Annotated in this window: 53 protein-coding genes (2 of these 53 running past the window's edge); 25 read left to right on the plus strand and 28 right to left on the minus strand. The window is 62.4% G+C overall.

The features are described 5' to 3' along the window. Together ABZ728_RS02615 and ABZ728_RS02620 are read left to right on the plus strand one after the other, a co-directional pair. Positions 1-723 carry the 3' portion of an ankyrin repeat domain-containing protein gene (locus tag ABZ728_RS02615; RefSeq protein ID WP_366654120.1) on the plus strand. The gene continues 153 nt to the left of window position 1, outside the view, so the window shows 723 of its 876 coding nt (coding positions 154-876); its start codon lies beyond the left edge, outside the window; it ends in the stop codon at positions 721-723. Continuing rightward, positions 720-1,313, plus strand: coding sequence for a class I SAM-dependent methyltransferase (locus ABZ728_RS02620; RefSeq protein WP_366654121.1), 594 nt, complete (start codon positions 720-722; stop codon positions 1,311-1,313). The genes ABZ728_RS02615 and ABZ728_RS02620 overlap by 4 nt, the downstream gene beginning before the upstream one ends. A gap of 20 nt (positions 1,314-1,333) precedes the next feature. Here the strand turns inward: ABZ728_RS02620 and ABZ728_RS02625 are convergent, their stop codons facing one another. The 5 genes from ABZ728_RS02625 to ABZ728_RS02645 all read right to left on the minus strand — a co-directional run bounded on the left by ABZ728_RS02625 (position 1,334) and on the right by ABZ728_RS02645 (position 5,260). Beyond that, positions 1,334-2,167 (minus strand): SDR family oxidoreductase, encoded by an 834-nt coding sequence (locus tag ABZ728_RS02625; RefSeq protein ID WP_366654122.1) that lies wholly within the window; start codon positions 2,165-2,167, stop codon positions 1,334-1,336. A 50-nt stretch (positions 2,168-2,217) separates the two neighbouring features. Next, positions 2,218-3,438 (minus strand): beta-ketoacyl-ACP synthase I, encoded by a 1,221-nt coding sequence (gene fabB, locus ABZ728_RS02630; RefSeq protein ID WP_366654123.1) that lies wholly within the window; start codon positions 3,436-3,438, stop codon positions 2,218-2,220. Positions 3,439-3,507: 69 nt separating this feature from the next. Next, positions 3,508-4,023: a 3-hydroxyacyl-[acyl-carrier-protein] dehydratase FabA gene (fabA, locus tag ABZ728_RS02635; protein WP_366654124.1), complete on the minus strand. Its 516-nt coding sequence runs from the start codon at positions 4,021-4,023 to the stop codon at positions 3,508-3,510. A 286-nt stretch (positions 4,024-4,309) separates the two neighbouring features. Then, positions 4,310-4,531 (minus strand): hypothetical protein, encoded by a 222-nt coding sequence (locus ABZ728_RS02640; RefSeq protein WP_366654125.1) that lies wholly within the window; start codon positions 4,529-4,531, stop codon positions 4,310-4,312. A 189-nt stretch (positions 4,532-4,720) separates the two neighbouring features. Further along, entirely contained in the window at positions 4,721-5,260 is a 540-nt protein-coding gene (locus ABZ728_RS02645; RefSeq protein ID WP_366654126.1) for an SH3 domain-containing protein, read from the minus strand. A 183-nt stretch (positions 5,261-5,443) separates the two neighbouring features. Here ABZ728_RS02645 and ABZ728_RS02650 point away from each other — a divergent pair, with 183 nt between their 5' ends. After that, entirely contained in the window at positions 5,444-6,427 is a 984-nt protein-coding gene (locus tag ABZ728_RS02650; protein ID WP_366654127.1) for a D-glycerate dehydrogenase, read from the plus strand. Between the two features lie 27 nt (positions 6,428-6,454). Here the strand turns inward: ABZ728_RS02650 and ABZ728_RS02655 are convergent, their stop codons facing one another. The 6 genes from ABZ728_RS02655 to ABZ728_RS02680 form a co-directional block, all read right to left on the minus strand. Beyond that, positions 6,455-7,213: a HesA/MoeB/ThiF family protein gene (locus ABZ728_RS02655; protein WP_366654129.1), complete on the minus strand. Its 759-nt coding sequence runs from the start codon at positions 7,211-7,213 to the stop codon at positions 6,455-6,457. Positions 7,214-7,252: 39 nt separating this feature from the next. Then, entirely contained in the window at positions 7,253-8,257 is a 1,005-nt protein-coding gene (cysK, locus tag ABZ728_RS02660) for a cysteine synthase A (protein WP_366654130.1), read from the minus strand. Positions 8,258-8,310: 53 nt separating this feature from the next. Beyond that, entirely contained in the window at positions 8,311-8,766 is a 456-nt protein-coding gene (locus ABZ728_RS02665) for an Rrf2 family transcriptional regulator (protein WP_366654131.1), read from the minus strand. Continuing rightward, entirely contained in the window at positions 8,766-9,341 is a 576-nt protein-coding gene (dut, locus tag ABZ728_RS02670) for a dUTP diphosphatase (RefSeq protein ID WP_366654132.1), read from the minus strand. Before dut ends, ABZ728_RS02665 begins: the two co-directional genes overlap by 1 nt. Further along, positions 9,338-10,633 carry a bifunctional phosphopantothenoylcysteine decarboxylase/phosphopantothenate--cysteine ligase CoaBC gene (coaBC, locus tag ABZ728_RS02675; protein WP_366654134.1) on the minus strand — a complete coding sequence of 432 codons (1,296 nt, stop codon included), beginning with the start codon at positions 10,631-10,633 and terminating at the stop codon, positions 9,338-9,340. Before coaBC ends, dut begins: the two co-directional genes overlap by 4 nt. A 170-nt stretch (positions 10,634-10,803) precedes the next feature. Next, positions 10,804-11,601, minus strand: a complete 798-nt coding sequence (locus ABZ728_RS02680; RefSeq protein WP_366654136.1) for a class I SAM-dependent methyltransferase — start codon at positions 11,599-11,601, stop codon at positions 10,804-10,806. A 146-nt stretch (positions 11,602-11,747) separates the two neighbouring features. Between ABZ728_RS02680 and mutM the strand changes: the two genes are divergently transcribed. From mutM to ABZ728_RS02725, 9 genes are all read left to right on the plus strand, one after another. Next, a complete protein-coding gene (mutM, locus tag ABZ728_RS02685) occupies positions 11,748-12,596 on the plus strand; it encodes a bifunctional DNA-formamidopyrimidine glycosylase/DNA-(apurinic or apyrimidinic site) lyase (protein WP_366654138.1) in 849 nt (282 codons plus the stop codon). Between the two features lie 187 nt (positions 12,597-12,783). Beyond that, on the plus strand, positions 12,784-13,557 hold the full coding sequence (locus ABZ728_RS02690) for an enoyl-CoA hydratase (protein ID WP_366654140.1): 774 nt from the start codon (positions 12,784-12,786) through the stop codon (positions 13,555-13,557). A gap of 144 nt (positions 13,558-13,701) precedes the next feature. Continuing rightward, positions 13,702-13,962, plus strand: a complete 261-nt coding sequence (gene rpsT / locus ABZ728_RS02695) for a 30S ribosomal protein S20 (protein ID WP_366654141.1) — start codon at positions 13,702-13,704, stop codon at positions 13,960-13,962. 640 nt (positions 13,963-14,602) lie between these two features. Continuing rightward, positions 14,603-16,237: a chromosomal replication initiator protein DnaA gene (gene dnaA / locus ABZ728_RS02700; protein ID WP_366654142.1), complete on the plus strand. Its 1,635-nt coding sequence runs from the start codon at positions 14,603-14,605 to the stop codon at positions 16,235-16,237. Between the two features lie 387 nt (positions 16,238-16,624). Continuing rightward, entirely contained in the window at positions 16,625-17,749 is a 1,125-nt protein-coding gene (gene dnaN, locus ABZ728_RS02705; RefSeq protein ID WP_366654143.1) for a DNA polymerase III subunit beta, read from the plus strand. A 21-nt stretch (positions 17,750-17,770) separates the two neighbouring features. Further along, on the plus strand, positions 17,771-19,057 hold the full coding sequence (gene recF, locus ABZ728_RS02710; RefSeq protein ID WP_366654144.1) for a DNA replication/repair protein RecF: 1,287 nt from the start codon (positions 17,771-17,773) through the stop codon (positions 19,055-19,057). 65 nt (positions 19,058-19,122) lie between these two features. Next, positions 19,123-21,564 carry a DNA topoisomerase (ATP-hydrolyzing) subunit B gene (gyrB, locus tag ABZ728_RS02715; protein ID WP_366654145.1) on the plus strand — a complete coding sequence of 814 codons (2,442 nt, stop codon included), beginning with the start codon at positions 19,123-19,125 and terminating at the stop codon, positions 21,562-21,564. Between the two features lie 160 nt (positions 21,565-21,724). After that, complete coding sequence (locus ABZ728_RS02720) at positions 21,725-22,729, plus strand: 2-enoyl thioester reductase domain-containing protein (RefSeq protein ID WP_366654146.1); 1,005 nt, start codon at positions 21,725-21,727, stop codon at positions 22,727-22,729. 504 nt (positions 22,730-23,233) lie between these two features. Further along, the gene (locus ABZ728_RS02725) at positions 23,234-25,108 is read left to right on the plus strand and encodes a PBP1A family penicillin-binding protein (protein ID WP_366654148.1); all 1,875 of its coding nucleotides are present in this window, start codon (positions 23,234-23,236) and stop codon (positions 25,106-25,108) included. A gap of 13 nt (positions 25,109-25,121) precedes the next feature. Here the strand turns inward: ABZ728_RS02725 and ABZ728_RS02730 are convergent, their stop codons facing one another. Both ABZ728_RS02730 and ABZ728_RS02735 read right to left on the minus strand, forming a co-directional pair. Continuing rightward, positions 25,122-25,994 carry a fructosamine kinase family protein gene (locus tag ABZ728_RS02730; protein WP_366654149.1) on the minus strand — a complete coding sequence of 291 codons (873 nt, stop codon included), beginning with the start codon at positions 25,992-25,994 and terminating at the stop codon, positions 25,122-25,124. Beyond that, a complete protein-coding gene (locus ABZ728_RS02735) occupies positions 25,991-26,479 on the minus strand; it encodes a low molecular weight protein-tyrosine-phosphatase (protein WP_366654150.1) in 489 nt (162 codons plus the stop codon). The genes ABZ728_RS02730 and ABZ728_RS02735 overlap by 4 nt, the downstream gene beginning before the upstream one ends. Before the next feature lie 101 nt (positions 26,480-26,580). Between ABZ728_RS02735 and ABZ728_RS02740 the strand changes: the two genes are divergently transcribed. Beyond that, complete coding sequence (locus ABZ728_RS02740) at positions 26,581-27,330, plus strand: NAD-dependent deacylase (RefSeq protein ID WP_366654152.1); 750 nt, start codon at positions 26,581-26,583, stop codon at positions 27,328-27,330. Continuing rightward, positions 27,311-27,973 (plus strand): uracil-DNA glycosylase family protein, encoded by a 663-nt coding sequence (locus ABZ728_RS02745; protein WP_366654153.1) that lies wholly within the window; start codon positions 27,311-27,313, stop codon positions 27,971-27,973. The genes ABZ728_RS02740 and ABZ728_RS02745 overlap by 20 nt, the downstream gene beginning before the upstream one ends. Here the strand turns inward: ABZ728_RS02745 and ABZ728_RS02750 are convergent. From ABZ728_RS02750 to phnA, 6 genes are read right to left on the minus strand one after another with little or no spacing between them, the layout of a single operon-like run. Next, positions 27,964-29,697, minus strand: coding sequence for an ABC transporter ATP-binding protein (locus tag ABZ728_RS02750; RefSeq protein WP_366654155.1), 1,734 nt, complete (start codon positions 29,695-29,697; stop codon positions 27,964-27,966). The genes ABZ728_RS02745 and ABZ728_RS02750 overlap by 10 nt on opposite strands. Continuing rightward, a complete protein-coding gene (locus tag ABZ728_RS02755; RefSeq protein WP_366654157.1) occupies positions 29,694-30,623 on the minus strand; it encodes an ABC transporter permease in 930 nt (309 codons plus the stop codon). The genes ABZ728_RS02750 and ABZ728_RS02755 overlap by 4 nt, the downstream gene beginning before the upstream one ends. Then, positions 30,620-31,477, minus strand: coding sequence for an ABC transporter permease (locus ABZ728_RS02760; protein WP_366654158.1), 858 nt, complete (start codon positions 31,475-31,477; stop codon positions 30,620-30,622). Before ABZ728_RS02760 ends, ABZ728_RS02755 begins: the two co-directional genes overlap by 4 nt. A 32-nt stretch (positions 31,478-31,509) precedes the next feature. Next, positions 31,510-33,036, minus strand: a complete 1,527-nt coding sequence (locus ABZ728_RS02765) for an ABC transporter substrate-binding protein (RefSeq protein ID WP_366654159.1) — start codon at positions 33,034-33,036, stop codon at positions 31,510-31,512. 51 nt (positions 33,037-33,087) lie between these two features. After that, complete coding sequence (locus ABZ728_RS02770; protein ID WP_366654160.1) at positions 33,088-34,386, minus strand: alkaline phosphatase family protein; 1,299 nt, start codon at positions 34,384-34,386, stop codon at positions 33,088-33,090. Then, positions 34,383-35,666 (minus strand): phosphonoacetate hydrolase, encoded by a 1,284-nt coding sequence (phnA, locus tag ABZ728_RS02775; RefSeq protein ID WP_366654161.1) that lies wholly within the window; start codon positions 35,664-35,666, stop codon positions 34,383-34,385. Before phnA ends, ABZ728_RS02770 begins: the two co-directional genes overlap by 4 nt. 102 nt (positions 35,667-35,768) lie before the next feature. Between phnA and ABZ728_RS02780 the strand changes: the two genes are divergently transcribed. Continuing rightward, positions 35,769-36,773, plus strand: coding sequence for a LysR substrate-binding domain-containing protein (locus ABZ728_RS02780; protein ID WP_366654162.1), 1,005 nt, complete (start codon positions 35,769-35,771; stop codon positions 36,771-36,773). Here ABZ728_RS02780 and ABZ728_RS02785 read toward each other — a convergent pair. Then, complete coding sequence (locus ABZ728_RS02785) at positions 36,748-38,694, minus strand: hypothetical protein (protein WP_366654163.1); 1,947 nt, start codon at positions 38,692-38,694, stop codon at positions 36,748-36,750. The two genes, ABZ728_RS02780 and ABZ728_RS02785, sit on opposite strands and share 26 nt — an antisense overlap. Before the next feature lie 162 nt (positions 38,695-38,856). Here ABZ728_RS02785 and ABZ728_RS02790 point away from each other — a divergent pair, with 162 nt between their 5' ends. Continuing rightward, positions 38,857-39,513, plus strand: coding sequence for a DedA family protein (locus ABZ728_RS02790; protein ID WP_366654165.1), 657 nt, complete (start codon positions 38,857-38,859; stop codon positions 39,511-39,513). Between the two features lie 45 nt (positions 39,514-39,558). On the opposite strand, the gene ABZ728_RS02795 is transcribed toward ABZ728_RS02790, so the two are convergent. Next, on the minus strand, positions 39,559-39,966 hold the full coding sequence (locus tag ABZ728_RS02795; RefSeq protein WP_366654166.1) for a metallopeptidase family protein: 408 nt from the start codon (positions 39,964-39,966) through the stop codon (positions 39,559-39,561). Positions 39,967-40,140: 174 nt separating this feature from the next. On the opposite strand from ABZ728_RS02795, the gene ABZ728_RS02800 reads away from it, so the two are divergent. Both ABZ728_RS02800 and ABZ728_RS02805 read left to right on the plus strand, forming a co-directional pair. Continuing rightward, positions 40,141-40,431, plus strand: coding sequence for a 4a-hydroxytetrahydrobiopterin dehydratase (locus ABZ728_RS02800; protein WP_366654168.1), 291 nt, complete (start codon positions 40,141-40,143; stop codon positions 40,429-40,431). Positions 40,432-40,496: 65 nt separating this feature from the next. Beyond that, a complete protein-coding gene (locus tag ABZ728_RS02805) occupies positions 40,497-41,042 on the plus strand; it encodes a DUF3429 domain-containing protein (RefSeq protein ID WP_366654170.1) in 546 nt (181 codons plus the stop codon). Here the strand turns inward: ABZ728_RS02805 and ABZ728_RS02810 are convergent. Further along, complete coding sequence (locus ABZ728_RS02810) at positions 41,035-42,039, minus strand: DMT family transporter (protein WP_366654172.1); 1,005 nt, start codon at positions 42,037-42,039, stop codon at positions 41,035-41,037. The genes ABZ728_RS02805 and ABZ728_RS02810 overlap by 8 nt on opposite strands. A gap of 145 nt (positions 42,040-42,184) precedes the next feature. Here ABZ728_RS02810 and ABZ728_RS02815 point away from each other — a divergent pair, with 145 nt between their 5' ends. Further along, positions 42,185-42,481, plus strand: coding sequence for a YciI family protein (locus ABZ728_RS02815; RefSeq protein WP_366654174.1), 297 nt, complete (start codon positions 42,185-42,187; stop codon positions 42,479-42,481). On the opposite strand, the gene ABZ728_RS02820 is transcribed toward ABZ728_RS02815, so the two are convergent. Together ABZ728_RS02820 and ABZ728_RS02825 are read right to left on the minus strand one after the other, a co-directional pair. Further along, positions 42,445-43,734, minus strand: a complete 1,290-nt coding sequence (locus tag ABZ728_RS02820) for a multidrug effflux MFS transporter (protein ID WP_366654175.1) — start codon at positions 43,732-43,734, stop codon at positions 42,445-42,447. The genes ABZ728_RS02815 and ABZ728_RS02820 overlap by 37 nt on opposite strands. Before the next feature lie 138 nt (positions 43,735-43,872). Beyond that, the gene (locus ABZ728_RS02825) at positions 43,873-45,507 is read right to left on the minus strand and encodes an alpha-glucosidase family protein (protein ID WP_366654177.1); all 1,635 of its coding nucleotides are present in this window, start codon (positions 45,505-45,507) and stop codon (positions 43,873-43,875) included. 204 nt (positions 45,508-45,711) lie between these two features. Here ABZ728_RS02825 and ABZ728_RS02830 point away from each other — a divergent pair, with 204 nt between their 5' ends. Then, on the plus strand, positions 45,712-46,293 hold the full coding sequence (locus ABZ728_RS02830; RefSeq protein ID WP_366654178.1) for an NAD(P)H-dependent oxidoreductase: 582 nt from the start codon (positions 45,712-45,714) through the stop codon (positions 46,291-46,293). Positions 46,294-46,336: 43 nt separating this feature from the next. Here ABZ728_RS02830 and ABZ728_RS02835 read toward each other — a convergent pair whose 3' ends face one another. From ABZ728_RS02835 to ABZ728_RS02850, 4 genes are all read right to left on the minus strand, one after another. Next, positions 46,337-47,869 carry a hypothetical protein gene (locus ABZ728_RS02835; protein ID WP_366654179.1) on the minus strand — a complete coding sequence of 511 codons (1,533 nt, stop codon included), beginning with the start codon at positions 47,867-47,869 and terminating at the stop codon, positions 46,337-46,339. Positions 47,870-48,285: 416 nt separating this feature from the next. Beyond that, positions 48,286-50,223 (minus strand): hypothetical protein, encoded by a 1,938-nt coding sequence (locus tag ABZ728_RS02840; RefSeq protein ID WP_366654180.1) that lies wholly within the window; start codon positions 50,221-50,223, stop codon positions 48,286-48,288. Between the two features lie 90 nt (positions 50,224-50,313). Beyond that, a complete protein-coding gene (locus ABZ728_RS02845; RefSeq protein WP_366654181.1) occupies positions 50,314-51,321 on the minus strand; it encodes a hypothetical protein in 1,008 nt (335 codons plus the stop codon). Further along, positions 51,306-52,283 carry a hypothetical protein gene (locus ABZ728_RS02850; protein WP_366654182.1) on the minus strand — a complete coding sequence of 326 codons (978 nt, stop codon included), beginning with the start codon at positions 52,281-52,283 and terminating at the stop codon, positions 51,306-51,308. Before ABZ728_RS02850 ends, ABZ728_RS02845 begins: the two co-directional genes overlap by 16 nt. 440 nt (positions 52,284-52,723) lie before the next feature. Here ABZ728_RS02850 and ABZ728_RS02855 point away from each other — a divergent pair, with 440 nt between their 5' ends. The 5 genes in view from ABZ728_RS02855 to ABZ728_RS02875 are tightly spaced (at most 16 nt apart) and all read left to right on the plus strand, a layout consistent with a single transcriptional unit that may run on beyond the window. Continuing rightward, the gene (locus ABZ728_RS02855; RefSeq protein ID WP_366654184.1) at positions 52,724-53,734 is read left to right on the plus strand and encodes an NAD-dependent 4,6-dehydratase LegB; all 1,011 of its coding nucleotides are present in this window, start codon (positions 52,724-52,726) and stop codon (positions 53,732-53,734) included. A gap of 16 nt (positions 53,735-53,750) precedes the next feature. Further along, positions 53,751-54,971, plus strand: a complete 1,221-nt coding sequence (locus ABZ728_RS02860) for a LegC family aminotransferase (RefSeq protein WP_366654185.1) — start codon at positions 53,751-53,753, stop codon at positions 54,969-54,971. Next, positions 54,968-56,110 (plus strand): UDP-N-acetylglucosamine 2-epimerase, encoded by a 1,143-nt coding sequence (neuC, locus tag ABZ728_RS02865; RefSeq protein ID WP_366654187.1) that lies wholly within the window; start codon positions 54,968-54,970, stop codon positions 56,108-56,110. Before ABZ728_RS02860 ends, neuC begins: the two co-directional genes overlap by 4 nt. Next, positions 56,107-57,189, plus strand: a complete 1,083-nt coding sequence (gene neuB, locus ABZ728_RS02870; RefSeq protein WP_366654188.1) for an N-acetylneuraminate synthase — start codon at positions 56,107-56,109, stop codon at positions 57,187-57,189. The genes neuC and neuB overlap by 4 nt, the downstream gene beginning before the upstream one ends. Continuing rightward, positions 57,186-57,215 carry the start of an acetyltransferase gene (locus ABZ728_RS02875; RefSeq protein ID WP_366654189.1) on the plus strand. The gene runs 606 nt beyond the window's last position, so the window shows 30 of its 636 coding nt (coding positions 1-30); it begins with the start codon at positions 57,186-57,188; its stop codon lies off the right edge, out of view. Before neuB ends, ABZ728_RS02875 begins: the two co-directional genes overlap by 4 nt.

Raw genomic sequence — 57,215 nt, forward strand, 5'->3', positions numbered from 1 at the left:
AGCCAGATTGCCGAAGATCCAGCCAGCACGCTGCTGTTGGAGGCAGTGGCCCGCGGACGCCTCGACGTCGCCTTGCTGGCGATCGACCAGGGTGCCGAGATCGAAGCCCGCGAACCCCAGCGGCTGCGGACGGCGACCATGCTCGCGGCTGAACGCGGTGATATCAACTCCCTGACCCTGCTGATCGCACTCGGCGCTGATCTGGAAGCGCGGTCCGACGAAGGCTGGATGGCATTACACCACGCCGCAGCGAGCGACCGGGCGCGGGCAATCCGCTTGCTGATCGCTGGCGCGGCCGATCCGGACGGAAGGGAAACGCTGCAAGGGATGACGCCACTGATGATCGCGTCATTGCTGGCGCATACCGACGCAATCGCGGCATTGCTCGACGGTGGTGCCTCCATCGACGCCACGGCCGAGGACGGGGCTGTCGCGCTTCATTTTGCGGCCGCCAGCCGCGATCGTGATGCGCCGCTGGCCCTGGCGGAACTGCTGATCAGAGGCGCCGTCCCCGATTGGCGCCGGGACGACGGCTGGACACCTCTGATGGTGGCGGTGGAAGCCGCCAGCACCGATGGGGCGGGCGTTCTGCTGGATCTGGGTGCTGATCCCTCGGTGACGACCCGCGACGGCACAGACGCGCTCGGACTGGCAATGGACCGCGGTGACGACGACCTGATCCGGCGCATTCGCACGGCGTTCCAGCAACGGGACAGGCCGTGACGACCGACGATCAGCGATGGCTGCGCTATCTGGCCTCGATCGGCGATGAGGCGCCGCCCCGCGACACGCTGGTCAGAGCCTTGTCCAGCCGGTCCGGTCCCCCCGGACGGGCGCTCGATCTCGGCGCTGGTCAGGGGCGCGACACCGTTTATCTACTGCGCCAAGGCTGGTCCGTCACGGCGGTGGACCGATCGGCGGCGGCGATACACCGTATTGTCCAGCTGTGTCCCGCCCCGCTTTGCAAACACCTGACCGTCATCGAATCGGCGTTTGAAGAGGTTCGGCTGCCGCCCGATCAGGACCTTGTGAACGCCAGTTTTTCACTGCCGTTCTGCGCGGCCGACTGTTTCGAAAACTTCTGGTCGGAAATAGAGCGTGTGCTGAAGCCGGGAGGCGTCTTCTGCGGCCATCTTCTGGGTCCTGGTGACGATTGGGCCAGGGACGGCGTCGTCACCGAGACACCGGACCAGATCCAGGAGCGATTCAGAACCTGGGCCGCCTTGGATATCGAGACGACCTTCGGACCGGCCGCGACGGCCAAGGGCCGGGTGAAAAACTGGGATCTTTACAAGATCGTCGCCCTTCGCTGACGTTGGCGCAGCCTCAACGACTACGCCCCTTCGTCCGATTCTTCATGGGAAGGCCGGGGAATGCCGACAGCATGGAACCCGGCGTCGACATGGTGCACTTCGCCGGTAACGCCGCCGGACAGCGGCGATAGCAGGTAGAGCCCTGCGTTGCCGACATCTTCCAATAGAACGTTCCGGCCGAGTGGCGCATTGTCGCCAGAGAATTTGAAGACGTAGCGCGCATCGGCGATGGCGCTGCCGGCCAGCGTCCGCATCGGGCCCGCCGACACGGCGTTTACACGGATGCCGTCATGGCCGAGATCGGCGGCCAGATACCGGACGCTTGCCTCCAGTGCCGCTTTGGCCACGCCCATGACATTGTAATTGGGCATGACGCGCTCGGCGCCCAGATAGGTCAAGGTCAGGATGCTGCCGCCGCGGCCGTTTCGGCTCTTGCGCATCATTGGCTCTGCCCGCCGGGTGACGGCCGTGAGCGAGTAGCACGAGATGTTCATCGTGTGGAGAAAGTTGTCCAGCGTGGTATCGACGTAACGGCCCTTCAACTCTGCCTTGTCGGAATATGCAATTGCATGGACCACGAAATCCAGCGATTCCCATCGGGACTGCAAGGTTTCAAAGGCAGTGTCGACCGAGGAGGGGTCGCCGACGTCGCAAGGAATGACGATGTCCGAGCCGACCGATTTCGCCAGCGGCTCGACGCGGCGGCGGAAGCTGTCGCCCTGATAGGTGAAAGCCAGTTCGGCCCCTTCGCGCGCTGCGGCTTGTGCGATCCCCCAGGCGATCGAGTGGTTGTTCGCGACGCCCATGACCAGACCCCTGAGGCCGGTCATCAACCCCTTCGCACTTGCCGTCATTGTCCGACCCGATCTTGATTGCAGTAGATTATTGTCGATCGCGCCATGGGTTATCGATCGAAGCGCGAGAATACGAGCGTCGCGTTCGTGCCGCCGAAGCCGAAGCTGTTGGACATGACGGCATTCAGTGTGACGTCGTCTCGCCTGGTTCTGACGATGGGCATGCCCTCGGCCTCAGGGTCGAGGTCGTCGATGTTGGCAGACGCGGCAACGAACCCGTTATTCATCATCAGAAGGCTGTAGATCGCTTCCTGAGCACCAGTTGCCCCGAGCGAATGGCCGGTCAGGGATTTGGTCGAACTGATCATGGGGAAAGCGTCGCCGAACACCTCCTTGAGGGCGATCAGCTCGCGAACATCGCCGATCTGGGTAGAGGTTCCATGGGTGTTGATGTAGTCGACCTTGCCCCCAGGGGCGGCGTCCAGTGCCATGCGCATGCAGCGGACGGCGCCCTCACCGGATGGCTGGACCATGTCGAAACCATCGGAATTCGCGCCGTATCCGGTGACCTCGCCATAGATGCGGGCGCCGCGGGCCAGAGCGTGATCGAGTTCTTCCAGCACGACGACGCCGCCGCCGCCCGCAATGACAAAGCCGTCACGGTTGGCATCATAGGCGCGCGAGGCTTTATCGGGGGTTTCGTTGAATCCGGACGATAATGCACCCATGGCGTCGAAAAGTGAAGAGAGCGTCCAGTGCAGTTCCTCGCCGCCGCCGGCAAAGACGATGTCCTGTTTGCCCCACTGGATCTGCTCGGTGCCGTGACCGATACAATGCGCCGAGGTCGAGCATGCTGACGAGATCGAGTAATTCAGACCCTTGATCTTGAACGGCGTCGCGAGGGTTGCGGAATTCGTCGACGACATGGTGCGCGGCACCATATACGGGCCCATGCGGCGCGGCCCCTTGGCGCGGGTGATGTCCGCCGCCTCGACGAGGTTGGCGGTGGAGGGGCCGCCGGAGCCCATGATGAGGCCCGATCGCTCGTTACTGACATCGCTTTCGTCGAGTCCGGCGTCTTCGATCGCTTGTTGCATGGCGATAAAATTATAGGCCGCGCCATCGCCCATAAAGCGTCGGAGCTTTCGGTCGATATGGGCATCGATGTCGATCGTGACCGCTCCGTGGACCTGGCTGCGAAAGCCCAGTTCCTTGTATTCGGGGGCGAAGACAATTCCCGACCGGCCGTCCCGCAGGCTCGCGAGCACCTCGTCGGTGTTATTGCCGATACTGGAAACGATGCCCATACCGGTGACCACAACGCGCCGCATAAAACGCTCCGTCCGCTGGTTCGCCGGGATGCGGTCCTATTGGATTTGTCCCGGACGAGAGATCAGGATCTAAAGTTCGTCGGTCTTGGTGAACAGGCCGACGCGAAGGTCTTTGGCTTCATAGATGACGTTGCCATCCACGCTGACCTGTCCGTCGGCAATGCCCAGAACGAGTTTTCGGTTGATAACGCGCTTGATGTCGAGATGATAGGTGACGCGTTTCTGGTGGGGCAGGACCTGACCGCTGAATTTGACCTCACCAACGCCAAGTGCGCGTCCGCGGCCGGCCGCGCCGGTCCAGCCGAGATAGAACCCGACGAGTTGCCAGAGAGCATCCAGCCCCAGACATCCAGGCATCACCGGGTCGCCTTCGAAGTGGCACTGGAAGAACCACAGGTCGGGCCGCAGATCCAGTTCCGCTTCCAGCTCGCCCTTGCCATAAGCGCCGCCATCCGCGGCCACATTGGGGATACGATCGATCATCAGCATCGGCGGAAGCGGCAATTGCGGATTGCCGGGGCCGAATAGCTCGCCATGGGCGCAGGTTATGAGATCGTCGTAGGAATAGCTGCTCTTCGCCGTCACGCCGCACCAAACTCGTTAATTCACGCCCCTCGGGGCCTTCGACTGGCGACGGAGTCTATAGGTTTTGCATCCCGAGACAAGCACAGACTCCGCCGTTCACGAATTCGATCTCCCGTTTCGGGATTGTGACCACGTTTGGCCAAGCGCGGCGCAACTAGTGTAGCGTGGCCGTCAGGCCGGGAAAGCTCGCTGGCGCCGACACAAATTAAGCATTCGCAGGGATGCTGCGCTGGCGTGCAGACTGGATCCGCGGCTCCATTTAGCGACGGCAGTGAGCCGGGGGCGCCTACTTGCAGCTTTCTTCCATCGCAGCCTCGGCGGCCGCTTCGGCGAGATGGCTCGTCAGCGGCATTCCGAGATCGATGGCTTCTTCCTGCAACTGCATCAGCGCATGGCGAATTGCGCGTCGGCGGTCGGCGGGTTGTGGCATGGGGCCATCCGATACCGGCAGGCTTGTGACGACGCTGCCTGCTCGGTCGTCGAGGGTGATCTGCTTGGTGCTATCCATGCGGATTGTCTCCGGACGTTGGTTGCCGTTGCGGTACTGCGCCGCCATGTTCCGACGGTGCGACATTCTTCGTTCGCCCGTCGATTGCACAACCTAAAGGAACCGGAAGAGTCCAAAAAGCATAAAATTCAAAATGAACGCGGTAGAATTTTGTCCGATCTGGGACTTGCGGAAAAAATCTCATAAGAATCAATCGTCTGACGATATTCCCCAGATAGTGGTGGCAGGAACCCATCCTGCGAAATCTTCTGCTTCGACCAGACACCACTTGTCCGGGCCGGAAGTCACGCAATGATCGAACCCTGCGATGACGCCCGGTTCCATCCTGGCGACGACGCCTGCTTCCAGCGTCGGTTCGCCCCGCATCATCGCGATGTCCGGTCCAAGCACCATCACGGTGCGCCGCCCGGAAAGCATCGCCTGATGGACCCAGCCGATATCGCCGTCGACGTCGCGGATCCGACGCCAGATATCGAACTCGGCTATGATCTGGACCGGGAGTTCCGGCCGCCGGTACACGTACTCCACGGGGTACTGGCGTCCCGGTCCGGTCCGCATGTTCGCCTCGGAGGCCTGGATGCTGGCAAAGCGCGGCAGGCCGGGGGCATCATCACCCAGCACTGGGGTCGCCGGGGAGAACGTCGCGATGACCATGGCCGCGCCGAGACAGCCAGCGGCAACGCCGGTTGAGGAAATGCGCCGGTGGCGGCAAGTGGTGCGAATCGGCATCCTGGGTTCCTTGAGTAACACAATGGCAGTCCATCAGGTTTCGGAATCCGGACCCGGCGCGCAGTGCAGGGATCCGGCGGGGTACCCGACCGGCCTTGACCCCTTTTGCCGCGCCGTCTATCCCGAATTCAAGTGACCATCAAGCGATGTGCCGGCACGTCGCGTTCAGCAGGGAATTTCGGCATGACGACGCGCCCGCGGGTCCACACCACTCGAAAGCTGCCGGCTGTCGTCGAAACGCGCATGATGGAACTGTTCACGACGCGCCTGACCTCCCGGGACGAACCGGTCGACCGCCGCGGTTTGCTCGAAATGGCGACCGGAGCAGACATTCTCGTTCCAACCCTGACCGACAGACTGGACGCCGAATTTTTCGAGTCGGCGCCCCGTACGCTGCGCCTCATCGCGAATTTCGGCAACGGCGTCGATCACATCGATCTGGCTGCGGCGGCGCGAAAAGGCATCATGGTCACGAATACACCCGGCGTGCTCACTGACGATACCGCCGATATGACGATGGCGCTGATTCTCGCGACGGTGCGGCGTCTGAGCGAGGGTGAGCGCGTAATGCGAAGCGGCGCATGGGCCGGGTGGAGTCCAACGGGCATGCTGGGGCGGCGATTGTCCGGGCTCAGGCTTGGGATCATCGGACTGGGGCGGATCGGCCGCGCCGTCGCGGCCCGCGCCCGCGCCTTCGGCATGACCGTGCATTATCATAACCGCGCCCGCGTCGACGAGCAGACGGAGCGCGATCTGGAGGCGACTTATTGGGCCGATCTGGACCAGATGCTGGCGCATATGGACGTCGTTTCGGTCAATTGCCCACAAACGCCGGCGACCTATCATCTTTTGTCCGCCCAGAGACTGGCGTTGATGAAGACAGACGCCGTGCTGGTCAACACGGCCCGTGGCGAAATCGTCGACGAAGCGGCCCTGACCGAGATGCTGCTGGCCGGCCGTCTGGCGGGGGCGGGACTGGATGTCTTCGCCGCCGAACCCCATCTCGACGACCGGCTGCGCGGCCTCGAATCGGTGGTCTTGCTGCCGCATATGGGATCGGCCACGATCGAAAGTCGCATCGAGATGGGGCAGCGCGTGATCCTGAATATCCGCTCGTTCTGGGATGGCCACTCACCGCCTGACCGCGTCATCGGGCAGGCGCTGTAAGGCAGGTCCGGACAGGGACGAAACGCCTCAGTCCGGTCCGCCGCAGGTTGCGCAACCGGCGACGCGGTCGAGACCAACCGTGGTGAACCGGGCCGCGAGCGCATCGATGATAATGAGACGGCCGGAGAGGCCCTCGCCGATGCCCAGAAGTTCCTTTACCGTCTCGGTCGCTTGCAGACACCCGATCATGCCCGCCGAGGCACCGAGAACGCCGGCTTCTGAACAGCTTGGCACGGTGCCGGGTGGCGGCGGTGCCGGGAACAGGCACCGATAGCAGGGGTGAGGCGGTCCGAGATGGGATTTGAATGTCGATATCTGCCCTTCGAACCGGAGCAACGCCGCCGAAATCCAGGGGCGCCCGACGCGGTGGCAGGTATCGTTCAGCAGGTAGCGGGCGTCGAAGCTGTCGGTGCCGTCGACGATGATGTCGTAGCCTTCGATCAGCGCGGCGGCGTTTTCCGGCGTCAGGCGTTCGACGTGCCGATCGACCGTGACGCCGGCGTTAAGGGCCTGAAGTCGTTGCGCTGCTGAATCGACCTTGTTCAGGCCAATCGTTGTGGTGTCGTGAATGACCTGGCGCTGCAGGTTGGAAAGATCGACCCGATCGTCGTCGATGATCCCGAGCGTACCGACCCCGGCGGCCGCCAGATAGAGCAGTACGGGCGCACCGAGGCCGCCGGCTCCGACCACCAGTACGCGGGCGGCGCCGATCTTCTCCTGTCCGAGGCCGCCGATCTCGGGCAGAAGAATGTGACGGGAATAGCGGATGATGTCATCGTCGTTCATCAAAGGCGCCTTTCCAGGCATGCCGGCCCATTGGGGAACTCAATCCAATCCCGCGAAGAGGGCCGTGGACAGGTAGCGTTCGGCGATCGATGGCGCGACGAGCACGATCGTCTTTCCGGCATTCTCCGGCCGGGCGCCGATCTCCAGCCCGGCGGCAATGGCCGCCCCGGATGAGATGCCGACGGGCAGCCCTTCCAGCCGGGCAGCATCGCGCGCCATCGAGAATGCCCGTTCGTTGGCGATCGGCACCACCTCGTCGATGATCGACCGGTTCAGGATGTCGGGGATAAAGCCGGCTCCGATGCCTTGGATCTTGTGCGGGCCCGGCGGGTTGCCGCTGAGCACGGCGCTGTCCTCGGGTTCGACGGCGACGGTGCGGAAGGTCGGTTTGCGGGCCTTCAGCACCTCGCCAACGCCGGTAATGGTGCCGCCGGTGCCGACGCCGGCGACGAGAATATCGACGGCCCCGCCGGTATCCCGCCAGATCTCTTCGGCCGTCGTGCGACGATGGACCTCCGGGTTCGCCGGGTTCGCGAACTGCTGCGGCATGACGGCATTGGGAATCTCCGACAGCAGCGACTCCGCCTTGTCGATGGCGCCGCGCATGCCGTGGGCGGCAGGCGTCAGATAAAGCTCGGCACCGAGGATCTTGAGCATTTTTCGCCGTTCGACGGACATGCTCTCCGGCATTGTCAGGATCAGCCGATAGCCCTTGGCGGCGGCAACGAAGGCCAGCGCGATGCCGGTATTGCCCGAGGTCGGTTCGACCAGAACGGTATCCGGGCTGATTTTGCCCTGATCCTCCAGCCACTCGATCATTGCCAATCCGATACGGTCCTTTACGCTGGAAAGCGGATTGAAGAACTCGCATTTCACCAGGATATCGGCCTGAACGTTATAGTCCTGAGGCAGCCGTTTCAGGCGGACCAGGGGCGTCGCGCCAATGGTGTCGAGGATGCTGTCGTAGATCCGGTCGCGAAAGGGCCCGTCCCTTGCATCGGTGCGCTGGTGTCTGGGGCGGTCGGGTATGCTCGAATTCGCCATGATAGGATGGATACCGCTTCTCTGCTGACAGGGGCCGCCAAGGGCCGGAACAATCAAATTACATAGTCGATGGTCACGTCGTTTTCGCGTTTGATCCCTTTTTCCTGGGCATGGCGGCACAGATCCTCGATCGATACGGCGTCGAGCTTTTCCATGAATTCCGTCTGGAGTTCCTCCCACAAGGGGCGAACGACGGCATGGCCGAGTTCCGAACCCGCTTCGTCGTCGGACGGATCGGCCGACGCTTCGACGGCGCGGACCACACGCACGATTTCGCCCACCGAAATCCGGCGGCGCTCCTTGGCCAGGCGGTAGCCGCCGCGCGGGCCGCGAACGCCTGCCAGGATCCCGGCCCGAACGAGATGCTGCAGCACTTGTTCCAGATAGCGTTTGGGAATGCCCTGCCGCCTGGTGATCTCGCTCGACTGAACCGGCTGATCACCCGCATTGTACGCGATATCCAGCACCGCTTCGATTGCGAACAGTGTCTTTTTGGACAGCCTCACCATTACGTCTTCGTCTCCGTCGTATTCCCTGAAATCGAGTCGGCGCCAGAGGTGCCGGTCGACCCGAAGCCGCCGGTTCCTCGCAGCCGGGCGCCGCTGCCGCCGGCCTCGGGTTCCGCGGCGGTCCTGTCAATATCGAACAGGGTGGCATGCAGGACCGGCGCGATCACCAGCTGCGCGATGCGCATGCCACGTTCGACCGTAACCGCATTCGGACCGTGGTTGATCAGAATGACGCCGATCTCGCCGCGATAATCGGCGTCGATCGTGCCCGGTGCATTGAGGCAGGTCAGGCCGTGCTTCAGGGCGAGGCCCGATCGCGGTCTGATCTGGCCTTCGTATCCGGGCGGCAGGTGAAGTACGAGTCCCGTCGGGACCAGACAGCGCGAACCGGGTTCCAGAACCATGGGCGCGTCGATCGCGGCCGCCAGATCCAGCCCGGCCGCCTGTGCCGTGGCATGGGACGGCAATGGCAGGCCCGCGCCGTGCGGCAGCCGCGCGACCCCCACCTGCAGCGAATTCGGGTTCTCGGTCTCTGCGGCGCTCGGGGCTGTGCCCGTTGAAGAGTCGTCGGTCATGGCGTTACCTGAGATTTTCTGGCCTCGGATCCGCTGGCATCGGCTGTGCCGAGGACGTCGGCAATCCGGTTTGCCAGCCGGTCGGCGACGTCGGCTTTCGACATTCGCGGCCAGGATTCAGTGCCGCCGGCGGTCAGCAGGTGAACGGTATTCTCCGTTCCGCCGAATGTCCCGGTGTCGCCGCCGACGGCATTGGCCACGATCCAGTCGCAGCCCTTGCGGCGGCGCTTGGCTTCGGCATTGTTGAGGAGATCGTCCGTTTCGGCGGCAAAACCGACCACGAGTGTCGGGCGGTGCGGGCCCGGCTGAGAAAGCGTCCGCAGGATGTCGGGATTTTCGACCAGGGCGATAGAAGGCGGCTGTGCCGATGACTTCTTCATCTTCGATCCTGCTGCTGCTGCGGGGCGCCAGTCGGCAACGGCGGCGGCACAGACGGCGATATCGGCCGGCAGCGTGGCGCGGCAGGCGGCCAGCATCTGCTCGGCCGTTTCCACCGACACAGTTGTCACGCCCGGCGGCGGCGCTTCGCCGGTCGGGCCGGTCACGAGAACGGTGTCAGCCCCCAGCGCGGCGAGAGCGGCGGCGATGGCGTTTCCCTGCCGCCCGGAGGACCGGTTGCCGAGAAATCGCACCGGGTCCAGCGGCTCGTGCGTCGGGCCGCTGGTGACGAGGGCGCGGCGACCGGCCAAGGGACCCGGTTCAACCATCGTCGCCAGCGCCTGCAACCGGGCGGCGATGGCCGCAACGATGGCATCGGGCTCGGCCATTCGGCCGGGGCCGAACTCGCCGCACGCCATGTCGCCGTCGTCCGGTCCGATCATCGTGACGCCGTCGGACTTCAGACGGGCAACATTGCGCCGCGTGGCCGGGTGCTGCCACATCCGGACATTCATCGCGGGCACTGCCAGGACCGGCTTGTCGGTGGCGAGCAAGGCCGTGGTTGCCAGATCGTCTGCGATGCCGTTTGCCATCCTGGCCAGAATGTCGGCCGTTGCGGGGGCGACGACGACGAGGTCGGCGCTGCGCGACAACTGGATATGGCCCATCTCGACCTCGCGGGTCAGCGACCAGAGCGCGGTGTGGACGGGCGACTCGGTCAGCGCGGCCACGGAGAGCGGCGTGACGAATTTTTCGCCCCCCTCGGTCAGAATGGCCGTGACATCGATGCCCCGCCGCCGAAGCAGGCGGATCACTTCGAGCACCTTGTAAGCGGCGATACCGCCGGCGATGACGAGCAGGATGCGCTTGCCGGCGAGGGGGCCGGCGTCGGGGGAAGCTTGACTGGCAATCATGGTCGCGTCCGATGCTCACGCCGTTCGGCCCGACAGGCGAATGCCGGGGGACAATAGCCGGATTATCCGTACAGCCTGTAGATACGGAGAATGAATCACACTGTCAATGTGTGGTTTTAACGCATTCCCACTCCTGGAGCGCCCGCCCCGGCCGCAGCCTTCAGCGGCACCTAGATGCGCCAGCCCTGGTGGATCGCGGCGATGCCGCCGGTCAGGTTGATCCATTTCGGGTTGTGGAAGCCCGCTGCCGCCATCCGGTCGGCGAGTTCCTGCTGTTCGGGAAAACGGCGGATGCTCTGGACCAGATAGGCGTAGCTTTCGCGGTCGCCGACGATCATCTGCCCCAGACGCGGAATGACCGCGTCGGAATAGGTTTCATAGGCGTAGCGCAGTGCCGGCAAGACGACATGGCTGAATTCCAGACAGAGAAACCGCCCGCCCGGCCGCAATACCCGGCGGGCCTCGGCAAGGGCGGTGTCGATCCGAGTGACGTTTCGCAAACCGAATGCAATCGTATAGGCGTCGACACAGCGGTCCGGAAGCGGAAGGGATTCCGCGTTGCCGACCACCACCTCGATCCGGCCGGCGAAACCCTGGTCGATCGACCGGTCGCGCCCCACCCTGACCATTTCCTCCGACAGATCGCAGATGACGACATCGGGCCCGCTCGTGGCCGACATGTCACGATGGGCATGCCGGCCCGCCGATCGTCGATCCATCGCGCGGACGAGGCGAAAAGCGATGTCGCCGGTCCCCCCGGCCACGTCGAGGATGCGTTCCCCGGGTCGCGGATTCGCCAGCGCGACAAAGCGGTGCTTCCACGCCCGGTGGATGCCGCCGCTCATCAAGTCGTTCATCAGATCGTAGCGCTCGGCGACGTTGGAAAAGACGCCACGCACCAGACGGGTTTTTTCGTCCGGATTAACGGACTGTTCGCCGAACCAGCGGCTTTCGGGATTCTCGGTCATGATGGATTTTCTAACCGCGTTCGCGGCGGGTGTCGACTGTTGCCGTGCCGCATCCGTGTTTCGCGGTCACAGAAATTGGTATAGCTCCGGTCGCTTGACCGCCGAACTTTCGTCCGACGCTTTCAATCGAGGCCGTTTATCCAGCCATGCCGGAACTTCCCGAAGTCGAAACCGTCCGCCGCGGCCTTGCGCCGGTCGTCTCCGGCGCCCGCATCGTCGATGCAAGGATCGGACGTCCGGACCTGCGCTACCCGTTGCCGCCGGATCTTGGCCGGCGGCTGGCGGGCAGTGTCGTCGAGCGTGCGGACCGGCGGGCCAAATACCTGCTGCTTCCGCTGGACTCCGGCTGGACCGTGATCTGGCATCTGGGCATGTCGGGGCGCGTGTTGATCCACTTGCCCGACGTGCCGCTGCCGGCGCCCAGGACTCACGACCATATCGTGCTTCGGTTCGACAATGGTGCGGTGGTGACGTTCAACGACCCCCGGCGTTTCGGCATGATGGATCTTGCGGCGCCAGGGACGCTGGCAGAGAATCGGCATTTATGCCGCCTGGGACCGGAACCGCTGGACCACGGCTTCACAGGCGCGTCCCTTGCCCGGTCGCTGTCCGGGCGGCGCGGACCGATCAAGGCGGTTCTGCTGGACCAGTCGGTCGTTGCCGGACTCGGCAATATCTATGTCTGCGAGGCGCTCTACCGGGCGCGGATCTCGCCATTTCGATCTGCCGGCAGCGTTTCGGCACGGGGGGCGGCACGGTTGGCGTCGGCGATCAAGGCCGTTCTGGCCGAGGCGATCGATGCCGGCGGCAGCACGCTGAGGGATTATGTGCGGACATCCGGTGAACTGGGGTATTTTCAGCATGGATTCGCGGTCTATGACCGCGCCGGCAAGGCCTGTCCGGATTGCACCTGCGATCCGGCCGAGACCGGTGGTATCGTCCGGACGGTGCAGTCGAACAGGGGCACGTTTTATTGCCCGGTGCGCCAGCGTTGACGCGGGGGCTGAACGGGCCGCGTACCGGTGGGGGTTGCATTCCCGAAGAAGGCGTGGTTGACGTGATGCCGCCCGCTGAAGGGGCGGAACTTGGGGCTCGGGCCCGTTTGCGCGGGTTCGGAAATGGTGCGCGTCGCGAGGTCATGTCCCGACCGCCGCACCGCCATGCGCAGGAGATCTCACGGAAATGGCTTACGAGACGATCATCGTTGAAACTCGTGGTAAAGTCGGGCTGATCACGCTGAACCGGCCAAAAGCCCTGAACGCGCTGAACAAGGCTTTGATCGCGGAAATGACGCAGGCCGTCGAAGCCTTCGAGTCCGACGATGCGGTCGGGGCCATCGTCTTGACGGGGTCGGAAAAGGCGTTCGCTGCCGGCGCCGATATCAAGGAAATGGCCTCGAAGACATTCATCGAAGCCTATGGGGAGAACTTCATCGCCGATTGGCAGGCCCTGACGCGCGCCCGCAAGCCGGTGATCGCGGCTGTGCAGGGATACGCACTTGGCGGCGGGTGTGAGATCGCCATGATGTGCGATTTCATACTGGCCGGCGAAAGCGCGAAGTTCGGACAACCGGAGATCACGATCGGCACGATCCCCGGATCCGGCGGCACCCAGCGGCTGACGCGCTTCGTTGGAAAGTCGAAGGCCATGGAAATGTGCCTGACCGGGCGGATGATGGATGCAGCCGAGGCCGAGCGCTGCGGTCTGGTCAGCCGAGTCGTTCCGGATGCGGAACTCGTCGACGAGGCCGTCAAGGTTGGGGAGCGGATTGCCGACATGTCGCGTCCGAGCGTCATGATGACCAAAGAGGCCATCAACCGCGCCTATGAGACGACAATGGCCGAGGGTCTGCTGTTCGAGCGGCGCCTTTTCCACGCCACCTTCGGCACGGAGGATCAGAAGGAAGGCATGGCGGCATTCTCGCAAAAGCGCCAACCGACCTTTACGAACCGCTGATATGCGTATAGTCAGGCAGTGCTGCCGGTTCTGGCGGAGGGTACGGCCTGACTGCCGCACGTAAAGAGACTTGACGACCGACACCGGGGCGCTTATAAGCCCCGCACGAAATTCCGGACGCTATTGTCCAGGCAAGGGTAGATCATGGCCAACATCAAATCCGCGAAGAAACGCATCCGTCAGACCGCTCGCCGGACGGAAACCCGGCGCAATCGCGTGACTCGTATCCGCACCTTCGTGAAGAAGGTCGAGCTGGCCATTCAGGCTGGTGACAAGCAGGCCGCAGAAGAAGCATTCCGCGAAGCACAGCCGGTCCTGCAGCGCGGCGCCAGCAAGGGCGCAATTCACCGCAACACTGCCGCGCGCAAACAGTCGCGACTCGTTTCGCGGATTCAGGCGCTTTAATTTCAAGCGGCAATTAGCGCACAGCGCGGCCGCCTGAAGCAGACCGGTGCAGATCGATTCGAAAACCCCTCGCCTTCGAGGGGTTTTTTATTGATTGCTACAATACTTTTCCGTGCCGTACTTGACTGGAATCCAGAGCATCTCACCGGTCCCATCGATGTCGGGGAACGAAATTTGCTTTTTTGGTGGGTCTCATTTTGTTCCGTTGCGGGGCGGTGGTTGTCACTGTATCCTAGTCGGCTGGTGTGACTAGTATAGATTAGCATCATCGAGGCGCCGCGTTCTCACTCTAATGTAGTATTGGATTTTATAGTTCTGTAATTTCCATATTTTCTTTTGTGAGTGCTAGCGCTTCTTTAGTTTATTTCCGCCCGTTTGTATCACAAGCTGCTTCTTCTTCCATGCTTCATGGTGTGGATATAGCTTTGTCTTGTTGGATCCTGGGGCGGGAGATGCTAGAACGACCGCCGCGATTATCATCGAACGGCCATGCGGGTTCGTTGGGACCGATACGCGACCGTCGGCGTTCGGCCGCGGCATCTCTGCTTCGCCATTCGAAGCGAAGTACCGGGTCTCGCCGGCGGGATGACACGAAGCAAGGAAGCGGGGCGCAGTGCAAGCGGCAAAGGAACGGTCAACAATGTCGACCCTGCGGAACGATTCGGGAAACGACTCGGAAGGTGAATTCGGCTATCAGGAGTGGCTTCGCGTCCAGACCCGCCTCAGGGCCGAGGTCGGAGAAGCGGAATTCAAAAGCTGGCTTCAGTCTCTGTCATTCGCGGGGGTTGGCGACGGCGAGGTCCGAATCGGCGTGCCGACGCGGTTCATGCGCGACTGGATCAGGGCTCACTATGCGGACATGATTCGCAACCACTGGCAGCGGGAATGTCCGGCGGTTCCCGAGGTCGAATTCGTCGTGGCGGCAGCCCTGGTTGATGGGCAGGCCGGTGCGCGGATAGGCTCGGCCCCCGACGCCAGTCTCGCCGGGCCCAATCCGACGCGAATGAACCCCGCACGAACGGGCGGCGGCCAGGCCCGAGACGAGCCGCCTCTTCGGAATCAGGTGGGATTAGGGGCCCAGGGGTTCACGCCCTCAAATGCCGATTATCCGGATGCCGCGGGGGAGCGGGCCAGGGACGGTAACAGGGACGGGGGCAGAGGTTGGGCCAGCGAGGGGTCCCGAGACCGGGCCGACGGTGCTGAAGAGACCGAGTCGGGCGGCGCGGAATACCGCGACCCGGTGCATGATTACTCCGCACCGCTTGATCCCAGATTCACCTTCGAGAATTTTATCGTCGGGAAGCCGAACGAAATGGCACACGCGGCGGCGCGCCGTGTGGCCGACGCGTCGCAGGTCACCTTCAATCCGCTGTTTCTCTATGGCGGCGTGGGACTCGGCAAGACGCATCTGATGCATGCCATCGCCTGGCATATCCGACGCCGCCACCCGGCGCGCCGCGTCATCTATATGTCGGCGGAAAAGTTCATGTATCAGTTCATTCGGGCCCTGCGTTTCAAGGACACCATGAGCTTCAAGGAACTGTTCCGGTCAGTCGACATCCTGATGATCGACGACGTCCAGTTCATCTCGGGCAAGGATTCGACTCAGGAAGAGTTCTTCCACACGTTCAATGCGCTGGTGGACCAGAATCGCCAGGTCATCATCTCCGCGGACAAGAGCCCGTCCGATCTCGACGGGCTGGAAGAGCGGCTGCGTTCCCGGCTGGGGTGGGGGCTGGTCGCCGATATTCACCCGACATCCTATGAACTGAGGCTGGGCATTCTGCAGGCGAAAGCCGAACAATGGCCCCATGTCGAAATTCCGATGAAGGTGATGGAGTATCTGGCCCACAAGATTTCCTCCAACATCCGCGAGTTGGAGGGGGCACTCAATCGGCTGGTGGCGCATGCGGAATTCGTCGGGCGCCCGGTATCCCTTGAAGGCACGCAGGAATTGCTGCGCGACCTGATCCGGGCCAGCGACCGGCGCGTGACAATCGACGAGATTCAGAAGCGGGTCGCGGAGCACTACAACGTCAAGGTCGCGGACATGCATTCCTCGCGGCGGTCGCGAATGGTCGCCCGTCCGCGCCAGGTGGCGATGTATTTGTCGAAGCAACTCACCGCGCGTTCTCTGCCGGATATCGGCCGCAAATTCGGTGGCCGCGATCATACGACGGTGATGCATGCCGTCCGCAAGGTCGAGGAGCTTTGCAGCGCCGACCCTTCCTTCGCCGAAGACGTCGACCTGCTGAAGCGGATGCTGCAGGGATGATCGTCACCGGCGCCCCCCGGGGCCGATATCTACAATGTTCGCACATCGGTATCGATTGCGAGATAGACGATTTCCACATCCTGATCGTCCCGGGCGCTGCGCGGTCACAAAGTGACGCGCTGCCGACCCGGGACCTCGTGCAGCAACTTGCCGACGTTGACACGCGAACCGGGCTCATCCGGGTCCGGGCCCCGAGCGATGTCGGGGGCGATCAGGAGGAGGTTGGCGCTGCAAGGACGAGGTTTGATCGCATAGGGGCCGATACTGGCACTGAGCTGATTCCGGGACCGGACTTCGTTCTGGAAAAGCCTCCCGGTCATTGCTAAAACCCACGAACTGACAGAGACGGCGCCGGAAGTCGCCGTTTCCAACCGAACGGGAACGACGATGAAGCTCACCATCGAACGCGCGACGCTGCTGAAATCTCTCGGCCACGTGCAGAGTGTGGTTGAGCGGCGAAACACGATTCCCATTCTGTCCAATGTCCTGTTGCGGGCGGCAGGCGGTTCGCTGTCGTTGACCGCAACGGATATGGACATCGAAATTGTCGATACCGTCGATGCCGACATATCGGTCGAAGGGCAGGTCACGGCGCCCGCTCACACCTTCCATGACATCGTGCGGAAACTCCCCGACGGCGCCCAGGTCGAGATCGACGCCACCGGCGAGACGCTCGCTGTCGTTGCCGGACGCTCACGGTTCAAGCTGGGGACTCTGCCGGTCGAGGATTTCCCGGAGATCGGTGGCGGCGAATTGCCGTTCCGGTTTACCGTGCCGGGTACGGATCTGCGCGAGATGATCGAACAGACCCGATTCGCCGTTTCGACCGAGGAAACGCGATACTACCTCAACGGCCTGTATTTTCATGCGGCCGATGGCGATCATGGCCGGGTGCTGCGGTCGGTCGCGACCGACGGGCATCGTCTGGCGCGCGCCGAAATCGCCGAACCCTCCGGCGCCGAACAGATGCCGGGCGTGATCGTTCCGCGCAAGACCGTCAACGAAGTTCACCGACTGATCGCCGATATGCCGGGCGACGTCGTGGTATCGCTGTCCGATGCCAAGATCCGGTTTTCCTTTTCGACAGCTGTCCTGACCTCGAAACTCATCGACGGCACGTTTCCGGACTATGCGCGCGTCATTCCCACCGGCAACGACAAGACGATCGTGCTCGACGCCAAGGTTTTCGCTTCGGCCGTCGATCGCGTGTCGACCATTTCCTCCGAAAAGAGCCGGGCGGTCAAACTGGCATTCAGCAGCGGTGTCATGACGCTGTCCGCTACTGCCGCCGATGCCGGCAGCGCGGTGGAGGAACTGGAAATCGACTATGACGGCGAGACTTTCCAGATCGGATTCAACAGCCGGTATCTCATGGACATTGCCGCTCAGCTCGGCGATGGCCATATACAGTTCGAGATGTCCGACAGCGGGTCGCCGACCATCATTCGGGCGCGCAGCGCCGAAGGCGAGGTTGGGGCGACATTATACGTCCTTATGCCGATGCGGGTATAGGGACGGGGTCAGTATTGACGCGTGAGAGACGTATCAACGGTCGCGGAAATTGATACGAACTGGCTGGCGGACAGTTCCGTCGACTCCGTGCGCGGGGCCGGGCCGGGTTCCGGATCTGACTCGGCGCCGGATTGCCGACCGGATCCGGCAGAGGGAACCATCCTGCATATCGACCGTCTTTCACTGACCGATTTCCGGAACCATTCGACGGTGACCATCGAGACGGCCGGCCGGTCGGTCGTGTTGGCGGGTCCCAACGGTGCCGGCAAAACGAACATACTGGAGGCTGTTTCTTTCCTGTCGCCGGGACGGGGGTTGCGGCGGGCCACGCTCGTCGATGTGGCGAGAAACGATGCGCCGGCCGACCGTCACTGGGCGGTGAGCGCGATTCTGATGCATGACGGCAGAACGGTGCGGCTCGGCACGGGGCCGGATCCGGAGGTGCCGACGGGTCAGGGTCGGCGGCTGGTCCGGATCGACGGTCAGTCGGTCTCCCAGGCCGCGCTCGGTGATCGGCTGGCAATGGTCTGGTTGACGCCGGCTATGGATCGGCTGTTCCTGGAAGGGGCGGGCAATCGTCGGCGGTTCCTGGATCGGCTCGTCTACGGCCACGATTCCGGCCATGCGGGGGCGCTTTCCGCTTATGAGCATGCGATGCGCGAGCGTTCGCGCCTGTTGCGGTCGGGACGTTTCGATCGCGCCTGGCTCGATGGGCTGGAAGAGACGATGGCGCGCAAGGGGATCGCCGTCGCGGCGGGACGCCGGTTTCTGGTGGAGCGGCTTCAACTGGCGGACTCGTTCGCCCGCTATGGTGATGGAATGGTCGATACCGTTTTCCCCCGGGCGGATATCGACCTGTCGGGGTCAATCGAAACATGGCTGGTCGATCGGCCGGCGCTTGAGGTCGAGGAGCGATTCCGGACCCTGCTCCGGGAGTCGAGAAGTCTCGACTCCGTGGCCGGTGGCGCCGCCGATGGTATCCATCGCAGTGATCTTCTGGTAAGTCATAGAGCGAAAGGTGTCGGCGCGGCTCAATGCTCGACGGGAGAGCAAAAAGCGCTTCTCCTCGGGCTGATCCTGGCCAACGCCAGACTTCTCGCAAAGGCGCGCGGCGCTGCACCGATCCTTCTGTTCGACGAAGTGGCGGCGCATCTGGATTCTCGGCGGCGGGCCGCACTTTTTGCCGAGATCAAGGCCTTGGGCGCGCAGGCGTGGTTCACGGGAACCGACGCGGCGCTGTTCGAGGCCATGCGGCCCGAGGCGACGGTTCTGACCGTCGATGACGGCACGATATCTCTGAGTTCCTGATCTGCCGGCTGGCCGGTGATCGGGAAATCAGGGTAACCCTGGAACGTTTGAAACGAGATGATCTTATGGGTGAGCAGGCGGTGAAAGGCTCGGCACAGGCGGCCGCGGACGCATACGGAGCCGATAGCATCAAGGTGCTGCGGGGGCTTGATGCCGTTCGCAAACGCCCCGGCATGTATATCGGCGATACCGACGACGGGTCCGGCCTTCACCATATGATTTACGAGGTCGTCGACAATGCAATCGATGAAGCGCTCGCCGGACATTGCGATACCGTAACGGTTACGTTGAATCCGGATGGTTCGGTGACAGTGACCGATAACGGGCGTGGCATTCCGGTCGGCATTCACGAAGAAGAAGGCATATCGGCGGCCGAGGTCATCATGACCCAGTTGCACGCCGGTGGAAAGTTCGACCAGAACTCGTACAAGGTTTCCGGCGGACTTCACGGCGTGGGCGTTTCGGTGGTGAATGCGCTGTCGGAATGGCTGGAGATGACAATCTATCGCGATGGCCAGGAATGGGTCATCACGTTTGACGATGGCGTGGCGCGAGAGCGGCTGAAGGCCATCGGTCCGGCCGGCGATTCCGCCGGTACCCGGATCGTGTTCAAGCCGTCGGCGGAAACCTTTACGACGCTGGATTTCAATTTCGAGACTCTGGAGCATCGGTTGAGGGAACTGGCGTTCCTCAATTCCGGTGTGACGATCGTCGTCACCGACAATCGGAGCGTCGAGCCCCGCACCGTGACGATGATCTATGACGGCGGCTTGACGGCTTTCGTCAAGTATCTCGACCGGTCCAAGACGGCGATTCACACGCCGCCGATCGTCCTGAGCGCGGAACGCGAAGGCGTCACCGTCGAAGTGGCGATGGAGTGGACCGACGCCTATCACGAGACGATGCTGTGTTTCACCAACAACATCCCCCAGCGCGACGGCGGCACGCATCTGGCGGGATTCCGCGGCGCGCTGACCCGCCAGATCAACGCTTATGCCGCCGATAGCGGTATATCCAAAAAGGAAAAGGTCACCATCGGCGGTGACGACGCGCGGGAGGGTCTGACCTGCGTGCTGTCGGTCAAGGTGCCCGATCCGAAATTCTCCAGCCAGACCAAGGACAAGCTTGTTTCGTCCGAGGTTCGTCCAATCGTTGAAAGCGTCGTGAACGAGGCGCTGTCGACCTGGCTGGGTGAGAACCCCAACGAGGCCCGCAAGGTCATCCAGAAGGTGGCCGAAGCCGCCAAGGCGCGGGAAGCGGCGCGCAAGGCTCGGGAACTGACCCGCAGGAAGACTGTCCTCGACGTCGCATCGCTTCCCGGAAAACTGGCGGATTGCCAGTCTCGCGACCCGGCGGAAAGCGAACTTTTCATCGTCGAGGGCGATAGCGCCGGCGGTTCGGCCAAACAGGCCCGCGACCGCCGGATGCAGGCGATATTGCCGCTCAGGGGCAAAATCCTGAACGTCGAGCGGGCGCGCATTGACAAGATGCTGTCATCGGCGGAAATCGGGACGCTGATCACGGCTCTGGGCGCTGGCATTCGCGACGAATTCAATATCGAAAAGACCCGTTATCACAAGATCATTATCATGACGGATGCCGATGTCGATGGCTCTCACATCCGGACATTGCTGCTGACGTTCTTCTATCGCCAGATGCCCGAGATCATCGACCGTGGCTACCTCTATATCGCCCAGCCGCCGCTCTATCGTGCGCTGCGCGGCAAGCAAGAGCTCTATCTGAAGGACGATGGCGAACTTGAAACCTATCTGATCGATCAGGGCATTCAGGACGCCCGGCTGACTCTGCACGACGGCACCACGCTTACCGGGCAGGATCTGCACGCCGCCGTTCAGCAGGCGCGGGATATCCGGCATCTGATCATGCCGCTTGCCAACAAGGTCGGATCGACGGTCGTGGTCGAAAATGCGGCGATCGCCGGCGCGTTCGATCCCGAGGTGCTGACCGATCAGGCGTCGGCCCAGCCGATCGCCGAGATGATCGGCCGGGTTCTCGATGAACGTTCCCCGGTGCTGGAGCGCGGCTGGCGCGGCATGGCCACCGCCGATGGCGGCTTGCTGTTTACCCGGACGCTGCGCGGCGTGTCGGAATCGCGCCGGCTCGATCCAGCGCTTTCGGGAACCGGCGAAGCCCGGCGCCTGCGGTCCTATCAGGAACAAATGGCGGAGCGCTATGCCGGGCGGGGTGTGTTGTCGACGGGTTCGGCCGATATCGACATCCTGGGGCCGGTCAGCCTGTTTGAGCGGGTTATGGAACTGGGCCGGAAGGGCGTTACCATTCAGCGCTACAAAGGGCTGGGCGAGATGAACCCCGAACAGCTCTGGGAGACGACTCTCGATCCCAACGTTCGGAATCTGCTTCAGGTCAAGGTGAACCACGCTGACGACAGTGAGGAGGTTTTCTCCACGCTCATGGGCGATGTGGTCGAGCCCCGGCGCGAATTCATTCAGGCAAACGCGCTGAACGTATCGAATCTCGACGTTTAGGCGAAATCGGGACGAGCCGAAGAGAGGCGGCTGTCGATGACGCCGCCTCTTTTTTCGCCCGCAAATACAACTTAAAATTGCTTATTGTGGCATTTCATGTAGCTTCGCGAGCAACGCCCGTTGTGGCAACCAGTCCTACCAGCCATCGGAGGGGAATACGATGAGGGCCCTGCAGTTCAGTCGGTACGGCGATCCGCGCGAAGTCCTGAAGGTGGTGGATCTTCCGGAACCGCCACCGCCAGCCGATGAAGAAGCGACCGTGCAGTTGCTGGCGACGCCGGTCAATCCCAGCGATCTGATGCTGGTCGCCGGCCGTTATGGCTATAAGCCCGATTTGCCGTATATTCCCGGTACCGAAGGTGTCGGACGCGTACTCGCGGTGGGCAAGAGCGAGCGCGCCCGCGCCTGGGTCAGCGAAGGCGATATCGTCATGATCACGCCCGGCGAGAACTGGATTGAAAGGCGGAACCTTCGTTACGACACGATCGTCAAGCTCAGCGCCGATCTGGCGCCGGAGCAAATCGCCATGCTCAAGGTCAATCCGGGTACGGCCTATGCGCTGTTGCGGCTTGTCACCGATCTGAAGCCCGGCGAAACGATCATTCAGAACGCGGCCAATTCCAATGTCGGCCGATGCATCTCCAGTTTTGCGGCGGCCTTTGGTTTCCGTACGGTGAACATCGTTCGCCGCAAGGAAGTCGTCGACGAAGTCAAAAGCTATGGTGGTCATACCGTCGTTGTGGACCACAAGCTGGGTCTGGATCCGCAGACACTGGCGGCGGCGGTCCGGGACGAGATTGGCGACACGCCGATCCGTTACGCATTCGACGCCGTGGGTGGAACGTCAACCGAACGCCTGGCAGCATGTCTCGTCGAAGGCGGAACGATCATCAATTACGGCGCGCTGGCAGGACGGCCGTGCCAGATCTGGCCGACTTTCCTGATTTTCAAGGATATCAAGGTCCAGGGTTTCTGGGTGCCGCGCCTTTTCGACCAGTTCCCGATCGAACGCATGATGTCGATGTATGGTGAGATTCTCGACCATATCGCCCATCACAAGATGCCGCTTGATCCCGCGGCGCGGTTCAGCTTCGATCAACTGGATGAAGCCCTGTCGATGGCGATGCGCCAGCAGGGCGGCAGCAAGGTCATCCTGTCGCCGTAGACAGCACCGGCCCCGGCGCTGCCGGTTCATGTGGTATCTGCAGTTTCGCCCGTTTCTTCTTGAAATCGGCTGTATTTCAAGAGATGAAAGGGTATGGCGGAATGGCGTGGATCAGCACCGGCCGGGTCGTCCTCCGACGGATCGACCACCCGAAAGCGTAAATCCGGGGGCTCGAAATCAGGGGGAACCAAATCCGGAACGCGGCGAGCGCCGCATCCGGCCGGGTCCGCGCGTGCGGATTCCGGCCAGTCCCGTCGTGGGGGGCAGTCCCGACCGGGGGGATTAACGGCGCCGGCCAAACCGAAGCCGCGCTCCCGACCCGCTGGCACGACGGCGAAATCCTCTGCATCGCCCTCAAGGTCGCGCGGCAAAGCCGGCGCGCGAAAAGGAACCCAATGGTCTTCGTGGTTCGGCCAGGGCCGGGGCCGGAGCGGGCGGAAGGCGACCCGACGGAGCGGCGGCGGCTCTGTACCGGCGCGGATTTTCAGGTTCGTCGGCAAATGGATGGCAGTCGCCGCGATCTGGCTCTTCGTCCTCGTTACCGGCGCCGTCATCTGGCTCGCCCACGATCTGCCCTCGATCGACAACGTGGCGCTGGAAGACGACCGTCCCTCGATCACGGTTGCTGCCCGCGACGGGACCCTTGTGTCGCGCTATGGCGCGTTCAACGGCGACCGGATCAACGTGGCCGATCTGCCGCCGCATGTTCCGGAGGCCGTCCTGGCCATCGAAGACCGGCGCTTTCATTACCATTTCGGCATCGATCCAATTGGCCTCGCTCGGGCGGCGTGGACGAACTGGCGCTCCGGGCGCGTGGTTCAGGGCGGTTCGACGATCACCCAGCAATTGGCAAAGGTCCTGTTCCTGACGCCGGAGCGCACCTTGCGCCGCAAGGTGCAGGAGGCTTTGCTGGCCCTGTGGCTGGAGGTGAACTACAGCAAGGAAGAATTGCTGTCGGCCTATCTGAACCGCGTCTATCTGGGCGCCGGGACCTATGGCATCGATGCAGCGGCACGCGCTTATTATGGCGTCCCGTCGCGCGATCTGACCCTGCGCCAGTCGGCCACGATCGCCGGGTTGATCAGGGCACCGTCCCGGTATGCACCGACTCATGCGCCGGAACGGGCCGAGGCGCGCTCACGTATCGTACTCGGCGCCATGGCCGATGCCGGTTTCATCAGCGGCGAGCAACTCCGGACCGCCCTGGCGGCGCCGCCGCCTGCCACCGTCCGGCCCGTGGCCGGTACGGCGGGCCGCTATTTCGGCGACTGGATCGTCGATATGGTGCCGGAGTATGTCGGCCGCGATGCTGGCGATCTGGTCGTTGAAACGACCATGGACAGCCGGCTTCAGCGGTTCGCGGCCACGGCCCTGACCGAGGGGCTGGACGCCTATGGCGTGCCGGGCCTTCAGGGAGCCCTGATCGCGATGGATCACGACGGCGCGGTCCGGGCGCTGATCGGCGGCCGGTCCTATGCCGACAGCCAGTTCAATCGGGCCACCCAGGCGCGCCGTCAGCCGGGATCGGCGTTCAAGCCGTTCGTTTATCTGGCCGCGCTGGAACAGGGATATCGCCCCCATACCATCATCAATGACGGCCCGATCTCCATAAACGGCTATGCGCCGGGGAATTTTGGCGGCCACTATTACGGGCCGATGACGCTGACGGCGGCGGCGGCCCGCTCGGCGAATTCGGTTGCGGTTCAACTCGCCAACAGGGTCGGAATTCGAACCGTGATCGACGCGGCGCGGCGCGCTGGAATCGTCAGCGACCTCAACACCGATCTCAGCCTTGCTCTGGGCACCAGTGAAGTCACGTTGCTGGAACTGACGGCGGCTTATACGGCATTTCCGACGCGCGGGCGGCCGGGTTGGCCGTATGGCGTACGGTCGGTTACAGACCGCGGTGGCGACCTGCTTTTTCGCCGCGACGGCAGCGGGCCCGGTGAGACCATTCGACCCTGGCATGCGGAGGAAATGAACGCGATGCTGTCGGCCGTCGTCACCGACGGAACCGGCCGCGCGGCTGATCCGGGCCGGCCGGCCGCCGGTAAGACCGGCACCACCCAGGACGGCCGCGATGCCTGGTTCGTCGGATATACCGGCGACATGGCGATCGGCGTCTGGGTCGGGCGCGACGATGCCAGCCCCGTTGAGGATCTGACCGGCAGCGGCTTGCCAGCGGAGATCTGGCGGCGCTTCGCGATCGAGGCGCATGAGGGGCTGGCGGTTTCGTCCTTCCCCGGCGCCGGGACCGGTACCATGCAGGCGGCGCCTTCCGCCACCCCGCAACCTGCCACCTCTCGGCAGGACCAGGGAGACGATGATCTGGACCGGGACGGATTCGGCGGGTTGCTGGACAGCCTGCTGGGCGGCTGATCGCGCGGCGTGGTCAGAGACCCAGCCGATCCAGCGTGGACTCGATCCCACGGGCATAGCTGGTGTCCCAATAACGGACATGAACCAGCAGCGGGTAGATCAGATACAGGTCGCGCCGGATATCGAAGAAGGCCGGATCCAGTCCCCGGCGCTCGCGATAGCGATCGAAGAACCGTTGGCCGAAGGTGTTGAACATCGTGATGAAGGCAAGTTCGATCTCCGGGTGTCCCCAGTAGATCGCCGGGTCGATCAGTGCGGCGATCCGGCCGTCGCGCGCGATCACGTTGCCCGTCCACACATCGCCGTGCAGCAGGCTTGGATGGTCGGGTTCGGTCAGATACCTGTCCAGTCGGCCGGCGAGCGTTTCCAGCCGGCGGCGAAGTCTGTCTGGCACGGTCCGCTCGCGGTTTCCTGCCTCGGCCATGTGCAGCAGCCGATGATCGCGATAGAACGCCAGCCAGTTGTCGGTGCGCGGATTCGGCTGCGGCAATTGGCCGATCACGGTATCGCGGGTATAGCCGAAAGCCGGCTGCGGCCGGTCATGGAGTGCCGCCAGGATATCGGCGGCGTGCTCCTCGGTCCCCGCCGAGCCGACCGTGCGATCGCCCGCGATGAAGGCCATGATCAGCAGGTCGTCCTCGCCGAACAGCACGTCCGGCACCGGAACGATACCGTCGGCCGCGAGGTCGTCGAGCATCGAGCGTTCGACGGCCAGATGGTCGTTCAGGCGGCCGCGCCCGTGCTTCACGACGACGTGGCGACCATCCTGCAGCACCATTTCCTCGACGGTGACAGTCGAACCGCCCTGAAGGACCCTTCGCCGAACGGGGGCGGCACCAAGCGCCGCGTCGACCCGGACAGCGATGGACGCCGCCGCGGCGGTCATCCGCCGGCCGCTTCGTTGTTGGCCCGGCTTTCCCTGGCCACGGCGGCGATAACCGCATCGACACCCAGGTCGATCATGTCGAAGACGTCGTCAAAGCCCTCGTCGGCGCCGTACCAGGGATCGGGGATATCCAGCGCGGGCGCGTTGTCCACATAGGCCATCAGCAGCCGGGCCCGATCTTCGAGGCCTGGAGGCGCAAGCTGCTGCAGCGTTCGCACATGGCGCCGGTCCATGCCGATCAGCAGGTCGAAGGCGCGGAAATCATCGGCGCGGATTCGGCGCGCCGTCCGCCTGGGCATGACGACGCCCCGGCTTTCGGCAACCTGTGTGGATCGCGGGTGCGGCGGATTGCCCGATTCCTCCGACGAGGTGCCGGCGCTATCCACTTCGACGGTCAGCCCCTGCAGCGCCGCCTTGTGCCTGAAGATGGCCTCGGCCGTGGGCGACCGGCATATGTTGCCCGTGCAAACGAACAGGATGCGCATTTGTCTCTCGTTCTCCGGCGGTTGTGGTGCGGCCACTTCTCCCCTTAGCATGTTCGGGACTGGCGATGAACCCCGGCCCCCAATCCTGGAAACCGGATCAAATGACCCTGATCGACCGCTTGCCCGCCCCTGATGACCGGATCGTGATCCTGACCGGGGCCGGTATCTCCAAGGAGTCCGGCCTGGATACCTTTCGCGATGCCGACGGAATCTGGGCGCGGGTGCGCCTGGAAGACGTGGCGACGCCGGAAGCGTTCGCCGCCGATCCCGACCGCGTTCAGGCGTTCTACAACGATCGCCGCCGGATGCTGCGCGAGGCCGATATCCGTCCAAATGCCGCCCACGAGGCTCTCGCCCGGCTCGAAGCGGCATGGCCGGGTGAAGTCGTGGTAGTGACCCAGAATATCGACGATCTGCATGAACGCGCCGGAACGCGTGCGCTGATCCATATGCATGGAGAACTGCTGAAAGCCCGATGCATGGCGTGTGACGCGATCAACGTCCACATCGATGATCTCGGCGCCAGGACACCGTGTCCGGCCTGCACGGCGACCGGGGCGCTGCGGCCTCATGTCGTCTGGTTCGGGGAAATGCCGCTGGAGATGGAACGGATCGGCGATCTGTTGGGCGATTGTGGACTGTTTGTCGCCATCGGCACGTCGGGAACCGTCTATCCGGCAGCCGGGTTCGTGCAGGAGGCCCGGTTCCACGGCCGCGCACGCACGGTGGAGATCAATCTTGAGCCGTCCGAGGGGCACACGCTGTTCCATGACTGTCACCACGGACCCGCCGGAACACTGGTGCCGAGACTGGTCGGCGACCTGCTTGCCCATGCCAACCGATCGGACTGATCCGGCCCCGGATTTGGCCCCGGAGCAGACCCAGGATCAAATCCTGGAGCAGACCCTGGCGGCCGTCCGGGCCTGCCGCGTCTGCGCGGCCCATTTGCCTCACGAACCCCGGCCCGTGGTCCGGCTGGCGCCGACGGCGCGGATCCTCGTCATGGGGCAGGCGCCGGGGCGACGGGTCCATGAAACCGGCGTGCCATGGAACGACGCCAGCGGCGACCGGCTGCGCGACTGGATGGGGCTGGACCGCGATGCGTTCTACGATACTGCCGGCATCGCCATCGTCCCGGCGGGGTTCTGCTACCCCGGCACCGACGCACGCGGCGGCGATCGTCCGCCCCGCCCGGAATGCGCACCGCTCTGGCACCCGAGGCTCAAGGGCTTTCTGACCGAGATCCGGCTGACGATATTGGTCGGGTCGTATGCGCAACGACTGGAACTCGGCCGCGCCCGGCGGACGTCGTTGACCGAGACGGTTCGACGCTGGCGGGAATACGGCCCCGACGTCATCCCTCTGCCACACCCCAGTTGGCGCAATACTGCCTGGATTCGCCGCAATCCGTGGTTCGAGGCCGAATTGCTGCCGGAACTGCGGGCTCGCGTGCGCCAGCTTGTGCTCAATGAGCCTGGTGATCGTCAAGCATAGGCCACCGCACGGACCGTTTCTCTGGCGCCGGTGCCGGCCGGGCCGGTGGCGGCAGCAGTGGCGTCGGGTTCCAGAGCGCGGGCGGCATCCAGCAGTCGTCGCGTGATGTCCGACGCTGGCGACTGGAAAACCTGATGACGCGGCCCTTCTTCGATGATGGCGCCGTCGGCCATGACCGCGACCCGATCGCAGAGATGGGACACGACGGCCAGATCGTGGCTTATGAACAACAGGCTCAGGCCGCGCGCCGCTTGCAGATCGGACAGCAGGTTCAGGATCTGCGCCTGAACCGAAACATCGAGGGCGGAGACGATCTCGTCGCAGATCAGGAGATCGGGGCCGAGCGCCAGCGCGCGGGCAATGGTCACGCGCTGGCGCTGACCACCGGAAAGTTCCGCCGGATAGCGGTCAATCAGGCCCCGTGCCAGTCCGACTTCGTCCATCAGCCGGGCGATGGTCGGCGCCCGATCCGGTCCGGCATTCAAACCGTGTATATCCAGGGGCTCGGCCAACGCCTGTCTCAGCGACATCCGGGGGTTCAGCGCGCCATAGGCATCCTGAAAGACGTATTGAATTTGCCGTCGCAGGGCGCGGGAATAGCGGCCCGGATCGCGAATGCCCTGTCCTTCGAACGCCATCCGCCCGGACTGTGGTCTGACCAGCCCGACGATCGCTTTGGCGAGGGTGCTTTTGCCGCTGCCGCTTTCCCCCACGATGCCGACAATGCTGGACCGCGGCAGGGTCAGGTCGACATCCTCCACCGCCGTGATCGGTGGCGACAGCAGACCGCGGCCCGGATAGCGGACGGTCAGGCCGCGAACGGACAGGATGGCGGGCTCGTCGGCCGGGGCGCGGATCATCGTGTCCGGTCCCGGGGCCATCGATGGGAAGTCGTCGACCGTGTCGACCGTAGGCAGCCGGGGACGCCGGGTGTCGACCGTGGGGCTGCAGGCGACCAGCGCCCGCGTATAGGCGTCGTGCGGGGCGGACAGGATCCGGGAGACCGGGCCGCGTTCGACCACGGCGCCGGCGCGAAGAATGACGACATCCTGTGCCAGCCGCGACACGACCCCGAGGTCGTGCGAAATGATCAGGATGGCCATGCCGCGCATTTTCTGAATGCGCTGCAGGAGATCGAGGATCTGCGCCTGCACCGTCATGTCCAGGGCCGTCGTCGGTTCGTCCGCGATCAGCAGGTCCGGATTGCCGGACAGCGCCATGGCGATCATCACGCGTTGCTGCTGTCCGCCGGACAGTTCGTGCGGATAGCGTTGCTCGACGCCTTCCAGACCGCCCAGGCCGACTTCACCGAGCAGATTGCGGACAATGTCCTGCCGATCCCGGCGGCTTGTGTCGGCGGCTCGGGCCGCCTCGGCGATCTGGTTGCCGACGGTCATCAGCGGGTTCAGGGCGGCAGCGGGATCCTGGAACACGGTACCGATCCGCCGGCCCCGGATCCGGCGCAGGCCGGCGGGATCTAGTGTCAGGAGGTCATGTCCGCGAAACAACGCCTGTCCACTCATGGCGATGTCGCCATTCACCGATGTCAGCCCGATGATCGACATCGCCGTCATGGTCTTGCCGGAGCCCGATTCGCCGACCAGCGCCAGCGTCCCGCCGGGCGCGATTTCGAACGACACGTTTCGGACCGCCTGGATATGCTGGCCCTTCGTTTTCAGGGTGACCGACAGGTCGCGCACCTGAAGCAGCAATTCGTTCGTCATGTTCTTCTCAACCTCGGATCCATGAAGCGCTGAAGCATGTCGCTGGCGAGATTCGCCGCGACCACGGCAAGCCCGAGCCAGATGACGACGGCCTGGACGACGGGATAGTCGCGCCCCTGAACGGCCTGGAGGGTCATCGTGCCGAGACCGGAAAGTCCGAAGACGACCTCCATCGTGATGGCCCCGGTCAGGGCGCCGGCCATCAGCAGACCGGAAATGGCGACGACGACCGTGAAAGCGTTGGGCAGGATGTGAAAAACCACGATCCGCGCCCGGCTGATGCCCTTGGACCGGGCGGTTCGCACGAACTCCGCCCGGTCGGTATCGCGCATGTCCTCGTGCAGCATCTTGGCCAGCGTTCCGGCCGTGTCGGCGCCGAGTATCAAGGCCGGTACAACCAGATTGCCGATCGCCGGTATCCAGTCGAGCCAGACCGCGAACACGATCACACTGATGATGCCGATGGAGAAAGTCGGCATGGTGATCGACCAGATCGTGATGAACTCGACCAGAGCGACAAAAATCGATCGGGGGTAGATGCAGGCGAGCGTCGGAAGGGCGATGCCTACGGTCAGACCGACCAGCAGCGCCGTGCCGCCCAGGATCAGCGTCGCCGGCAGCGCCGTCATCAGCAGGTCGGAGATCGGTGTGCCGAAGCGGAGCGACGAGCCGAAATCGCCGCCAAGGATCATGCCCAGCCAGTCCGCGAACTGGGCCGGCCAGCCCCGGTCGAGGCCCAGATCCTCGCGCAGGACCGCCTGCTGGCCATAGGTCAGCGATCCTTCCAGTCCCAGAACGTCAACCACGTCGCCGGGTACCATCCGGATCAGAAAGAAGCTGAACACCACGATCGCGGAAGCGATCAGCAACGATCGGCCGAGATCCGAGGCGATGCTGACGAAAAGTTCGATCCTCTGCCGGTTCATAACGAAATCCTCCGTCGGGCGGGGTCGAAGCGTTGACGCAGGGCGTCGCCCACGATCGCCAGAGCGAAGGTCACGATGCTGAGCACCAGAATGGGCAGAAGCACCGCGTGCGGCGCGGCCTCGGTATAGTTGGTGGCGTTGGCGATCATCCGGCCCCAGGTCGGGGTTTCGGGGGACACACCAAGGCCGAGGAAGCTGAGTACCGACTCCAGAACGATGCAGCGGGGCAGGATGATGGCGAACTGCGTGATCAGGGCGCCAGCAATGTTCGGCAATACGTGAGCCAGGGCGATCCGAAGGCGGCTGGCGCCGAGCACGAAGGCTGCCGCCGTGTAGGGTCGCGCCATCTGCTGCTTATAGGTCGCACGTGTAATCAGTGCGAAATTCGGCGAGAACGATATGCCCAGCGCGATGATGACCGATGCTGCGCCCGGTTCGAACGCCGAAACGAACGCAAGGGCGAACAGGATGCCGGGCAGCGCCCGGATCAGGTCGATGCCCGCAAAGACGGCCGTTTCGGCGACGCGGCCAAGGGCCAGCGCCGCCAGCGCCGCCAGTCCGCCGATCGCCAGGGCGATCAACGCAGCACTGAACCCGAAAAAGAGGCTGAGCCGGGTCCCGACCAGGAGCCGGGAATAAATATCCTGGCCCTTGTCGTCAGTGCCCAGCCAATGATCGGCGTTCGGGGGCTCGTTCATCCGGATGCTGAACTGATAGGGATCGTGGGTCACCAGCAGCGGTCCGAATGCGACGACAAGCAGCGCGATCGACAGGATGCCCAGGCCCAGCCAGGTCACCGCCGGCAAGTCGGGGATACGCCGGCGGACATAAGAATCGATTGTGGTCGTAGCCATTTGTATCCCCCAACCTGTTCGGCGATTGCCGCTTACTGCGAGAGCCAGGCGAATGCCAGGCCGCCGTCCACGCGGTGGGCGGAGGTGTTGAAGGCGACCGTGAAGTCATTGACTTCGGAGCGAATGCCATATGCGGCCGGGGCATGGCCGAGAACGACGGTGTAGTAGTTGTCCATGATCCGTTGCCAGGCTTCGAGGTAGTGGCGGCGGCTCTCCTGAGGATCGGCGGTCGAAATCGCGTCGGTAATCATGGCGTCGAGTTCAGCGTCCTGCACACCGCCCCACAGGCCGGGGTTGGGGCCGTCGCTCATGAACCGCACGTAGCGCAGGAAGATGTCGTTCCGCGGCCCGGATCCGCCGGGGAAGATGTCCCAATCGTATTCCGACAGGCGGCGCTGGAAGCCAAGGTCGTCATAGGCGCGGTTGTCGATCTGGAACCCGAGCTGTTGCAGTGTCTGGACGACGGGTCCGGAAAGACGGGAATTCGGCTCGGAGACCATCTGCACCGTGACGGCCGAGGGGTCGACGCCTTCTTCCTCCAGAATTGCGCGTGCGCGATCAAGATCGGCCTCGCCATGCCGGTCTTCTGCTGCGATGGTTTCGTCGTAGTAGAAGCTGTCTTCCGTCACCATCTGATTGCTGTCGATGGCAAACCGGCCACTATGGATCGTCATCAGGGTCTTGCGATCCATTGCATGGGCGACAGCTTCGCGAACCCTGACATTGTCGAACGGCGGGTTCGGGTTCCGGTTGTTGAACGAGAGGAAGTACCAGCTCGTGTCGGCACGGAACTGAACACCGATCTCCGGGTCGTCCTCGGCGGCACTCACGGCGGACAGCGGGATGGTGGCGGCGTGGAAGTCGCCAGCGCGCAGGGCCAGGGAGGCGTCGGCGATCTCGCGGACGTCGAACACGACGCCGTCCAGATAGGGCTGGCCGTCCATCCAGTAATCATCGAATCGCTCGCCGACGATTTCCAGCTGTGGCACCCAGCTATCGAACGTGAACGGCCCCGTGCCGATCGGCTGTGTGATTGTTTCGTCCCAGCCCGGAGTTTCCGGCGCGATGATCCAGGCTTCGGCAATCAGGTTCAGGAATGGCGCGAACGGCTCCGACAGCGTAACGACAAAGGTCGTATCGTCGGGCGCTTCCATGCTGGCGACCTTGTCAAGGGCGCTCGTCAGCCAGCCGCCGGAAACCTCGCGTTTGATCCGCTCGAAATTGGCCAGAACATCGGCGGCGGTCATTTCCCGTCCGTTGTGGAACAGTACGCCTTCGCGAATGTCAAAGGTGTAGATCAGGCCATCGTCCGAGATCGTCCAGTTTTCGGCGAGCATGCCGCGCGGCTGCCCATCGGCCGAGATCGAGGTCAACGTTTCCACGAAGGGGTGCGTCAGGGAGATCGTCCCGGTATGACGGTGGAAATCCGCAGTATCCAGCGTGCCCCATTTCAGATGCATGGTACCGCCGTATTGGGGATCGTCGGCCAATGCGGTTGCGCTGCTCGCCACCAGAATGGTGGTCGCGGCCAAAGCCGCCTTGATCTGTCGGTTCATCATGAAGTCGGTCCTTGTTGTTGGGGTCCGGTGGAGCTTGAAGTCCCCGGTGGGTCAGTTGCGTGAAAGGGCCATGCCGTCCATTCCGTGGCGGGGCAGGCCCAGATGTCTGAGGATGGTCGGGGCGATATCGACCAGATGGCTGCGGCCGTATTCGATGGTTCCCGCAGCGAAGCCGCCCCCGTTGACGATCAGAAAGGGATGCCGTTCGAAGCGGCCGAGGCCGCCGTGGCTGCCGCGACCGACCGGTTTGCCGGGTTTGGCGCCCGAGACGCCCCCCGAGACGCACAGCGTGATGCGCCCCGGAACGCCATTCCCGTTGGGGGCTTCGTCGCGCGCCATGGCAAAGGCGATCTGAAGTCCGGCTTCCGGCGCCTGGCCCAGTGGGCGCATCGCGTCGCCGACGAATACCTCGGCAATAGCCGGGTGATCGGCAAGAAAGGCCGCCACCCGGTCGCGCCGCGCCAATCCTTCACCGGCCATGTAGACCAGCCCGCTGCCGCCTTGCGGTGCGACCACCACCTCGGTGGAGTCGGCATGGTCCTTGAGGCCCGCCCCGACAAGCAGATCGTCGACGGCGACATGGGCCATCACCGTTTCCTGGCCGTGATCGGACGCGACGATGAAAAGTACGTCCTCTCCCTGAGCCCTTAGTGCTTCGACCGCGTCGCGGGCTTCGGCAAAGCAGGCGTCGGCGGCGGCGATTCCCGCCAGATGGGTGGTGGAGCCGAGCGCGTCGGCGTGCATCGAGAGGTCGGGATCGGACAGCCACAGCACGCTGAGCGCCGGTCCGCCGCGAACGATGGCGCGGCCGCACATCCAGCGGGTCAGATCCCGATCTCCGGCGGCATCGTGGCTCACGATCGGGGCTTCATCGGCCGTCAGTGGCCGTCCGCCCGGCCCGAAGGCGCCGGCGCGATGCACGACTTCGCCGAAGTGGTCGGGGTCGTGGAAATAGGCCGCGCCCGGGGACACATTCGATGCGATGACGGCGCCGCCGTGATTGGCCAACCGTTCGGCCAGCGTCGGAACCCGCAGCGTTCTCCCGAATGCCTCGCGCATCTTTCCGCGGAAGGCCGGATCGCCGACATCGTGAATCCTTACGCCACCGGCCTCCGGCAGCCCCATCATGTTGCCATGCAGCCCGTGGGTTGCCGGCCAGCAGCCGGTCGCGATCGACGCCGCGCTGGCCCGCGTCGCTGATGGGAAGATGGCTGTATGGTTGCCAAAACGGCGGCTCTCTGCGCTGAATGCCGCGATCTCGGGGCAATAGTCGGGCGTGACGAAATCGGCACGATGGCCGTCGCAGATCAGGAGCACGACGCGCCGGTTGCTTCGGGTTTCGGCGATCATGCGACCACTCCATTCAATGCGTAATCGAAGATGTCATAGGTCCACAGGCCGCCTGATGCGCGGGCGGCATACGACGCGGTGACCGGGTGTGAGAGCAGAAAGGGAACCGCCTGTTCCGCCGGCCCGCCATGGGATCGCAGCCGTTGTCCTGCCAACTGAGACAGGTCGTGGTCCGCTGCGCCCGCGCCCAGCGCGACACCTTTTTCGGCGAACACGACGACGTCGGCTTCCTCTGCCAACGGCAGGTCGAACCGGTCGCATGCGTCGGCGCCGACCACGGCGGCCTCGATGCCGGGCACGTCCTGAAGTGCCCGGACGACATCGCCGGCCGCCACGCCGTCCTGTTGCGCATAGACCCGGACGAAGCCGCCGAGGGCGGCGTGATGGCGTCCGAACGGGTCGGTGATCGGGCAGATGACGCGGGTCGATCCGTGACCGAAAGCGGCGTTCAGGACATCCTGCACGAATACGACGTTGGGGCTGCCGTCGGCATGGGACATGTCGGTCATGCCGTGGTCGGCCACGATGCCGACAATGGCGCCGAGCATCGTCAGCCGGGCGACACGCGCATCCAGGGCGGCCATGAAGGCCAGCGCCTCCGGCGTGTCCGGCGCATGGGCGTGCTGGACGAAGTCCGAAAGCGACAGATAGATCAGGTCGGCCGCCCGGCGCTCCAGCAGTCGTATGCCGGCATCGAGCACGAAGAGCGACAGGTCGGCGGAATACTTGTCCGGGGCGGATGCGAAGGGTCGGCCCTCGTTGATCAGGTCAAAGGCTTCGGCCGGGTCCTCGGCCGAACAGGCGATGCCCCTCAAGCCCCGTGCCAGTGCCAGACGCAGCTTTCGTTTCGCGGTGACCACCGCGACCCGGACGTGTTCCTGAGACAGGCGGCCGGGAATGGTGTCGGCGCGCATCTGCGCTTCGTCCAGCATCATGACTTCGCGGCCGGTCCGGCGATCAAGATAATAATTTCCGGAAATACCGTGCACGGAAGGCGGTGCGCCGCAGACGATCGAAATATTGTTGGGATTCGTGAAGGTCGGCACGACGGCCCTGGCGGTGGCGTGAAAGCCGTCGCGGCTCATGCGCCCCAGGGTCGGCGCGACTCCGTGTGCAATCGCCGCCTCCAGATATTCCGGCCCGCAGCCATCGGCGCAGATGACGGCCACTGGTTGTCGAGGGTGCCGATAGACACGGCCGTTCACTTCGGTAAAGGGGCGATCGGCCGGGTCCGCTGTCGGGTTCGGTGCGGGGGGCATCGCCAAACTGTCATCGTTCATCGCTATACTCTTGTGTGGCCGGGCAGCAGCATCTGTCTCGACGTTGGATCGCCGATCCGGCCCACAGAGTAAATTTACATTTATTCCCTCGAAGGTGAGGAAATGGAACACAGTCCAAGAAATTTGCCGTCTACCAAAGCGTTGTTCGCGTTGGAGAGAGTCGTGTTTCATGAAAGTATAAAAAAAGCTTCAGAAGATCTTCACGTTACACATAGCGCCGTCAGCAAGCAGATCACGCTGTTGGAGGATTGGGTGGGGCAAACACTTTTCGACAAAAATCAACGTCGCATGGTGCCGACGCCCAATGCCCTTGTGCTGGCCGATGCCGCGCGCGATGTGCGCCAGGTGATCGGCGATGCGTTGACCCGGATCGGCGCGGGCCCGGTCGACGGCGTGCTGAGGATCGCTGCACCGGCGACATTTGCCATGCGCTGGCTGATTCCCCGGTTGTGGAGCTTTTCGAACGAGCATGACGGGGTGTCGGTCAAGGTCATTGCCAGTCACACAGGAGAGCCGTGGGAAGAAACAGCCTATGATGTCGCGATCCAGCCGGCGTCTCGGGCGCCGCTCGGCGCCTCGACAACGCCTGTCTTCAGTGAATCCCTTGGGCTGCTGATCGCGCCCGATGCGTTTCCCAAAAGCGTCGCGGCCGGTCGTCTGATCATGTCTCGACTGCCGCTTCTCAAGGCCGCAACCAGGGATGGCGAACTCGAAAACTGGCTGGAATTCGCCGGTCACAGCCGGGGGCTGGCCCGGACCGCCCGCTGCTTTCCGCATTTCTATATTGCGCTGGAGGCGGCCCTGGCAGGGGAAGGGGCGCTGGTCTCGCCGATCCTGACGACTGGCGATCTGATCCGGAAGGGCGATCTTTGCGAACCGCTGCCCCAGTTCCGGGTGCCGGGCGAAGACTATGTTGCTTTCGCAGCCCCCGGGTCCGATCACCGCCATCACGGGTCGCGCTTTATCAACTGGTTGACCCGGTCGGCCGGCAAGGCGGCGTTGGCGTCGTCGCCGAACGCCCGCGCTGAGGGGCGGGCGACCCGTCCGGCGGGGCCAGTGGGTCGGAACGGATCCGGCCCGTTCAGTCAGTCCGGGGCGGAAAGGTAACAGTCGTGCCATCGGCGCCGATCTGGCTGATCGTCGTCGGTCGGCCGTCGCCATCGAAGACGACATGGCCGACGCCGCTGCCGTTCCAGAGCCGCTCGCTCGCGCTGGCCTTGTCGGGAATGCGGGGCGACACTTCCATCCTCCTGCGCTTGGTCAGCCAGTTCAGCGGCGACCATGGCGCATAAAGCCACCGGTTCAGCCGATCGAAGATATCGAGGAGTCGACGAGGAAACTCGTTCTTGATGCCGCTGCTGGTAATCTGCCAGATTTCGGGGCCGGCCTCGCGCTGGCGGATGCGCACGTCGTAAACGAACGAATAGTGGACATCGCCGGACAGGATGACATAGCGCCCCGGCGTCTTGCTGTGGCGAAAGATATTCAGCATGACCATGGCGGCGCCGCGATGGGCCATCCAGTTCTCGGCGTCGACGACCAGCGGGTGCCCCGCCATCGTGAACAGCCGCTGGATGCCTTCGATCAGCTTTACCCCGAACATCGGCGCGGGAGACACGACCACTACGGAGTCGCGGCCCAGCAGGTCCTGCTGCAGTTCGGTCAGGGCCTCCCAATCCATCAGGCCGGACGGATTGCGGGCGCTGAGCTCGCTGCGCCAGCGCCGTGTCCGGGTGTCCAGCACGACGAGCTTCGGCGTCGTTTCGATCGAGAAATGCCATTGCTCGAATTTGAGAAGATCGTCGATGAAGGCATCGTGTTCGGCGGCGGGCAGTCGGCCGGCCGGCTCGCTTGCGGCCAGCAGGCAGGAAAGGCGGCCGATGGGGTTGGCCACTCGATCCGGCGCGTTGCCCCAGGCCTGGCACAGCAGATAGCCCGTCAGCGCATTGCCGATGATCTGGCGCGAGAACGGGTGGCCATAAACCGCAGCTTCCCATTCCGCCGACAGATTCCAGTCGTCCGTGACGTCGTGGTCGTCGAAGATCATCAGGGTCGGGATCTGCGCCATCACCCGTGCCGCCGCCGGCAACTCGGTGACGAACGCATCGATCACGGACTGCTCGCGGTCATAGCGCGCGGACTCCTCATCCGACAATGCCGGTTTGGTCGGTGCGATCAAAGTCCACCCCACCGGCGACCACACCAGCAGATACATGGCCAGGATCTCGGCCAGTGTGATGAGGTGGTTGTCGGCACTGGCGGTCGTGAAGATTGGCTTCTCCACGCCACCGAAGAACCGGTCGCGCAGGGTGGCGGTCGATTCCATCGCGGGCAGCAGATTCTGGCGGCGATAGTAGGATTCCGGGGCCTGGCAGAGTGCTCGGCCATCCGGAACGATGGCGCCCTCCAGGTCCTCGTCGAACAAGCCCAGCCGATCGATAAGGGCGTGGATCGCGCGGAGCACGGGTCCGGCCACGTCGTCGGCATATACCTGATCGCCGGTGAACAGCATATGGGCGGGCCGGGCCTCGGCATCAGTCCGTCTTGCGGCGAGCCATGCATCGATGGCGGTAAGCCCGTCGCCTGATTTATGGTGCGGGCGGCGGCACGATCCGTGCAATACGCTGTCGAGACGCGACTTGATGACGAATCGTGGCGACGCCTCGTCCGGATAAACAAGATGGGGCGCATAGTCGGCGATGCCTGTCTCGCCACCGCTCCCGGCAATCCGAAGATCGTAGGCCAGCAATGTATCGACCGGCAGCGGCACCTCGGGATGGAAATCGATCAGGTGAATGACCGCATGCCGACCGACGCGCAATCGTTGGCAGGATGCCTCGGGCAAGTTGACGGGCTGGGCGTCGTCGACCGGCCCCAGCCGCAATGTCGGCGCCAGATCGTCCGTCGCGACCAGCCAGAAGACAACGCGTGTCGGCGAAACATGGCGCAGCAACGGGCCAGCCAGCACCGGCGGCAGCGGCAGTGCGGCCGGATCGCCGGGAAGGTCGTCGGGAGCGGAAGAATTCATGCAGGTGCGACAGGCGTGGTGTCAGGGATGGGGGCAGTGAGTGGCATTCTAAGGCCAATCATGGTCGCCGTGTGGTGATAAGGGAACGAATATGGTGGTAAATCCATTATTGAGAGCAACGACCATCCGCCGCGAGAAATCTTCAGGAGCCACGAGGCGCCCATGTCAGAGCCTGCTCAGGCCGCCGAAGAACCGCCGCACCCGCCGCGGGTGCAGCATCATTACCGCCGTCTGGCCGGATCCCGGCGCGCGCAGCTTTTGTTGGTGTGGCTTTCCTTCCTCGAAGCCGTGATCGTCCCGATCCCGCTGGAGGCGATACTCGTTCCGTATATGCAGATGCGCCGCGATATCCTGTGGCGTCTGGCCGGGCTGGCGCTGCTGGGATTCGTTGCAGCCTCGGGGCTGGGTTATCTGATCGGCGCGCTGGCATTTCAGACCCTCGGCGTCATGATCCTCGATTTCTTCGGATGGCACGACGCTTTCAGCCGGACCCAGGACCTGTTTTCGCGGTACGGGTTCTGGGCATTGGTGGGCATTGGCTTGCTCCCCATACCATCGCAGGTGGCCATGCTGGCCGGTGGCGCACTGGCTTATCCGCTGGGCTGGTTCGTGCTGGCGATGTCGCTGTCGCGCGGCGTGCGGTATTACGGTTTGGCGCTGCTGGTTTATCTTTTCGGCGATCGGGTGACGGCAGCATTCGGAGTTATGCATCGTGCGGCACGGCGTCATCGCCGGACCGCGCTTCTGATTGCCGGTCTGATCGTGCTGATTATGGTACTGGTGGGGCTCTATGTGATCCGGGGTGGCGGTGCGGCTTGACCATGCCGTTCGGCCCACCGCCAATTTCCGGCGCGTCTCACCCGGTCAATGCCCGGCCTGGCTCTCCAGTTCTTCCATGTCGGCGTCGGACAGGCCGTAATGATGGCCGATCTCGTGGATCAGGACGTGTTTGATGACATGGGTCAGGTCTTCACCACTGTCGCACCAGTAGTCGAGGATCGGGCGGCGATACAGGAAGATCATGTCGGGCTGGCCCCCCAGGGCCATGGTTTTTTCCCCGAACGGCACCCCTGAATACAGCCCCAGCAGATCGAACGGCGATTCAAGCTCCATTTCGCTGACGGTATCTTCGTCGGGGAAATCATCGACCCTCAGCGCGACGCCTTCGATCAGCGACGACAGCTCCGGTGGTATGTCGCAAAGCGCCCTTTCGGCAATGGCCGCGAAATCCTCCAATGTGGGTGGATGAGTGAATTTTCGGCTATCGGCCATGCGACCGCGCTCCGCGCTATGAGACGAGTGCTTGACGCGCATTTGATTCCGCGCCACTTGCTGGGGTACGCACCAATCATTTGACCCCGCCGATGGTTCCCGAACCGGAGACGGAGATCACCAATTGATGGTGCCGCGCACAGATATCGCATCGAATGGCGGAGATACAAGCCGATGAGCGGGAAATTGACGGATGACGAGCGCGATGCGGCTCTGGCCGAGTTGACGGACTGGATCGAGGTCGAAGGCCGGGACGCGATCACGCGAACCTACAAGTTCAGGAATTTCTCCGAGGCGTTCGGTTTCATGGCGCGCGTGGCAATGAAGGCCGAGCAGATGGACCACCATCCGGAATGGTTCAATGTCTATAACAAGGTCGAGATAACGCTGTCGTCACATGACGTTGGCGGGCTGTCGTCGCGGGATATCGACATGGCCCGTTTCATGGACCGGATTTCCGCCTGACCACCCGTGCCGCGACGCCGCCAAACAACACGACACCGGGAAACAAACAAAGGACTCCGACGCCCGTGCTATTGAAACGTGTGCCCACGCCGGCGCTTGCGCTGGGTTTTGCCGGGCTGTTGCCCTTTTTCGCGATCGCGCTCGCCATATGGTTGAGTCGCGCAGCCGAACAATCGGCTGGATGGGCCGGATATCTGCTGTCGGTCCAGATCGCCTATGCTGCCATCATCGCCAGCTTCGTCGGGGCCGTCCAATGGGGGTTGGCCATGTCGAATATGGGTTGGGAGCATCAGCGCAGCGTCGACCGCGATCGGCTGAACGACGGCGGCGACGGCCAGCGCCGCTATGAACCGGCCGTGCGTCAGATGATTTTCAGTGTCGTTCCGGCCCTGATCGGATGGGCCCTGGTTTTACTGTTTCAACTGATTCCCAGCCGGGCCGGGGCGCTTGTGGTGATCATGGCGATGGCGATTCTGTTCGTTGCCTGTTACATGGCCGACGCGCGGTCGGTGCGGTACGGCCTGGCGCCGGAGTGGTACGGCGAATTGCGCGCCTGGCTGACCGGCGGCGTTCTTTTCGCGCTCACGGCAACGGCATTTGCCGTCATTTGATGGCCGTTTCCGACCGGCGGGCGGCCAGCGGTGCCGCGGCAACGCCCATGCGGCTTTCGCGCCGGGCGATATAGACGGCCGAGGCGACGATGACGGCAGCGCCGATCCAGGTTGCCCAGTCGGTCGTTTCGCCGAAGAACAGATAGCCGATCGCCGCGACGATCGGCAGCTTCAAATATTCGAACGGCATGACCACCGACGCATCAGCGGCTTTCATCGCGCGGGTCAGGCACTGGTGGCCGATGGTGCCCAAGCCCGCGACGGCGATCATCACCCCGATCGCGGCCAGTCCCGGCGTTTCCCAGAAGATCAATGCCGGAATCAGCGACATCGGGGTCATGAACAGCGTCATATAGGTGACGATGGCGTTGCTGTCCTCGGTTCCCGACAGCGTCTTCAGCACCAGGACGCTGCACGACATGAACATCGCCGATGCCAGCACCAGCAGGGCGGCGGTGGACATTTCCTCCACGCCCGGGCGCATGATGATCAGAACCCCGAGGAAGCCGATTGCGGTCGCCGTCCACCGGCGGATCCGCACGACCTCGCCCAGGACGAGGGCCGCACCGACCGTGGCGAACAACGGCGTGGTAAAACTCAGCGTCACCGCTTCGCCGAGCGGCAGCATGGACAGCCCCAGAAACCAGCACATCATCGCGCCGACGCCCAGCAGCGACCGCAACAGATGCAACGGCAGGCGCTTTGTCCGCAAGCCTGCCAGGCCCACCGACAGCATCCACGGTGTCATGAACGCGATGGCAAAGGCGTTGCGGAAGAATACCGCCTGAAGCGGATGCATCCATTCGGTCGCGATCCGCAGCAGTCCGACCATGCTGGAAAAGGCGAAGGCCGCTCCGACCATCCACAATGCCCCCCGCATCGGGCCCGACATGGCCGGACGTTTCAGCGTCGCGCCGGGCGCTGGCGGACTCCGTCCGGGATCGGTGCCGGGATTGCGGTCGGTTCCGGAAGCGGGCTCGGGGGGTGGTGGCGGCATGGCGGCTTTTTGGGTTTCTCGGATTGTATACTTCGGTATGGTATTCCTGATCCGCCCGGAAGGCAAAGAACCACCGGTCATCGCTGGCATGCCCGGTTCGGGATAGACTTTGTGTGCAGAGGCCATCGAACGGAGAGTGACGGATATGCAGTTCCTGATTATCGCCCGCGACGGCACCGATGCCGATGCGCCGGCCCGGCGCCAGGCCGCCCGCCCCGATCACCTGAAGGTGGCGTCGGCCATGGCTGAAGAAGGCACGCTGAAGACGGGCGGCGCGATCCTCGACGACGACGGCGCCATGGTCGGTTCGGCGGCGGTTATGGAGTTCCCGGACCGCGCCGCGCTTGATGACTGGCTGGCGCGCGATCCCTATGTGACAGGCGGTGTGTGGCAGAAGATCGAGGTCTATCCGTTCCGGGTCGCGGTTTCTTCGGCATCCTGAGGCTGCCCGGTGTCAAGGGGCGCGGGGAACAGTGACAGCGCCGCCCGCGCTGCGGCAGCAATGAGGGCAACGGCAAACACGGCTGCTGCCATCGGCAGCGGGCTGCCGTCCGTGAACAGGCCGACGCCGATGCCGACGATGGCGGCCGTTCCCATCTGGAAAAAGCCGAGCAGCGATGACGCCAGCCCGGCCATGCGCGGGAAGGGGCCGACGGCCCCGGCCATGGCATTGGGCAGGGACAGCGCGACACCAACCATGAAGACGAAGAACGGCACAATCACCGACATGATCGTGAATACACCGGTTGCGGCAAGCACGACCATCGGTGCCGCGCCGGCCAGACATACGCTCAGACCGATGGCGAGCATCCGGTCGACGCCCAGACGGCTGGACACGCGGCCCGCGACGAACGACCCCATCATATAGCCGACGACGATCGACGCGAAGCACAGGCCGAACTGCGTCGGCGTCAGGCCCAGCCCGTCGATGAAGACATAGGACGAGCCCGATATGAACGAGAAGATGCCGGAATACAGGCAGGCCACGATCGCCACATAGACCAGATAGGGCCGGTGCGACAGCAGCGTGCGATAGTTCCGCAGCAGGCGGGCCGGCTGCGTCGCCGTCGGGTCAAGGTAGCGGTTACTTTCCGCCAGCACGATCATGGTGGCTGTGAGCATGGCGCCGCCGAACCCGGTCAGCAGCCAGAAATTCGATGTCCAGCCGAACCACGAGGTCAGGATGCCGCCGACCACCGGGCCGATGGCCGGCGCGACGCCCATGGCCATGGCCATATAGGCCAGCACCGTGGCCGCCCGGTCCCGGCCATAGATGTCGCGGACCACGGCGCGGCCAAGCACCGGACCGCAGCAGGCCCCGACCGCCTGACAGAACCGGGCGGCGATCAGCGCTTCAACCGTCGGCGCCAGCGCGCAGGCGATGCTGGACAGGGTGAAGATGACGATGCCGCCCAGAATCACCGGCCGCCGGCCGAACCGGTCCGACAGTGGGCCATAAAGCAGTTGGGCGACGGCAAATCCGACCAGAAATACGCTGAGCGTCAATTGCACCGTCGGCACGTCGCTGTCGAAATGGGCGACGATCGACGGCAGCGCCGGCAGGTACAGGTCGGTCGACATCGGACCGAAGGCGACCAGCAAAGTCAGCAGCGCGGCGACCGCAAAGCGGTCCTGGCGTGGCGCCGCGCCGCCGCTGGCGGTATCGGTGGGCGCCGTTTCGTCTTCATGGGTCATCTGAAATCCGCCGGGCTCGGCGCCGCAGTTCGGGGCAGGACTGCCTCGGACCATACGCCGCCGCCCCGGCCGGTGCCAATCAAAACGCCAGTCCGGTGTTCGCCTTTCGCAGGGACGAATGATCCCTGCTTGTGGCCGTCAGCCGGTCCAGAACAAGGCGCCGAAGGCGGGGACCCCGCCGTTGGTTGGCCGGCCCTGCTCGCCAAGGGCGTCGACGGTCAGCGCCGACCATTCGGCGCCGGGTTGCCAGTCGACGGGCTGGTTGTTCAGGTTCAGCACGCACAATGTCCGTTCGCCGGCCGACTGGCGGGTAAAGGCCAACAGTGGCTCCGGCGCGTCGACCCACTCGATGGCGCCTTCGGTCAGGCTGGGCCGGGACCGGCGAAGGGCGAGCAAGGCCCGGCAGGCTGCCAGCGGGGACTGCGGGTCGGCGTCCTGCAGGTCGACCGCAAGATCGGCGTGATCGGGGCCGAATGGCAGCCACGGCTCGCCGGTGGTAAAGCCGGCGCCGGGGGCGTCGTGCCGCCAGGGCATCGGCGTGCGGCAGCCGTCGCGGCCCTTGTATTCCGGATAGAACGCCAGGCCAAAGGGGTCGACCAAGCGTTCGAACGGGATATCGACATTGCTCAGGCCCAGTTCTTCGCCCTGATAGAGGCAGATCGACCCCCGGATGGAAAACAGGAAGGCCAGAATCAATCGGGCAAGCGCCCGGTCGTCGCCAGCAAGGTGATCGAATTGATTCCACCGGCTGAGTGGTCGGATGACGTCGTGATTGCCCAGCGCATAGGTCGGGCAGCCTTCGCCCATTTCGGATTCGAAACGCTGAATGACGGCGCGCAGTCGTGCCGCCGTTGGATCGGCGCCCAGCATCTGGAAGGTATAGCAGGTGTGCAGCGCCTCGTTGGTTCGGCTGTATTTAGCGGTGACGGCGACGCTGTCGACATCACCGATCTCGCCCAGCAGGACCCGGCCCGGGTAAGCGTCGGTCACCTGGCGCAGTTTTTTCAGCACCGCCAGCGTGTGCGGTACGTCACGGTCGTGAATGTGCTTCTGACGCAGGAACGGATTGTCGCCGGCACCGCCGAAATCGATCACGTCTTCCGGACCGGCCGGCGGGTTGTCGCGCAGTTCCGGATCGCAGGCCAGCGTCGTGATGGCATCCAGCCGCAATCCGTCGACCCCGGCATCGAACCAGAACCGGCATTCCTCGAACATGGCCTCGACAACGGCCGGATTGTTCCAGTTCAAGGCGGGCTGCGAGGCGAGGAAATGGTGGAGATAGTATTGTTCGCGTACGGCATCCCATTGCCACGCGCCGCCACCAAACACCGATACCCAGTTGTTCGGCGGTGACCCATCGGGTTTGGCATCGGCCCAGACATACCAGTCGGCCTTGTCGCCGGTGCGTGATCGGCGGCTTTCCTGGAACCAGGCGTGTTGGTCCGACGAGTGGCACAGCACCATGTCGAACATTACGCGCAGACCCAGCCGGTGGGCTTCGGCGATCAGCCGGTGCGCGTCGTCGTTCGTGCCGAACATGGGGTCTACCGCCCGATAATCGGCGACGTCATAGCCGAAATCCGCCATCGGCGACTTGAAGAACGGCGAGATCCAGACGGCATCGACGCCCAGCGACGCGATATAGGGCAGCCGGTCGATGATGCCCGGCAGATCGCCGACGCCGTTGCCGGTGGTGTCGAGAAAGCTGCGCGGATAGACCTGATAGGTGACGGCGCCGCGCCACCAATCGGGGGTTTCGGTTTCTCCGGTCATCGTTCATTCCTTCCTGGATCCGCCTGGGCGACCGTAGCTGACTGTATCGATCAAGATGACCAATCGTTACAGAGTTTCGCGGCTGTTTTCAACCATGGCGATCGACGGCAAATATCAGTCCGGGGCTGGCAGGCTGGCCGCCGACGTCCCATCTGAGTGGCGACGGGTCATTAACCATACCCACGCACAAGCAACGGAGTTCCCATGGCCAAGCCAAAGATCGGTCTGATAATCGGCAGCACGCGTCCGGGCAGGTTCGCCGACCATCCCGCGGAATGGATCGCGGACATCGTCAGAACGCGCGGCGACATGGACCTGGAAGTGCTGGATCTGCGCGACTATCCGATGCCGCATTTCGACGAGTCCAGCAGCCCGGCCTTCAAACCATCGGAAAACGAGGTCGCGCAGCGTTGGCAGAAGAAGATTGACGGGTTGGACGGATTCATCGTCACGGCAGCGGAATATAATCGCGGCCCGACGGGCGTTCTGAAGAACGCGCTCGATTACGCCTACAAGGAATGGAACAGGAAGCCGATCGCCTTTGTCGGCTATGGTGGCGTCGGCGGCGCCCGCGCCATCGAGCAGCTTCGCCTGAACGCTATCGAACTACAGATGGCGCCGATCCGCAGCGCCGTTCATATCCCGTTCGCCACTTATCTCGAAGTCGTCAAGGAGGGCAAAAAGCTCAACGACGTCGGCTTCCTGAACGACAGCGCCAAGGGAATGCTCGATCAGTTCGCCTGGTGGGTCAACGCCCTGAAAACCGCCCGCGAGGCCGGCGCATAGCTGGAAGGGCGACGGTTCGGGCGCCATTCGTGGTGGGCGAGGCTCACGCTCGACCCCATAGTCGGGACACCAGCCTCGCCCAACACCCTTGTGGTGGAGGGATGTCGGAACGGCCAAAGCGTTTCAGCATCCCGACGGCTTCCCTTTCGGTTGCCACAACCTTGGATACCTGTCGCGAATCAAGGCCCAAGGCGGCAAACCGGCCGCGAAAATCAAAGGCATACGCCGGTATCCCGATAGCGCAGGCATCGGCGAGGGCGGTCGAATGAATGCCTACTGTGACATCGGCAAGGGCGAGCAGTTCCCCTAGTTCGAGGTCGTCCTGAGTCGCCACTCGGGCACGGTCCATGTCGGCGCACAGGCGGAGGTCAGGGCCGAGTGTGGCATCGGGTTGCCTTGGATGGGGGCGGAGCACCGCGACCATGTCGCTTCGATGCTTCAGAGCGACCGCGACAGCGCGCGCCAAAGCCCGGTTTTCCTGAGGAGAGATAGCCCCGGTGGTGTCCGGCTGACCCATGATGGCAATGAGGACTCGGCCCGCCTTCCAATCCTGCCACTGCTGAAACCGATCAGTCCCGGTAAACGCGGCACCGATCTCCTGCAGTTGCCGCCGGTGGGGATTCTCCACGATCCTGATCCGGTCAGGTGGAATACCATCGGCAATGACGGTATCGGCCGAAGGCTGATCCCAGACACGGAAAGAGTCGATATCCATCAGATCGAGCAAATGCAGCCGGGGAATGAAGCCGTGTTGCAGGTTGACGATCCGGGGGCGCGGCTCGCCGGCGGCAAGCAGAGGAACCCAGTTGGTCTTCTCAAAGCAGCCGATGACGACCTCGGGCCGCCATGTTCGAATAATGCTGTCGAGCGTATCAGCCTGGATATAAACAGAGACGATGTCCTTCATCTGCGCAGCGACGAGATGGGCGGCAGGCGCGTCGGACGAGAAGGCGGGTTCCATCGCTCTGGCGGCTCGCGCGGCGGCGCGACCGCGGGCCGGGTCTTTTCTCAAAGGACCATAGTACAGCACCTTCCCGCGGGGAAAACCGCCACGCGTGAAAAAGGCGTCGGCAAAATCATCATGATCCTCGGACATCAGGAGAACCACGGGCTGGCGCCCCTCCAATTCGTCGCCTGCCATTGCCAGAACGCGATCGACATCACCGGCCGCCTTCAAAACGACCAGTGCCCGCGGCAAACCAACACCTGCTTCCGATCCGTCGGCAGCGTCCTCCCCAGCGGTGTCGGCCTCGCCTGTTGCTGTCGTTTCAGAAGCGATCCAATTTTTTGTCTTTTTTCGCCCAGCAAGACCCAGCATGGCTGAGAACGGCTGGAAATGCTTCATTTTTCCGGAAATGTCGTCAGCACTGAAGTTCGCTAAATCTCGTGGATCAAATCGCCCTTCGAGATACATTTGCTTGCGACGGACCGAGCCACGGATGCCCCGAATGCCGTTGAGAAACTGAGGAACGTCCTTTGCGGTAAACAGGTATGCCATTCGGATTTGGTATGCCTGCTTTAAGCTCCCATTCAGATCCAGACCGGTCGAAAAAAGCTCAGGGAATGCCTTGGTCATCTGGGCGACGGCGGACTCGGCTGCCGATCGCGCGATCCAATAGAAGGGCCCTCCATCGGTATCATCCAGAGACCAAAGGTGAACAACTTTGACCCCCAATAGTGGAGAGTCGCACGTGGGTCCATTTGCTGGCCCAGGTAGTCGCTTCCAGAACGCAAAAAAAACGGACGTGCGGGTAGTCCCTGAAGATTCTCGCTCAAACACCCATAGGCGACAACTAGGAAAAAGGCAAAATACGGCTGACAGTATCCAATTTGCGATCGGCCGAACGGACTGCAAAAATCGAACTCCATACCGGTTGTGGGCATAAAAAAGGCGCTAGCCGATATTTGTCGCCATACTTTAAAACTGTGCTGTCGTACGAATAAATATTATTTTATATCAATTTGAGTTAAAGCGCTATCACCATCAGAAAGTCATGCCAACCCTATTTGCCGCGCGACACGGCTTAAAGGAGCCATCTTCTGTCGTGCTGAAAGTGGAAGTCGTCTCCATTGCCTACGCAGAAATCTATTTTCCCGTATAAATTTAAACCTTTCGTCCAAATTTACATCGTTTTCCGTGGCTTCTCGAACTACGGTCATGCACCGGTCGAGTGTTTTGCCGTCGGTCAGAACATTGTCGACGGCTCCAGTCAGTACTGTCCCACTCACCAATTTGATGATTTCTTCCGAGTCGGATGCGCCGTAGGCAACCCCCATTGCCACCAAGTCAACAGGTAATTTCTGTTTGTCCGGATTTACAACGATCGTCATTTTTTTAACCGCGAAAGACTCGATTCCTATTGTGCTAAAGTAGGTGAATACGACATCGGAAGCCACAATCGACTGTAACGATTTTGAATTTTTCTTAATTATTAGGTTGACTTGTGGAAATGATCGTGAAAGAGTTCTGTACATATCCTCGTAGATTTTAGTTTCATTCGGATGGAGTTTTAACAAAATCGTGGTGTTGCCAAGACGGTCGGCCGCTTCGAAAACAATAGACGCTATTTGCTTCATTTTCTCGACGCCAACGGGTTGAGAGCCGATCATCCATATATGGGCGGCTGCCTCTAATCCCAGCTCAGTCCTGGCGTCATCCTTGTGCATCGTGCGATAGGGCGCCAGTTCACTGTCAAGTTTTATGCTACCGACGATGTGAAGCCCTGTCTCCCTGCCAAGATACTTGTAAACGTTGGCAGATTCACTATCCATCGCCAAAACGTGGTCCGAGGGCGGGCACACGAAACGGGGAGTGCGTGCGATGGTCCCGGTCTGTATCTCGACCGATCCCTTCCCGGCGATTTTGGCCGCGGCCACCAGGATGTTGGAACGAATTGGTCGGCCGGGACAAACGACTATTGCATCCGCTACCGAGGCGATCGCCTTCGCCGCTCGCCAATTCAACAGGCATTCCTGGTAAACCTTATAGGTTTCCTGTGTGCCTATTTCCTGAATCGCCTGTCCATACAATTTGTGAAGGTCTTCAAATAGACTCTCACCTAACAGCGGCTTTCTTGAAATACGCTTTAGGTATTCCAAGGCCTCAATCTGTGGTCTCGGTAATCTTGTAATTTCTCCGTCTAGCTTGACGATTCTACCTTGATTGGCAGCATCAACTATCCAATCATCGTTAAATACAGAATCAAAACTATTCTTGCTAGATCCAGAGTTCACGATAATTACATTATAATCGTCTATTGTCCGCCTCACAAACGGAATCAGTGTGTTTCTATAGCCAACGTCATGTATAGTTGAGCTTATGCATACGATTTTTCTTTCTGAATTCCTCTGTAGATCTACCGCCTGTGATATCTCCGCCGGGACAAAGGTGCGAACTCCGCCCTCGAGCGCTCGTAGCGCCAGCTCGGCGACTTTCTTGACAGGTGGCGTTCCTCGAATGGGCCGTGTACGCTGCGGAAATGCCGCGATCAGAAGATCCCAAAGATAGCTTTGGGAATCTGGCGCGGGTGCGACCCATAAAATGTTTGGATCATTAAGATGAGAGATAGCGTGGCGTAGATGTTCAACTACTCTGACGCGTGATACAAGCCTATCCTGCAACGCAACAAAATGGGCCCAGCGAAGAGGTTTTTCCTTTATAAACGGTAAGAATGTTCGAGCGATCTCTTGGCAGTACCCATATACCCGCTCGCTAATATCACCGTTACTGGTCTCAAAAAAAATTACGGTCAGATCGCAGTTTGTCTCTTGCACCAACTGAGCAAGTTCGGTTTGTTTTCTCCTGTCAGGAAGATAAACATATCCTTTACCAGAAGAGCACTCTACGATAATATCTAGAGCAACCTCAATTTTCATCTGAGGCTCAATGAAGTAAACATTATCTTCAGTGACATCGGTATTCGTAATCATGATCTCATCTCTAATCGTAATCCATTTAGTTGGTGGGAATCGGAACGCCCACTTAGGCGTCGGATCCACTAACAAGCAGATGCTACGGGTTTAGGGTTTTCTTATGTCGGTTCCTGATAGTACTGATTCATATAACTTGAAACTTTCGATCTGATCGCCTAACGTTACAAGATCTTTATCGTTCCTGTTTTCTAAAAGGCGCTGAATCATTTCACACAAGCCAGTTTTCGGTGTCATTGAATTACTATTCACTCCGAAATCAATGTCTTGAATATCGAAGCTCCCGACTGACTGGATTCTGAGAGATTCGAGGGGTCGAAAGATGAATCGATGATTTTTTGTCATAGCTTCAATCGACCACGAGCCAGGCGCTTCCCAATCAGCGTGGTAACTGAAGACCCCGCCACCTTCCAATTGTCCATGACCGACGAATTGACTTCCGCCTGGATGCCAACTCAGACCACCTTGGGACATCGCGTTGAGCGAAGCGGGCCGCCCGGCGAGAAAAAATGCCAGATCGATCACGTGGCTGGAATTCGCAAACAACCAGTTTTCCTTCACGCGCGAATTCTTCTGTAGTTTATCGACCCGCCATGCTGCCTCGGTAAAGTTGAACGTTATCGAGGTGACGCCGCCGTCGTCCCCGATGATCTCTTTTGCCCGTTGAACGCCGGGGTAGAATCGCCGGTTGTAGGCAACGAAGATTTCAACGTCGCGAGATCTGCTGGCCCTGTCTGCCAATGTCTCCAGCTCAATCCGGTTCAGCGCGCCGGGCTTTTCCAGCAACAGTCGTTTGCAGCCGTTGTCGATGAGTTCGGCCGCTACGCCGGGCAGGTCCGGGATGCCCACTGCGACGATGGCCGTTCTGATCGGCGACGTTGAAAGCTGGTGGGCGAGCGGTCCGGTGCCGGGACGAACGCCCGTTGCAGCCTGGAAGGTCGCGGCAGAGTCGGCGCCCCGGCCATAGACGCGATACGGGATCCCCAGATGGGTCGCGGCTTTGGCGTATTCTACTGCCATGGGGCCGGCACCGACGATTCCAACAGGCTCGTCGGAGCCGTCATGTGTCTCGTCGGCTGCGGTCAGGTTACTGGGCATGGATTAGCTTCCGGAGAATTGGGGTAGAAGACGTCATTGAAAACGTCGATCAGCATTAGATGAAGTGCGCTTGAATCGTTGTATCGGGTAAGACCGCAGTCTCCATTATCCATGATATCCTGATAGACTTGCGTTAACTCGCTTGCCATAAGTACCGGAAATGGCTGGTCTGTTGGATCCAATCCAGGATTCGTTGACTGGAACAGGACGCGTTGCTCCTGTTCACGAATTTCGTATCGACCGTCGCGGGTTGCCCACTCGATCGTCAGGGGGGAATCCGGTTCGTCGCTGCATTCGAGTATGACGCGGCCATTGTTCCGACCCCGGGCCTCAATGCGGCCGGATACTTCCATGTACCCCGATCTCTTGTTGGCAAGTGGGGTGCCCCCAAGTCCCGTGCCGTCGACTGAAATGATCGACTCGTTGGAAACCCTTGAGAAGCAGTCGAGCATATGAATGGCATTGGAAGCCATGTTCCAGCGTCCACCGGAAACGGCCATTGTGCTGTCTCTCATCCCGGCGACTCTTTGATGCATCCATTGATATCCCGGCCATACAGGGCGGGGGCAGTTCACCCAGCACCGGATATTTTCTTTTTCGAGATGTCGTCTGACGCTATCGTAGTGCCATTTTTCCTGGAACAGAAACTTTTCGAGAACGATGTTCTCGACACGGCAGTTCCGGAATAACGCGGACAATGCCGCATATCGCGGTCCTGATGCGGTGGCGACGATTGCCAATCGTGCATGCGACGGGAGGCTTTCAGCACCGTCGACAAATGTTATGTCATGTCGATCGAGGCCGGAAGGGACTTCAGCCGCCCGCGCCATGGCCTCGGTTCTGGCGGCGTTCTCTGGCTCGATCACAAAAATATTTACCGTATGGCGCAAGTGGAGTAATGATTGGAGGGTTCGTTTTCCAATGTTTCCTACGCCAATCAATATAATATCGTTCGAGCTCATAGAATTCCATACGCCTTAGAAATGAGATGCCAGAATAGTTTAGATGACAAAATAGTGCAGGACCCGGCTACACCATTTCTCACGATGGCGCTTGTCCTGAATGATCAGGCCATGGCTCATGGTCGGACCGAATGGCTAACAGATCGTGAACCCGGAAATTGCGACCATGTCACGCCGGTGTCAAGCGACATGGCTGTGGCTTCGCACCGGTCACGCCTGTTGCCACAGGGAATTTTGCCGGCGCCTTGAGCGTTCTGTCATCACCGACCCGACAGGATTGACCCTGCCGATGGAATCGGCAATTGTCTCTGCGATCGAAGCCTCTGGCCTTGGTGGGCATTTGCATGGAATGCACCCCCGGCCCTGTCTCTTAATCCTTCGGAGAATTCGGTGGATCCGCGAAAGATGTTAGCAATCTCAGGGAAGCATGGAGCCTCAGTTTGATTGCGAGAAACAATAAGGTTCTCGTCACCGGCGCCGATGGCTTCATCGGCTCGCACCTGGTGGAGACGTTGGTTCGCGACGGGCATGATGTCCGGGCATTCGTGTTCTATAACTCGTTCAATTCCTGGGGCTGGCTGGATCGCCTTTCACCGGAGATCGCCAGTCAGGTCGAAGTGGTCAGCGGTGATATCCGCGATCCCCATGGTGTGGCAGCGGCGATCGACGGATGTCGGATCGTTCTTCATCTGGCGGCGCTGATCGCCATTCCCTTCAGCTATCATTCACCGGATTCATACGTCGCGACGAATGTGACCGGAACGCTGAACGTGCTTCAGGCGGCGCGGCAACATGGCGTGGAACGGGTTGTCTGTACCTCGACATCCGAGGTCTACGGAACGGCGCAGTTTGTGCCCATCACCGAGGAGCATCCGCTCAACGCTCAATCTCCCTATGCGGCGACCAAGATCGGGGCCGACCAGTTGGCGCTGTCGTTCCATCGGTCATTCGACATGCCGATAGCCGTTCTGCGGCCTTTCAATACCTATGGCCCGAGACAGTCCGCCCGTGCCGTCATTCCGGCCATTATCGGACAGATCGCTGCCGGCGCCCGGCAGGTCAAGCTCGGGGCGCTGCATCCGACGCGCGATTTCACTCATGTCCGTGACACGGCGCGCGGCTTCGTCCAGGCTGCCGGATCAGACGCAGCAATCGGCCGGGTCACGAATATCGGGAGTGGGTTCGAGGTTTCCATCGGCGAAACCGCCGCCCTGATTGCCGAAGTCATGGGTGGCGACGTCGAGATTGTTGCCGATGATGCCCGAATGCGCCCGGCCGCCAGCGAAGTCGAGCGATTGTTTGCCGGAACGAAAGCTGCCGAGGCGCTTTTCGGTTGGTCTCCCGAGTACGGGGGACGCGAAGGGTTCAGACGCGGCCTGTCAGAGACGGCAGAGTGGTTTCAGAAGCCCGAGAATCTCGCGGCCTACAAGACGGATCGCTACAACATATAGGATGTCGGGCAAAACAATGGCTCAAGCTAAGTCGGCCGGTGCTCTTGTAGATCCGGCGTTTGAATCGTCCGTGGTCGCGAAGCTGCGGAGCGTGCTGGGCGACTCATCGGCCATGACGCCGCTGCACGCGCCGGAGTTTTCCGGGAACGAATGGGAACTGGTCAAGGATTGCCTGGATTCCGGCTGGGTCTCGTCGGTCGGGACCTATGTCGACCGTTTCGAGCGCGAAATAGCGGCGCTTTCCGGCGCCGAATTCGGCATTGCCGTGGTCAACGGGACGGCGGCTCTTCACGTTGCCCTGATCGTGGCCGGCGTCCAGCCGGACGACGAGGTAATCGTCCCCACCCTGACCTTCGTGGCGACGGCCAACGCCGTTCGTCATGCCGGCGCCGTACCGCATTTCGTCGACAGCAGCCCGGAAACGCTGGGAATGGATCCGGCCGCGCTGGCGCAGCATCTGTCGACAATTGCTGAGCGCAAGGACGGGCGGGTCATCAATCGCGACACCGGGCGGCCGATCGCTGCGGTCGTTCCGATGCACACCTTCGGCCACCCGGTCGACATGGACCCGCTCCTCGCGCTGGCGGATGAATGGCGGCTCCCGGTCGTCGAGGATGCGACGGAATCCCTTGGCAGTCACTATAAGGGGCGACCCTGCGGGGGCCTGGGAGCCGTCGGCACGCTGTCGTTCAACGGGAACAAGATTCTGACGACTGGCGGCGGCGGCGCGATTGTAACCAACGATCCCGAGATTGCCAGAAGAGCCAAGCATCTGACGACGACAGCAAAGACCCCACATCGCTGGGCCTTTCTCCATGATGAAGTGGCGTACAATTACCGGATGCCGAACATCAACGCGGCGCTGGGGTGTGCGCAACTGTCACAACTTGGGGAAAGGATCGCCCGGAAGCGGCATCTGGCCCGGCAATATATCGAGGCCTTTGACGGGATCGACGGGATTTCCGCTTTTCGTGAGCCCTCTTACGCACGCAGCAATTACTGGTTGAATACATTGCTGCTTGATACGATAATGATCGACCATCGGGATCCTCTCCTCGCGGCGTTGAATGACGCGAACCTGATGTGCCGGCCAGTCTGGACACTCATGCATCGGCTGGAGATGTTCGCTGACTGCCCGCGAGCGCCGCTGAAGGTTGCCGAGAACCTTGAGTCGAGGATCATCAATGTGCCGTCGTCAGCTGCCCTCGGAACGTCAGGCGAAGGAGTGACAGCGTGAAAGTGCTCGCCGTCACGGGGACGCGGGCCGATTGGGGGCTGCTGGCTCCCGTTCTGGCGCTGATGCGGGATGATCGGCGATTCGACCTTCGAGTGGCCGTCACCGGTCAGCATCTCAGTCCGGCCGCAACGTCCCGGGCGGCGATCGAGACGGACGGTTTTTCGGTCGACTATTCGATCGACATGATGCTGGGCGAGGAAGACGGGTATTCCGCTCTTTGTGCCGCGATGGGCCGCGCTACCGCCGGAATGGGGCAGGTCCTGGCCGATTTTCAGCCCGACATGGTCCTGGTCCTCGGCGATCGGTACGAGATTCTGTCGATGGTCAGCGCGGCCGTCGTCGCAAAAGTGCCGGTGGTCCATTTGTGCGGCGGCGATGTGACCGAGGGGGCGATCGACGATTCAATTCGCCATGCCATCACGAAGATCGCCAGCCTCCATTTTGTCACCAATGCCGAGGCGGCCCGGCGGGTCAGGCAACTCGGGGAAAACCCCGCGCATGTATTCAATGTCGGCAGCACCGGCCTGGACCGTATACGCTTGGTCGCCCGCATGGATCGCCGGTCGTTTTTCGACAGCGTTGGACTTGAGCCGGCTGATCGCAATTTCCTCGTGACCTTCCATCCGCCGACACTGTCTGACGACGCGGAACGCCAGTGTGAAACCCTGCTGGCCGCTCTCCGGCGGTTTCCGGACGTTGGTCTGATTTTTACCGGCAGCAACGCCGACACGGGTGGGCGTGCCATCGACCGGGCCGTGAAAGCCTTTGTCGCAACACGGGACAATGCCGTCTTTCATGTCTCGCTGGGGTCAGAGAAGTTCTTTTCGGCGCTTGATCATGTTGATCTTGTCGTCGGGAATTCTTCCAGCGGGCTCTATGAAGCGCCGAGTTTCTGCGTTCCCACCGTCAATATCGGCGATCGACAGGCGCGGCGGCCGCGCGCCGGTTCCGTTATCGACTGCGAGGCCAGCGTCGGCGGGATCGTCGCCGCGATCGAATCCGGCCTCACGCTGGATTGCAGCGGCGTCGTGAACCCGTATGGCGACGGTCATGCCGCTGAGCGAATTGTCGCACAGCTTGCGGCGATCGACGATCCTCGCCGCCTGATCAGGAAATCGTTTGTGGACGTGACCGGATGACCGACCAACCGCACACTCTGACAATCGCCGAGGCTGGCGTGAATCATAACGGCGACCTGGGAATGGCGCTGGCACTGGTCGACAAGGCTGCCGATGCCCGGGCGGATTTCGTCAAGTTCCAGACATTCAACGCCGCCAAACTGGCAAGTGCCTCTGCTCCCAAGGCCGCGTATCAGCAGCGGCAAACGGACAGGGGCGAAAGCCAGCTGGAAATGCTGACCCGGCTGCAACTGTCCGCCGACGATCATCGGGCGATCATCGACCGCTGTGTCGCGCGGGGCGTCCGATTTCTGTCCACGCCTTTCGACGTCGGCAGTCTGGACCTCTTGACCCGGGAGTTCGGGCTCAGGGAAATCAAGCTGGGTTCGGGCGAATTGACGAACGGGCCGCTGTTGCTGGATGTTGCCCGCACCGGGGTCAATGTCATCCTGTCCACCGGCATGGGAACGCTGGCCGAGGTCGAGGCGGCATTGGGCGTGCTTGCGTTCGGTATGCTCCGGACCGGCGAGGAGCCGTCGAGCACGGCCTTCGCCGATGCGCTTGCAAGGCCCGAAGCGTGGTCGCTTCTGCGCGAGCGTGTGACGCTGTTGCACTGCACGACAGAGTACCCGGCGGCGCCGGCCGATACCAACCTCCGAGCGATGGACACGATGCGTGCGGCCTTCGGGTTGAGGGTCGGATATTCCGATCACACGGAGGGCAATGCCATAAGTATAGCGGCAGTGGCCCGTGGCGCCGAAGTGATCGAAAAGCACTTTACGCTCGACCGCAGTCTTCCCGGTCCCGATCACGCAGCTTCGCTGGAACCCGCTGAGCTGTCGGCGTTGATCAGTGAGATACGGGCGGTGGAGACAGCGCTGGGGTCCGGTATAAAGCAGCCTTCCGCTTCGGAAATCGCCAATCGCCCGGTCGCCCGCAAGAGCCTTTTTGCCGCGCGGGACCTTCCCGCAGATCACGTCCTGACTTCTGACGACATCGATGTCATGCGCCCCGGTTCCGGACTGTCGCCCATGGATTACTGGGCGATGTTAGGAAAACCGACGCGACGAAGTCACAACCGCGGAGACAGGTTGGGATGAGCGGTCCGGCATTCCTGGCGATATTG

This window comes from Fodinicurvata sp. EGI_FJ10296 (assembly GCF_040712075.1).
Lineage (GTDB): Bacteria > Pseudomonadota > Alphaproteobacteria > DSM-16000 > Inquilinaceae > JBFCVL01.

Bases quoted from the DNA above. Each gene is read 5' to 3' on its own strand.
- ABZ728_RS02840 (WP_366654180.1), bottom strand. From the start codon at position 50,223: ATGATTACGAATACCGATGTCACTGAAGATAATGTTTACTTCATTGAG.
- dut (WP_366654132.1), bottom strand. From the start codon at position 9,341: ATGACCGACGACTCTTCAACGGGCACAGCCCCGAGCGCCGCAGAGACC.
- ABZ728_RS02835 (WP_366654179.1), bottom strand. From the start codon at position 47,869: ATGACCAAGGCATTCCCTGAGCTTTTTTCGACCGGTCTGGATCTGAAT.
- neuB (WP_366654188.1), top strand. From the start codon at position 56,107: ATGACCGACCAACCGCACACTCTGACAATCGCCGAGGCTGGCGTGAAT.
- ABZ728_RS02690 (WP_366654140.1), top strand. From the start codon at position 12,784: ATGGCTTACGAGACGATCATCGTTGAAACTCGTGGTAAAGTCGGGCTG.
- ABZ728_RS02625 (WP_366654122.1), bottom strand. From the start codon at position 2,167: ATGACGGCAAGTGCGAAGGGGTTGATGACCGGCCTCAGGGGTCTGGTC.
- ABZ728_RS02730 (WP_366654149.1), bottom strand. From the start codon at position 25,994: ATGACCGCCGCGGCGGCGTCCATCGCTGTCCGGGTCGACGCGGCGCTT.
- ABZ728_RS02800 (WP_366654168.1), top strand. From the start codon at position 40,141: ATGAGCGGGAAATTGACGGATGACGAGCGCGATGCGGCTCTGGCCGAG.
- ABZ728_RS02860 (WP_366654185.1), top strand. From the start codon at position 53,751: ATGGCTCAAGCTAAGTCGGCCGGTGCTCTTGTAGATCCGGCGTTTGAA.
- ABZ728_RS02770 (WP_366654160.1), bottom strand. From the start codon at position 34,386: ATGATCGCCGAAACCCGAAGCAACCGGCGCGTCGTGCTCCTGATCTGC.
- mutM (WP_366654138.1), top strand. From the start codon at position 11,748: ATGCCGGAACTTCCCGAAGTCGAAACCGTCCGCCGCGGCCTTGCGCCG.
- ABZ728_RS02760 (WP_366654158.1), bottom strand. From the start codon at position 31,477: ATGGCTACGACCACAATCGATTCTTATGTCCGCCGGCGTATCCCCGAC.
- dnaN (WP_366654143.1), top strand. From the start codon at position 16,625: ATGAAGCTCACCATCGAACGCGCGACGCTGCTGAAATCTCTCGGCCAC.
- ABZ728_RS02655 (WP_366654129.1), bottom strand. From the start codon at position 7,213: ATGAACGACGATGACATCATCCGCTATTCCCGTCACATTCTTCTGCCC.
- dnaA (WP_366654142.1), top strand. From the start codon at position 14,603: ATGTCGACCCTGCGGAACGATTCGGGAAACGACTCGGAAGGTGAATTC.
- ABZ728_RS02825 (WP_366654177.1), bottom strand. From the start codon at position 45,507: ATGACCGGAGAAACCGAAACCCCCGATTGGTGGCGCGGCGCCGTCACC.
- ABZ728_RS02735 (WP_366654150.1), bottom strand. From the start codon at position 26,479: ATGCGCATCCTGTTCGTTTGCACGGGCAACATATGCCGGTCGCCCACG.
- ABZ728_RS02645 (WP_366654126.1), bottom strand. From the start codon at position 5,260: ATGCCGATTCGCACCACTTGCCGCCACCGGCGCATTTCCTCAACCGGC.
- ABZ728_RS02740 (WP_366654152.1), top strand. From the start codon at position 26,581: ATGACCCTGATCGACCGCTTGCCCGCCCCTGATGACCGGATCGTGATC.
- ABZ728_RS02820 (WP_366654175.1), bottom strand. From the start codon at position 43,734: ATGACCCATGAAGACGAAACGGCGCCCACCGATACCGCCAGCGGCGGC.
- ABZ728_RS02810 (WP_366654172.1), bottom strand. From the start codon at position 42,039: ATGCCGCCACCACCCCCCGAGCCCGCTTCCGGAACCGACCGCAATCCC.
- ABZ728_RS02725 (WP_366654148.1), top strand. From the start codon at position 23,234: ATGGCAGTCGCCGCGATCTGGCTCTTCGTCCTCGTTACCGGCGCCGTC.
- ABZ728_RS02845 (WP_366654181.1), bottom strand. From the start codon at position 51,321: ATGCCCAGTAACCTGACCGCAGCCGACGAGACACATGACGGCTCCGAC.
- ABZ728_RS02720 (WP_366654146.1), top strand. From the start codon at position 21,725: ATGAGGGCCCTGCAGTTCAGTCGGTACGGCGATCCGCGCGAAGTCCTG.
- fabB (WP_366654123.1), bottom strand. From the start codon at position 3,438: ATGCGGCGCGTTGTGGTCACCGGTATGGGCATCGTTTCCAGTATCGGC.
- ABZ728_RS02745 (WP_366654153.1), top strand. From the start codon at position 27,311: ATGCCAACCGATCGGACTGATCCGGCCCCGGATTTGGCCCCGGAGCAG.
- ABZ728_RS02650 (WP_366654127.1), top strand. From the start codon at position 5,444: ATGACGACGCGCCCGCGGGTCCACACCACTCGAAAGCTGCCGGCTGTC.
- ABZ728_RS02850 (WP_366654182.1), bottom strand. From the start codon at position 52,283: ATGAGCTCGAACGATATTATATTGATTGGCGTAGGAAACATTGGAAAA.
- cysK (WP_366654130.1), bottom strand. From the start codon at position 8,257: ATGGCGAATTCGAGCATACCCGACCGCCCCAGACACCAGCGCACCGAT.
- ABZ728_RS02765 (WP_366654159.1), bottom strand. From the start codon at position 33,036: ATGATGAACCGACAGATCAAGGCGGCTTTGGCCGCGACCACCATTCTG.
- ABZ728_RS02640 (WP_366654125.1), bottom strand. From the start codon at position 4,531: ATGGATAGCACCAAGCAGATCACCCTCGACGACCGAGCAGGCAGCGTC.
- ABZ728_RS02795 (WP_366654166.1), bottom strand. From the start codon at position 39,966: ATGGCCGATAGCCGAAAATTCACTCATCCACCCACATTGGAGGATTTC.
- gyrB (WP_366654145.1), top strand. From the start codon at position 19,123: ATGGGTGAGCAGGCGGTGAAAGGCTCGGCACAGGCGGCCGCGGACGCA.
- rpsT (WP_366654141.1), top strand. From the start codon at position 13,702: ATGGCCAACATCAAATCCGCGAAGAAACGCATCCGTCAGACCGCTCGC.
- ABZ728_RS02750 (WP_366654155.1), bottom strand. From the start codon at position 29,697: ATGACGAACGAATTGCTGCTTCAGGTGCGCGACCTGTCGGTCACCCTG.
- ABZ728_RS02815 (WP_366654174.1), top strand. From the start codon at position 42,185: ATGCAGTTCCTGATTATCGCCCGCGACGGCACCGATGCCGATGCGCCG.
- ABZ728_RS02755 (WP_366654157.1), bottom strand. From the start codon at position 30,623: ATGAACCGGCAGAGGATCGAACTTTTCGTCAGCATCGCCTCGGATCTC.
- phnA (WP_366654161.1), bottom strand. From the start codon at position 35,666: ATGAACGATGACAGTTTGGCGATGCCCCCCGCACCGAACCCGACAGCG.
- coaBC (WP_366654134.1), bottom strand. From the start codon at position 10,633: ATGATTGCCAGTCAAGCTTCCCCCGACGCCGGCCCCCTCGCCGGCAAG.
- ABZ728_RS02780 (WP_366654162.1), top strand. From the start codon at position 35,769: ATGGAACACAGTCCAAGAAATTTGCCGTCTACCAAAGCGTTGTTCGCG.
- ABZ728_RS02785 (WP_366654163.1), bottom strand. From the start codon at position 38,694: ATGAATTCTTCCGCTCCCGACGACCTTCCCGGCGATCCGGCCGCACTG.
- ABZ728_RS02680 (WP_366654136.1), bottom strand. From the start codon at position 11,601: ATGACCGAGAATCCCGAAAGCCGCTGGTTCGGCGAACAGTCCGTTAAT.
- ABZ728_RS02830 (WP_366654178.1), top strand. From the start codon at position 45,712: ATGGCCAAGCCAAAGATCGGTCTGATAATCGGCAGCACGCGTCCGGGC.
- ABZ728_RS02665 (WP_366654131.1), bottom strand. From the start codon at position 8,766: ATGGTGAGGCTGTCCAAAAAGACACTGTTCGCAATCGAAGCGGTGCTG.
- ABZ728_RS02790 (WP_366654165.1), top strand. From the start codon at position 38,857: ATGTCAGAGCCTGCTCAGGCCGCCGAAGAACCGCCGCACCCGCCGCGG.